This window comes from Alitibacter langaaensis DSM 22999 (assembly GCF_003096995.1).
GTDB classification, from domain to species: domain Bacteria; phylum Pseudomonadota; class Gammaproteobacteria; order Enterobacterales; family Pasteurellaceae; genus Exercitatus; species Exercitatus langaaensis.
The window spans coordinates 1-57,671 of sequence record NZ_QENU01000009.1; the positions used below are offsets into that span (position 1 = coordinate 1).

General features: G+C 40.0%; 50 protein-coding genes and 1 pseudogene (1 of these 51 running past the window's edge). 23 read left to right on the forward strand and 28 right to left on the reverse strand.

Features of this window, described 5'->3' with window-relative positions:
- The 5 genes and pseudogenes from C8D76_RS06720 to C8D76_RS06735 form a co-directional block, all read left to right on the forward strand.
- Nucleotides 1-76: pseudogene (locus tag C8D76_RS06720) on the forward strand (IS1595 family transposase); the annotation flags it as partial.
- Between the two features lie 91 nt (nt 77-167).
- The gene (locus C8D76_RS06725) at nt 168-662 is read left to right on the forward strand and encodes a C40 family peptidase (protein WP_116632025.1); all 495 of its coding nucleotides are present in this window, start codon (nt 168-170) and stop codon (nt 660-662) included.
- On the forward strand, nt 662-2,077 hold the full coding sequence (gene sbcB / locus C8D76_RS06730; protein ID WP_116632026.1) for an exodeoxyribonuclease I: 1,416 nt from the start codon (nt 662-664) through the stop codon (nt 2,075-2,077). The genes C8D76_RS06725 and sbcB overlap by 1 nt, the downstream gene beginning before the upstream one ends.
- A gap of 530 nt (nt 2,078-2,607) precedes the next feature.
- Nucleotides 2,608-2,742 carry a hypothetical protein gene (locus C8D76_RS10070; protein WP_279305828.1) on the forward strand — a complete coding sequence of 45 codons (135 nt, stop codon included), beginning with the start codon at nt 2,608-2,610 and terminating at the stop codon, nt 2,740-2,742.
- A 416-nt stretch (nt 2,743-3,158) separates the two neighbouring features.
- Nucleotides 3,159-6,170: a glycoside hydrolase family 2 TIM barrel-domain containing protein gene (locus C8D76_RS06735; RefSeq protein ID WP_207775008.1), complete on the forward strand. Its 3,012-nt coding sequence runs from the start codon at nt 3,159-3,161 to the stop codon at nt 6,168-6,170.
- A gap of 52 nt (nt 6,171-6,222) precedes the next feature.
- Here C8D76_RS06735 and C8D76_RS06740 read toward each other — a convergent pair whose 3' ends face one another.
- The 4 genes from C8D76_RS06740 to mukF form a co-directional block, all read right to left on the reverse strand.
- On the reverse strand, nt 6,223-6,564 hold the full coding sequence (locus C8D76_RS06740) for a YegP family protein (protein ID WP_116632028.1): 342 nt from the start codon (nt 6,562-6,564) through the stop codon (nt 6,223-6,225).
- Between the two features lie 169 nt (nt 6,565-6,733).
- On the reverse strand, nt 6,734-11,263 hold the full coding sequence (gene mukB, locus C8D76_RS06745) for a chromosome partition protein MukB (protein ID WP_116632029.1): 4,530 nt from the start codon (nt 11,261-11,263) through the stop codon (nt 6,734-6,736).
- Nucleotides 11,263-12,000 (reverse strand): chromosome partition protein MukE, encoded by a 738-nt coding sequence (mukE, locus tag C8D76_RS06750; RefSeq protein ID WP_116632030.1) that lies wholly within the window; start codon nt 11,998-12,000, stop codon nt 11,263-11,265. Before mukE ends, mukB begins: the two co-directional genes overlap by 1 nt.
- A 184-nt stretch (nt 12,001-12,184) precedes the next feature.
- Nucleotides 12,185-13,519 carry a chromosome partition protein MukF gene (gene mukF, locus C8D76_RS06755; protein ID WP_116632031.1) on the reverse strand — a complete coding sequence of 445 codons (1,335 nt, stop codon included), beginning with the start codon at nt 13,517-13,519 and terminating at the stop codon, nt 12,185-12,187.
- A gap of 358 nt (nt 13,520-13,877) precedes the next feature.
- Here mukF and ttcA point away from each other — a divergent pair, with 358 nt between their 5' ends.
- The 3 genes from ttcA (at nt 13,878) to nrdG (ending at nt 17,800) form a co-directional block, all read left to right on the forward strand.
- Nucleotides 13,878-14,816: a tRNA 2-thiocytidine(32) synthetase TtcA gene (gene ttcA, locus C8D76_RS06760; RefSeq protein WP_116632032.1), complete on the forward strand. Its 939-nt coding sequence runs from the start codon at nt 13,878-13,880 to the stop codon at nt 14,814-14,816.
- 267 nt (nt 14,817-15,083) lie between these two features.
- Nucleotides 15,084-17,210, forward strand: a complete 2,127-nt coding sequence (nrdD, locus tag C8D76_RS06765; RefSeq protein WP_116632033.1) for an anaerobic ribonucleoside-triphosphate reductase — start codon at nt 15,084-15,086, stop codon at nt 17,208-17,210.
- An 89-nt stretch (nt 17,211-17,299) separates the two neighbouring features.
- Nucleotides 17,300-17,800, forward strand: a complete 501-nt coding sequence (nrdG, locus tag C8D76_RS06770) for an anaerobic ribonucleoside-triphosphate reductase-activating protein (protein ID WP_116632034.1) — start codon at nt 17,300-17,302, stop codon at nt 17,798-17,800.
- A 30-nt stretch (nt 17,801-17,830) separates the two neighbouring features.
- Here the strand turns inward: nrdG and C8D76_RS06775 are convergent, their stop codons facing one another.
- The gene (locus C8D76_RS06775) at nt 17,831-18,628 is read right to left on the reverse strand and encodes a TatD family hydrolase (RefSeq protein ID WP_116632035.1); all 798 of its coding nucleotides are present in this window, start codon (nt 18,626-18,628) and stop codon (nt 17,831-17,833) included.
- Nucleotides 18,629-18,796: 168 nt separating this feature from the next.
- Between C8D76_RS06775 and pth the strand changes: the two genes are divergently transcribed.
- The 6 genes from pth to C8D76_RS06805 all read left to right on the forward strand — a co-directional run bounded on the left by pth (nt 18,797) and on the right by C8D76_RS06805 (nt 25,038).
- A complete protein-coding gene (gene pth / locus C8D76_RS06780) occupies nt 18,797-19,381 on the forward strand; it encodes an aminoacyl-tRNA hydrolase (RefSeq protein ID WP_116632036.1) in 585 nt (194 codons plus the stop codon).
- A 90-nt stretch (nt 19,382-19,471) separates the two neighbouring features.
- A complete protein-coding gene (gene ychF / locus C8D76_RS06785; RefSeq protein WP_116632037.1) occupies nt 19,472-20,563 on the forward strand; it encodes a redox-regulated ATPase YchF in 1,092 nt (363 codons plus the stop codon).
- Between the two features lie 92 nt (nt 20,564-20,655).
- Nucleotides 20,656-21,102, forward strand: coding sequence for a methyltransferase family protein (locus tag C8D76_RS06790; protein ID WP_116632038.1), 447 nt, complete (start codon nt 20,656-20,658; stop codon nt 21,100-21,102).
- An 8-nt stretch (nt 21,103-21,110) separates the two neighbouring features.
- The gene (locus C8D76_RS06795; RefSeq protein ID WP_116632039.1) at nt 21,111-22,004 is read left to right on the forward strand and encodes a homocysteine S-methyltransferase family protein; all 894 of its coding nucleotides are present in this window, start codon (nt 21,111-21,113) and stop codon (nt 22,002-22,004) included.
- A gap of 161 nt (nt 22,005-22,165) precedes the next feature.
- Nucleotides 22,166-23,584, forward strand: coding sequence for a basic amino acid/polyamine antiporter (locus C8D76_RS06800; RefSeq protein WP_116632040.1), 1,419 nt, complete (start codon nt 22,166-22,168; stop codon nt 23,582-23,584).
- 155 nt (nt 23,585-23,739) lie between these two features.
- The gene (locus C8D76_RS06805) at nt 23,740-25,038 is read left to right on the forward strand and encodes a histidine-type phosphatase (protein WP_116632041.1); all 1,299 of its coding nucleotides are present in this window, start codon (nt 23,740-23,742) and stop codon (nt 25,036-25,038) included.
- A 92-nt stretch (nt 25,039-25,130) separates the two neighbouring features.
- Here the strand turns inward: C8D76_RS06805 and pgi are convergent, their stop codons facing one another.
- The 3 genes from pgi to C8D76_RS06820 form a co-directional block, all read right to left on the reverse strand.
- Nucleotides 25,131-26,780 (reverse strand): glucose-6-phosphate isomerase, encoded by a 1,650-nt coding sequence (gene pgi / locus C8D76_RS06810; RefSeq protein WP_116632042.1) that lies wholly within the window; start codon nt 26,778-26,780, stop codon nt 25,131-25,133.
- 78 nt (nt 26,781-26,858) lie between these two features.
- Nucleotides 26,859-27,935 carry an alanine racemase gene (gene alr / locus C8D76_RS06815; protein WP_116632043.1) on the reverse strand — a complete coding sequence of 359 codons (1,077 nt, stop codon included), beginning with the start codon at nt 27,933-27,935 and terminating at the stop codon, nt 26,859-26,861.
- Nucleotides 27,936-28,043: 108 nt separating this feature from the next.
- Nucleotides 28,044-29,456: a replicative DNA helicase gene (locus tag C8D76_RS06820; RefSeq protein WP_116632044.1), complete on the reverse strand. Its 1,413-nt coding sequence runs from the start codon at nt 29,454-29,456 to the stop codon at nt 28,044-28,046.
- A 134-nt stretch (nt 29,457-29,590) separates the two neighbouring features.
- Between C8D76_RS06820 and C8D76_RS06825 the strand changes: the two genes are divergently transcribed.
- Complete coding sequence (locus tag C8D76_RS06825) at nt 29,591-30,592, forward strand: substrate-binding domain-containing protein (protein ID WP_116632045.1); 1,002 nt, start codon at nt 29,591-29,593, stop codon at nt 30,590-30,592.
- Nucleotides 30,593-30,644: 52 nt separating this feature from the next.
- Here the strand turns inward: C8D76_RS06825 and C8D76_RS06830 are convergent, their stop codons facing one another.
- Nucleotides 30,645-31,160, reverse strand: coding sequence for a gluconokinase (locus C8D76_RS06830; RefSeq protein ID WP_116632046.1), 516 nt, complete (start codon nt 31,158-31,160; stop codon nt 30,645-30,647).
- A 214-nt stretch (nt 31,161-31,374) separates the two neighbouring features.
- On the opposite strand from C8D76_RS06830, the gene idnD reads away from it, so the two are divergent.
- Genes idnD through C8D76_RS06845 form a run of 3 tightly spaced genes read left to right on the forward strand, consistent with a single transcriptional unit; the run spans nt 31,375 to nt 34,554 of the window.
- Nucleotides 31,375-32,418, forward strand: a complete 1,044-nt coding sequence (idnD, locus tag C8D76_RS06835) for an L-idonate 5-dehydrogenase (protein ID WP_116632047.1) — start codon at nt 31,375-31,377, stop codon at nt 32,416-32,418.
- 10 nt (nt 32,419-32,428) lie between these two features.
- On the forward strand, nt 32,429-33,193 hold the full coding sequence (gene idnO / locus C8D76_RS06840) for a gluconate 5-dehydrogenase (RefSeq protein ID WP_116632048.1): 765 nt from the start codon (nt 32,429-32,431) through the stop codon (nt 33,191-33,193).
- Nucleotides 33,194-33,204: 11 nt separating this feature from the next.
- Entirely contained in the window at nt 33,205-34,554 is a 1,350-nt protein-coding gene (locus C8D76_RS06845) for a GntP family permease (protein ID WP_116632049.1), read from the forward strand.
- 94 nt (nt 34,555-34,648) lie between these two features.
- Here C8D76_RS06845 and folC read toward each other — a convergent pair whose 3' ends face one another.
- The 11 genes from folC to rplY all read right to left on the reverse strand — a co-directional run bounded on the left by folC (nt 34,649) and on the right by rplY (nt 44,758).
- Entirely contained in the window at nt 34,649-35,968 is a 1,320-nt protein-coding gene (folC, locus tag C8D76_RS06850) for a bifunctional tetrahydrofolate synthase/dihydrofolate synthase (protein ID WP_116632050.1), read from the reverse strand.
- An 11-nt stretch (nt 35,969-35,979) separates the two neighbouring features.
- Nucleotides 35,980-36,870: an acetyl-CoA carboxylase, carboxyltransferase subunit beta gene (gene accD, locus C8D76_RS06855; RefSeq protein ID WP_116632051.1), complete on the reverse strand. Its 891-nt coding sequence runs from the start codon at nt 36,868-36,870 to the stop codon at nt 35,980-35,982.
- Between the two features lie 79 nt (nt 36,871-36,949).
- Nucleotides 36,950-38,149: a ribosomal protein uL16 3-hydroxylase gene (locus tag C8D76_RS06860; RefSeq protein WP_116632052.1), complete on the reverse strand. Its 1,200-nt coding sequence runs from the start codon at nt 38,147-38,149 to the stop codon at nt 36,950-36,952.
- Entirely contained in the window at nt 38,146-38,514 is a 369-nt protein-coding gene (locus C8D76_RS06865; RefSeq protein WP_116632053.1) for an RnfH family protein, read from the reverse strand. Before C8D76_RS06865 ends, C8D76_RS06860 begins: the two co-directional genes overlap by 4 nt.
- Nucleotides 38,515-38,613: 99 nt before the next feature.
- The gene (locus tag C8D76_RS06870; RefSeq protein ID WP_116632054.1) at nt 38,614-39,483 is read right to left on the reverse strand and encodes a DMT family transporter; all 870 of its coding nucleotides are present in this window, start codon (nt 39,481-39,483) and stop codon (nt 38,614-38,616) included.
- A 48-nt stretch (nt 39,484-39,531) separates the two neighbouring features.
- Nucleotides 39,532-40,503, reverse strand: coding sequence for an HTH-type transcriptional regulator CysB (gene cysB, locus C8D76_RS06875; RefSeq protein ID WP_116632055.1), 972 nt, complete (start codon nt 40,501-40,503; stop codon nt 39,532-39,534).
- Nucleotides 40,504-40,647: 144 nt separating this feature from the next.
- Nucleotides 40,648-41,754 (reverse strand): 23S rRNA pseudouridine(2605) synthase RluB, encoded by a 1,107-nt coding sequence (rluB, locus tag C8D76_RS06880; protein WP_116632056.1) that lies wholly within the window; start codon nt 41,752-41,754, stop codon nt 40,648-40,650.
- A 104-nt stretch (nt 41,755-41,858) separates the two neighbouring features.
- A complete protein-coding gene (locus C8D76_RS06885; protein ID WP_116632057.1) occupies nt 41,859-42,482 on the reverse strand; it encodes an L-threonylcarbamoyladenylate synthase in 624 nt (207 codons plus the stop codon).
- A 208-nt stretch (nt 42,483-42,690) separates the two neighbouring features.
- Nucleotides 42,691-43,485 carry a tRNA pseudouridine(38-40) synthase TruA gene (gene truA, locus C8D76_RS06890; RefSeq protein WP_116632058.1) on the reverse strand — a complete coding sequence of 265 codons (795 nt, stop codon included), beginning with the start codon at nt 43,483-43,485 and terminating at the stop codon, nt 42,691-42,693.
- A 356-nt stretch (nt 43,486-43,841) separates the two neighbouring features.
- The gene (locus C8D76_RS06895; RefSeq protein WP_116632059.1) at nt 43,842-44,051 is read right to left on the reverse strand and encodes a cold-shock protein; all 210 of its coding nucleotides are present in this window, start codon (nt 44,049-44,051) and stop codon (nt 43,842-43,844) included.
- A gap of 419 nt (nt 44,052-44,470) precedes the next feature.
- Nucleotides 44,471-44,758: a 50S ribosomal protein L25 gene (gene rplY / locus C8D76_RS06900; RefSeq protein WP_116632060.1), complete on the reverse strand. Its 288-nt coding sequence runs from the start codon at nt 44,756-44,758 to the stop codon at nt 44,471-44,473.
- A 191-nt stretch (nt 44,759-44,949) separates the two neighbouring features.
- Between rplY and C8D76_RS06905 the strand changes: the two genes are divergently transcribed.
- The gene (locus tag C8D76_RS06905; RefSeq protein WP_116632061.1) at nt 44,950-45,564 is read left to right on the forward strand and encodes a DedA family protein; all 615 of its coding nucleotides are present in this window, start codon (nt 44,950-44,952) and stop codon (nt 45,562-45,564) included.
- A 54-nt stretch (nt 45,565-45,618) separates the two neighbouring features.
- Here the strand turns inward: C8D76_RS06905 and C8D76_RS06910 are convergent, their stop codons facing one another.
- The 8 genes from C8D76_RS06910 to ltnD form a co-directional block, all read right to left on the reverse strand.
- Entirely contained in the window at nt 45,619-46,059 is a 441-nt protein-coding gene (locus C8D76_RS06910; protein ID WP_207775009.1) for a YcgN family cysteine cluster protein, read from the reverse strand.
- 89 nt (nt 46,060-46,148) lie between these two features.
- Nucleotides 46,149-46,295 (reverse strand): putative periplasmic lipoprotein, encoded by a 147-nt coding sequence (locus tag C8D76_RS09910; RefSeq protein ID WP_165814352.1) that lies wholly within the window; start codon nt 46,293-46,295, stop codon nt 46,149-46,151.
- Between the two features lies 1 nt (nt 46,296).
- On the reverse strand, nt 46,297-47,964 hold the full coding sequence (gene glnS, locus C8D76_RS06915; RefSeq protein WP_116632062.1) for a glutamine--tRNA ligase: 1,668 nt from the start codon (nt 47,962-47,964) through the stop codon (nt 46,297-46,299).
- A gap of 220 nt (nt 47,965-48,184) precedes the next feature.
- Nucleotides 48,185-49,537 carry a GntT/GntP/DsdX family permease gene (locus tag C8D76_RS06920; protein WP_116632063.1) on the reverse strand — a complete coding sequence of 451 codons (1,353 nt, stop codon included), beginning with the start codon at nt 49,535-49,537 and terminating at the stop codon, nt 48,185-48,187.
- Between the two features lie 91 nt (nt 49,538-49,628).
- A complete protein-coding gene (otnI, locus tag C8D76_RS06925; RefSeq protein ID WP_116632064.1) occupies nt 49,629-50,411 on the reverse strand; it encodes a 2-oxo-tetronate isomerase in 783 nt (260 codons plus the stop codon).
- 1 nt (nt 50,412) lies between these two features.
- On the reverse strand, nt 50,413-51,045 hold the full coding sequence (gene otnC, locus C8D76_RS06930; RefSeq protein WP_116632065.1) for a 3-oxo-tetronate 4-phosphate decarboxylase: 633 nt from the start codon (nt 51,043-51,045) through the stop codon (nt 50,413-50,415).
- Nucleotides 51,042-52,283 carry a 3-oxo-tetronate kinase gene (gene otnK, locus C8D76_RS06935; protein WP_116632066.1) on the reverse strand — a complete coding sequence of 414 codons (1,242 nt, stop codon included), beginning with the start codon at nt 52,281-52,283 and terminating at the stop codon, nt 51,042-51,044. Before otnK ends, otnC begins: the two co-directional genes overlap by 4 nt.
- 2 nt (nt 52,284-52,285) lie before the next feature.
- Nucleotides 52,286-53,191, reverse strand: coding sequence for an L-threonate dehydrogenase (gene ltnD / locus C8D76_RS06940; RefSeq protein ID WP_116632067.1), 906 nt, complete (start codon nt 53,189-53,191; stop codon nt 52,286-52,288).
- Between the two features lie 191 nt (nt 53,192-53,382).
- Between ltnD and C8D76_RS06945 the strand changes: the two genes are divergently transcribed.
- The 4 genes from C8D76_RS06945 to tdeA form a co-directional block, all read left to right on the forward strand.
- A complete protein-coding gene (locus C8D76_RS06945) occupies nt 53,383-54,141 on the forward strand; it encodes a DeoR/GlpR family DNA-binding transcription regulator (protein WP_116632068.1) in 759 nt (252 codons plus the stop codon).
- Nucleotides 54,142-54,282: 141 nt separating this feature from the next.
- Nucleotides 54,283-55,467, forward strand: coding sequence for an efflux RND transporter periplasmic adaptor subunit (locus tag C8D76_RS06950; protein ID WP_116632088.1), 1,185 nt, complete (start codon nt 54,283-54,285; stop codon nt 55,465-55,467).
- A gap of 27 nt (nt 55,468-55,494) precedes the next feature.
- Nucleotides 55,495-57,426 (forward strand): MacB family efflux pump subunit, encoded by a 1,932-nt coding sequence (locus tag C8D76_RS06955; RefSeq protein WP_116632069.1) that lies wholly within the window; start codon nt 55,495-55,497, stop codon nt 57,424-57,426.
- Nucleotides 57,427-57,613: 187 nt separating this feature from the next.
- Nucleotides 57,614-57,671: the beginning of a toxin/drug exporter TdeA gene (gene tdeA / locus C8D76_RS06960; protein WP_116632070.1), read on the forward strand. It continues 1,316 nt past the right edge of the window; only the first 58 of its 1,374 coding nucleotides appear in the window; the start codon lies at nt 57,614-57,616; the stop codon falls past the right edge of the window.

Sequence of the window (57,671 nt, forward strand, 5' to 3'; positions counted from 1 at the left end):
GGAATGTGAATTTCGGTTTAACTTTGGAACACCCAAAATGCAGCTAAAAACATTGCGAAAATGGTGTGAAATTTAGGGCTAATCTACGTCAGCCCCTAAAATAATTAGTTAATCAAAGCTACTCATTAGAGTAGCTTTTCTTTCGCTCACTAATAAGAGAGAATTTTATGCGTTTATTTTCATTAAAAACGTTTCTTTTTTCGACCGCACTTTTGTCATTGGCCGCCTGTTCCACACTCGGCGAAAATGAATATGACGGCATCGGTTATAAAGGGCAGCTCAACGATCCTATCATGGTGATTACATTATTAAGCGAACAGCAGCGAGAATGGGGTGGTACACCTTATGTTCTCGGGGGAAACACCCGTAATGGCGTAGATTGCTCTGGGTTCACTCGTGTTACATTTATAGATCGCTTTAATATCCAATTGCCGAGAACCACAACCGAACAATCAAAATATGGCAAAAAAGTGCCGAAAAACCAAATCCAGACAGGAGATTTAGTGTTTTTCAAAACTGGACGCGGGCCTAATGGCTATCATGTCGGAATTTATGTGAAAGATGATAAATTTTTACACGCATCAACCAAAGGCGGCGTCATTTATTCTTCGCTAAACAATCCTTATTGGCTTAAAACATTTTGGCAGGTAAGACGTATCTAATGACAGATTTTACTTTTTTTATTTATGACTACGAGAGCTTCGGGGTTAATCCTGCAAGCGACCGTCCAGCGCAATTTGCAGGCATTCGTACGGATAAAGATTTCAACATTATTGGCGAACCTGTGATGCTATATTGCAAACAAACGAATGATTATTTGCCCAGTCCAGAAGCGGTATTGGTCACTGGTATTACGCCACAAGAATGTAATGAAAAAGGCGTGCCAGAGCCTGAATTTGCTGCTCGAATCTTAGCTGAATTTAGCCAACCCAACACCTGCGTGATGGGCTTTAATAACATTCGTTATGACGATGAAATGACGCGCTATACCTTTTATCGCAATTTTATCGATCCTTACGAATATAGTTGGAAAAACGGCAATTCTCACTGGGATTTATTGGATTTAGTCCGTGCCTGTTATGCACTGCGCCCAGAAGGGATAGAATGGGCGTATGACGATGATGGCATGCCAAGTTTTAGGCTAGAAAAGCTCACAGAAGTAAACGGAATCGCACACGAAAACGCGCACGATGCGATGTCTGATGTGTATGCGACCATCGCTATGGCAAAATTAATTAAAGAAAAACAGCCAAAACTTTTCCAATTTTTCTTTGAAAATCGCGGAAAAAGGGAAGTCGAAAAACTTATTGATACAGCGGAAATGACGCCATTAGTGCATGTCTCTGGTATGTTGGGCAATTATCGTGGCAACTGCACTTGGGTTTCGCCAATTGCTTGGCACCCAACCAATCAGAATGCGGTGATTGTTTGCGATTTGGCGCAAAATATCAATGACTTATTGATGAAAAGTGCGGTCGAATTACGCGAAAATTTATACACGAAGAAATCAGAATTGGAAGAACAGGGCGTTTTACCCGTTCCACTAAAACTGGTGCATATCAACAAATGCCCAATTCTTGCCCCTGCGAAAGTGTTATTGCCTGAAAATGCGGCAAGGCTAGGTATCGATCGTGAATTTTGCTTAGCGAACTTAAAAAAATTGCGAGAAACGCCCGAAGTGCGGTCAAAAATCGAAGAGATTTTTAAAGAAAATCGCCAATTTGAACGAAGCGATAATGTGGAAACGGAACTCTATAACGGCTTTTTTAGCCAGAATGATAAAAACAATCTCGCTATTTTGCGCCAATTATCGCCGGATAAATTAGCAGACCACGGGCTAACCTTTGAAGATAAACGCATTCCAGCATTATTGCTTCATTATAGAGCTCGCCATTTCTTCAAAACGCTAAATAGAACAGAGCAGTTGCAATGGGAGCGTTATCGCCGTAACAAGCTAGAAAAAAACGTATTAGATTTTGAGCAACGAATGCAAAACCTAATTCAAGAATATGCAGGCAATGAAGAAAAATTACAGTTACTGCATCAGGTATATGAATATGCCACCAAGTTGTTATAGAAAATTATAATTCTGTGACAGCATAACAAAAAACATTGGTAATAAATATTGCCAATGTTTTTTTATTTTCAAGGATCCTCCAAAAGAATGAACATGCAGATACCAAACTAAAACAATACATGGTACATACACAATTTAAAATAGATGATAACGCTACGCAAAAAATAGAACGCTTTATCAATAAACCCTCACAAAATTCTCTCAAATTTCACCATTAAAATCATTCTTCCATCAAAAATCTATCCACAATAAATGACTTGTTTAGCTAGTATTTTTACAAAATCCAATTAATAACTTCAGTTTTTAAATCTAAATAAGTCAGTAATCCCAATATTTGTACCTGCCAAGCAAGATCTAATGGTTGTTGATAAGTCTGTGATTTATTTGATCCGTAGTATTCCCTAATCTTATAACTAAATTCGCATAATGTATATTATGTTAAATAAACTATTTATTATGTCACAAATTACGACTTTTAACGGTGCTCTTTTAAGTTAAATTGTTAATTTGAAGAAATGGGATTTTTATGAATGGAGAATTTAGAAATAAAAATTGATAACGCTACGCGAAAAATAATCAGAGTTTGGCATGATTCTATGCCAGATTTTGCCAAAATGAATTTATTTTTATGTGGCATTTTTTTAGGGGAAAATTTTAGATTTTAAGCATATGACTTTTCTGATTTTATAGATTGACTATTAGATGACAATCAATGAAGAAAAATAATTGCTCATTTATTAGATTTGAAAATTCTAATCATCATATTTTTATCGTAACTATTTTTCGGACGATGAAAATTACAATTATTTCTAACTACTTTTTTCACATAATTTACAATCGATTTTGTGACGTTGTCATGAATAATAATTTAGAATTTTAGAAATTGGCGTTTTTGGTATGTGTATGGCAATAATTGAATTGAAAACTTTTAGTTATTATCCAGAATGCATCTACTTTATTTTAGCCTGCATTGCTGTTACATTTGTCCTAGTTTTGTATTCTCATTCATCGGCAAATCATGCCGCCAATGAATGCGATTAATTTTGAATATAACGCTCATTGCTAAGGAGCTTATCACATGATGTTATTGCCCTATTTTGAAAATCCAGATATCTTACACGTTAATACCACGCCTCATCATGCTTATTTTATTCCCTTTGCCAAAGACGAAACTGCTAATCAATTTGCCCGAGAAACTTCGTCTTTTTTCACCGCACTTTCGGGCTGTGATTGGGCGTTTAACTATTATATTAGCGTGAAAAATTTGCCTGACGATTTTCTAACCCAACCGTTACCGCACAAAATCCCCGTGCCATCAAATTGGCAAAATCATGGCTTCGATCATCATCACTATACGAATATTCACTACCCTTTTCCATTTGATCCCCCTTATGTGCCGATGGAAAATCCTTGTGGGCATTATCGTCATCATTTTTCACTTAGTAAACAGCCTAATAAGCGTTACCTGCTGAATTTTGAAGGTGTGGATAGCTGTCTATTTGTCTATGTAAATCAACAGTTTGTGGGTTATGGACAAATTAGCCACTGCACAAACGAATTTGATATTACCGATCAACTTAATTCAGGGGAGAACCAATTAGATGTAGTCGTATTGAAATGGTGCGATGGGAGTTATTTGGAAGACCAAGATAAATTTCGTATGTCAGGCATTTTTCGCGATGTATATTTGCTCACTCGTGATGAAAATTATCTGCAAGATTTCTTTATTCGCACCCAACTAACTGATGATTTCAATCAAGCGCAGATTCGCATTGAAACGCAATTTGTAGGGCAAAAACAAACCATCGATTTTCAGCTATTTAACCCTCAAGGAACGCTGATTTGCCAGCAAAGTGCGGTCGATTTTGCGATTATTTTGGATAATCCTGTTTTATGGAATGCGGAAAATTCACAGCTCTATCGTTTGGTGATGACTGTCGGTAACGAGCAAATTGAGCAAAAAATTGGTTTGCGCCATATCGAAGTCAAAAATGGCATATTACGATTAAATGGCGAAGCGATAAAATTCAAGGGCGTAAATCGCCATGATAGTGATCCAAAAACGGGTTATGCGGTTAGCCGTGAGCAGGCTTCGCTCGATTTACAGTTAATGAAACAGCATAATATTAATGCGATTCGCACCGCTCACTACCCTAATTCCCCTTGGTTTAGTGAAATGTGCGACCACTATGGTTTCTATCTGATTGCAGAAAGCGATATTGAATGCCACGGTGCGAGTATGCTTTATGTGGAAACGCCAGAACAAAGCATTCTGTTAAATGATCCGCGCATTAATCACGATGAAAAAATGCGCCAGCAAGCTATCGATAATTTCTGCTATTTTGCACGCAATCCTGCCTATAAATCTGCGATTTTAGACCGCACTTATGCCAATGTAGAACGTGATAAAAACCGCACATCAGTTCTTATTTGGTCATTAGGTAATGAAAGTGGCTATGGCGAAAACTTTGAAGCTGCCGCCGCTTGGATTAAACAGCGTGATTGCTCTCGTTTAGTACACTATGAAAGTTCCATTTATCAACATAGCGAGCATCAAAATGATTTAACCCATTTAGATTTTTATAGTGAAATGTACCCTGCAACCGAATCGCTCGACCGCTATTTCTCTCAGCCACAATCAAAACCTTACCTATTATGCGAATACAGCCATGCGATGGGCAATTCCAACGGAGATGCCGAAGATTATTGGCAAACCTTTGAAAAATATGCAGGTTCTTGTGGCGGTTTTGTGTGGGAATGGTGCGATCACGCCCCTTATTTGCCAGATGGCTCGGGAAATGTAGGCTATGGCGGTGATTTTGGCGATACGCCCAATGACGGCAATTTCTGTATGGATGGTTTAGTGTCGCAAGATCGTCTTCCCCATAGCAATTTATTAGAATTAAAAAATGTGAATCGCCCTGTTCGTGCATTTCGGCAAGATGACAAAATTCTCATCAAAAACTATTGGGATTTCACTAATTTAGCAGAGCAAATTTTCATTCGTTATACTTGGAAAGAAAATGGCAATGTTACCCAACAAGGTGAGTTGACCATTGATTGTGCGCCAAAACAAACCGCACTATTGCCGTTATCTTTGCCTGAATATCAAGGAAAATTTACCACCCTTGATTTAGCATATATCGCAAAAAATAGCACTGAATTATTAAGTTCGCAGCATAGTTATGGCTTTGATCAAATAGTGATTTATGACAGAGATTTGGTGCGCCCAAAAATCTCTCAAAATATCACCGCACTTTTATGGCAAGTTACAGAAACAACGCAAAAATTACACATTGAAAATGGCATTTTTAGTTATCAATTTGATAAAAATAAAGGCATTTTTAGCTATATTTCTAAAAATGGCTGCGCAATAATTGAACAACCTTTAGATTTTAATATTTGGCGTGCGCCGACCGATAATGATCGTTTAATCCGTGAACAATGGCAAAATGCGGGCTATGACAAGGCTTACAGCAGAGCTTATCAAATCAGCTGGTCGCAATCTGAAAGTGCGGTCATTATTGAAGCAGATTTAGCACTTGTTGCCACTTCAAAAAGCCGAATTTTAACTTTAAAAGTGATTTATCAGATTGAAAATGCTGGGGAATTGTGCATTCAACTAAATGCTACTCGCCCAGCACATTTGCCCTATTTGCCACGCTTTGGTTTGCGGTTTTTCTTGCCTAAGCAGTTAAATAAGGCACATTATTTTGGTTATGGCGATGCCGAAAGTTATATAGACAAATATCACCTTGCTCGACTTGGGCATTATGCTGTTGATATTTCTCATTATGAAATGCCCTATTTGAAGCCCCAAGAAAATAACAGTCATTACGGCACGCATTTTGTCAGTTTAGAGAGTTTTACAATCATGGCGGATCAGCCGTTTAGCTTTAATCTGTTGCCTTATAGCCAAGAAGAAATGACAGAAAAAGTTCACTGTTATGAATTGCACGAATGTGCATCAACGGTACTTTGTGTCGATTACAAAATGAGTGGCATTGGCTCAAATTCTTGTGGCCCAGTCCTAAAACCGCAATATCGATTTAACGAAACAGAATTTAATTGTTGTTTCTATATCAGATTTTAGGTGATAAAAAAGCGAGAAAAAATCTCGCTTTTTTGTTAAAGAAGATATGGTTTTATGCCACGGTTTTGTCTTTGATTTCAGTTGTGGCAGCATTGTTCATCACTGATTTCACGCCGTTTTTTGCCCCTTCTTGTGAAGCATAATATTGGCTGCGACCAATTTCTTGGTGATTTTTTGCTTTAAGTATGAAATATGGCTGATCGCTTTTAGTTGTTCTGTATTCAAAATTGCTTTCATCACCACCATTTTTTTGTACAGATTCAATCCCATTAAGCGCAGACGCTTTGGTTTTGTATAATTCACTGGTCAAAATAATTTGCGAATTTGCCGCATATAAATTAAACATAAATTGACCATCGTTTGCGAGTTTTAACTCATACCAACCTAATGCCATAAGAGTATTCCTTCTAAAATAATGTGGGATATTCCACATGTTCATCATAGGCTTTTTTTATTGTTTTTCAATATTTTTTACAATTCTTTATAAAACAAAAGTGCGGTGAAAATTTTTCATTTTTTCACCGCACTTATTTATCTTAGAAGCTTAGTTTTAGGCTTATTGACTACTCTGTTGCGCCAAATCCGCGTAAACCTACAACATGTACATGTTCTTGGTTGCCTGAGATTTTACGCACCAATTTATAGGTTGTTCCTTTTTCTGGGCTAATATTTTCAGGGGCGGCAATAAGCAATTGCATATCCAAACGTTCGCACAATTCAAATAGTGTGCTAATGGATTTGCCGTCCAAACGTGCCGCTTCATCTAAGAATAATAAACGGCAAGGTAAAATATCTTTACCGCGCAGACGGCGGCTCTCTTCTTCCCAACTTTGCACCACCATTAATAGGATTGACATCCCAGTACCAATCGCTTCCCCTGTGGATAACGCGCCACTTTCTGCACGCAACCAACCGTCGGCGCCACGATACACTTCCACTTCCAAATCGAGATAATTGCGGTAATCCAACAATTCTTCACCGATAGTTTGCGCTGTGCGCTGCCCCATATCAATATGTGGATTTAAGCGTTGATACAATTTCGCAATGGCTTCAGAGAAAGTCATTCGGTTGTCAGTGAAAAGATCTTGATATTCTTCTTGTGTGCCAGATAGCGCATCTAACAACATTGCGTGTGTATCACGAATATTCACCACTAAACGCACAGATTTCACTTGACCAAAGGCGATATTTTGCAAGCCTTGGTTCAACATACGAATACGATTTTGTTCACGCTGAATGGTTTTGCGCATAATATTCGCTACCGATTCAGAACTAATCGCCAATTTTTGTTCACGGCTAGTTAATTCATCGGTTAAGCGGTTAAGCTCAATTTCCATTTGTTCAATCGCATCAATCGGATCATCTGTTTTGATGATGTCTTGACGAATACGCTCACGCAAATGTTGATACACGGCAATAAAGAAACGCACTTTGTTTTCTGGTTTACGGCTGTCTTCAGAAAGGCGTAACGCATCGCGCAAATATTCATTGCCCGCCACCGCTTGGCGCAATGCCCCCAAGGCTTTATCCGACATAGAACGCAAATCATCCGCGGATAAATAAGCCAATTCTCGGCGATTCAGGCGTTTTTCCACATCAGAATTACGCGATAAACGCAACACCACACACCAACTTACTTTCGCCGCAACCACCAATTCACGTTGTTGTTTGTAATCACGTTCTGCTTTACGAATACGGCGGCTTAAGTTTTCCGCATCACTTTCAATTAAGGTTAATTGTTTTTCTACATAAGAACGGCGTTGACGGCTAGTTGATAATTGTTGATGCAATTCATCTTTGCGTAAACGTGCGCGCTCTTCTGCGCCTGCATCGGCACGAACGCCAAGCTCATTCACTTCGGTTACTAACTCTTGCAATAATTGATTTTTACTGCTTTGTGAACTTTGTAATTGAATGAACACTTGATTGTACTGCGCAAATTGCGCTTGTTTTTGGCGCACTTGTTCACGCTGTGCATCACGTTGCGCTTGCAGCTGTTCTAAGCGCGAACGTAATTGTTCATTTAAGCCATTCGTTTCTGTTTGCACATTATCTTCATAGCTAAAATGGGTTTTACGTTGCACCACATCCGCCAAGGCAAACACTTTTTGTTGCACTTGTTTTTGCATATTAATCGCTTGAGCCAAGTCTTCTTTCAAACGATCATAGTTTTCGGGATCACTCTGCAGCGTATTAGCGATTGGCTCTAATTGCGACAAAGACGCACCATATTGGCGAATAAAGAGTTCATCTTGCTCTGCAATATCTAATTGCTCACGACATTCTTCAATGCGGTCAAGCAAGCTGTCATCAGCGATAACTGCGAGTTGAGGAATCAATTTATTCAACAATTGCATCCGCTCTTTGGCGCTATCCAATTTCAAGCGTATTTGTTGTTCGCCTGTTGAAAGTGCGGTCAATTCACGCTCAATTTCATTGCGTTCAACGTTGATTTCGTGCATCAACTCTTCAGGATTTGGTAAGAATGCCAATGCCAAATGCAAACTAATAAACTGGCTGAATTGGCTATGAATACGTTGGCATTTTTGCACATCAAATGCCACTTGTGCATATTCTTCTGCCACTTCATCACGCTGAATTTCAAGTTCCGCCAGGTGTTTTTCGCGGGCAGCACGGCCAAATAATGGAATTTCAGGGAATTTAGAATAACGCACTTCGCGTTCAGAGACCTGAACCACCACACCGTGCTCTAATTCTTGGGCGGAAAGCACGCTATCATCAAATGCCGCAGGGTCGCCTTCGATAAGATATAAATCATCTGGGCAATCATCAATGGTTGCCAGCTGCGCTTTCACCGATTGAATATCACGCACCACAATGGCATGGCGCGCTGGTCCATAAAGTGCGGAGAAATATGGCGCATCTTCAATGGCAACATCATCATATAATTCCGATAACAGCACGCCACCAAAACGTTCAGCAAGCACATTCAAACGTGCATCTTCAGAACCGTCTGGTTGGCTTAAACGTGAGATTTGTTCATCTAATTTTTGACGTTTTTGCTCTAATTTATCACGTTGAATTGACAACTCGCGCTCTTTGGTAACTTGCGCTTGCATGAAATTCATCACATCTTGGCTGTCTTCAAAATGCTCGCCAGATTGTTCTTCCAAACGTTCTAAAGCCGCTTGAGCCGTGAGCCACGCAGGGGCTTTTGCGGCATTTTCATTATAAGCGGCATTCAGTTGCTCGCGTTTTTGACGCAACGTTGAGCGGTTTTCCACTTGCTCTGAAAGCTCTGCCGACAAGTCTTCTACCAGCGCATCCTGCTCATGATAAAATTCTTCCAATTCATCAGCGGTTTCAAGCTGCGTATTCGCGCGTTGATTAAAATCTTTTAATAATTTGACCGCACTTTGTTGTTGAGCATAACGTTGTTCCAGCTCATACAATTTAGCACGTAGTTGCGGTGTTTGTGCGGCTTGCACTTTTTGGGTTGGATATTCACGCAATAGCTCTTTTGCACTTTCCCAAGCCGCAGAACGTGGCACATCGCCTGCAATTTTGCAGACCAATTGATACGCTTTATCGAATTGTGATTTTGCCGTTTCTGAGATTGACATTTTTTGTTCAAGCTCAAGTACACGTTCGGTTAAGGTTTCAGCTTGTGCGGCAAATTCTTCATGGTATTCGTCCACATTTTTCACTGCAAGATCTGCCAAACCACATAATGTTTTTGCTTTTTCTAAGGCGTGGATAGCCTGTTGATATTGCAATGCGCGGGTTTGTTGAGCATCTAGCGCCTGTTGATAATCCGCTAATTGGCTGCGAATTTGATCCACTTCGCTATCAAGTTGCTCAAATTGTGCTTGGCTTTCTTCAAGCTGTTCATTGGCTGTTTCCACAACCATTTTTTGCTCTTCAAGCTTTTCAGTTAACTCATTGACATCATCTTGATAACGTTCAATTTTTTCTTGATGGCGCAACGCATTCAGCACCAAATTTAAATGGTCTGTTGCACTTTGGTGATCCACTTCAAGCACTTTTTCGCTTTCTACTAATTCTGCCGCTTCACGACTTAAATCAATCAAACGATGCTGCGCTAAATTTTGTTCTGATTTTGCGCTGTACCATTCTTTTCGGAAATTCAATGCGGTTTCGATATTTCCCTGACGCTCGTTAGCATTACGCATATAATCAGACGCCACATAATTGGTGGTTTCAGTGATTAAATGCTTGAATAAATCGCGGTCAGATTGGGTGACTTTAATCGCTTCTAGCGTCATACGGTTTTCACGCAACGCCGATTCCATATCTTGGAAAGCCTTACGCACGCCTAAATTTTCAGGCAATAAATAATCACGTAATGATTTGGTAATGGCGCTTGAAATCCCGCCATAAAGCGAGGCTTCAATTAATTTATAGAATTTGCTGCGATCCGATGAAGAACGAAGACGTTTTGGAATCACACCAAGATCAAACATCATGCCATGATAATCAGAAATGGAATGATATTGTTTAAACTGTCCGCCAATTTCCTCAATTTTGTCTTTTAATTCTGTTAAATTGAGCACTTTGGCTTGGCGATCATTAACCACTTCGGTGAAAAGTGCGGTCGGATTTAACGATAATTCGATCCCTTGTAAACTAAAGGTTTTAATATCGACTTTTTTATCGCGCCCTGCCACTTGCTGCAAACGCGCTCCCACGATAACACGCTGATGGCGAGAGTTAATGCAATCAAGCACCGCATAACATACACCTGGGCGTAATTTACCGTGCAAGCCTTTATCGCGTGAACCGCCGCTTGCTCCTGCTTCCGTTGTGTTGCGGAAATGTAGTAAGGTTAAATCAGGGATTAAGGCGGTCACAAAGCCTGCCATGGTCGTTGATTTACCCGCACCGTTACCGCCCGAAAGCGTGGTCACTAATTCATCTAAATCAAAGGTGCGCGCGAAAAAACCATTCCAGTTAATCAAGGTTAATGAACGGAATTTACCACGTTCTACGCCAGCTGGCGGCGCAAAGGGGGAAAGTGCGGTCAAATTTTCGAGAGTTTCTTCTTGTTGTTCAACCTCATTGATGACTTCATCGGCTTCAAGCACATCTTGCTCTAATTCAAATTCCGCCATTATTCCACTCCTTCTTGATTATCTTCATCTTCAAAATCTTCTTCATTATTGACCGCACTTTCATTATTTAATGCACCTTTTTCTGCGAAAAGTGATTCAGGTGTTGCCGCTTCACCATCACGAATTAAGCGTAATTGCGCTTCACGCGGGTCTTCCCCACCTCGCACTTCGGCACCAAAGCGGAAGACGGATTCAGAAATTGTAAATTTACCGCTATTTTGCTCGCCGACCGTATGCAACATGCCTAAACGGCGTAAACGCCCAATTGCCGCGCGCACTTTTTCTGCCAATTTTTGTTTATCTAAATCTGAACCGCTGGCACGCAAGTTAATGGCTTTTAATAATTTGGCTTCATCGGCAAGATTTAACAATTCGTCATACACGTCTTGTACAGTAAAAATCCCTTGTTGCGCCAAGCGTTCTGGGCTGAGATAGAGATAACATAATACTTTGCCCACCAGCATTTCTAATTCACTTAACACCGAACGCGCAATTAATGTGGTCGCTTTTGGGCGCAAATAGAAAAAGCCCTCTGGCGCACGAATTAATTCCACATTGTAGCGGCGATAAAAACTGTCCAATTCATTTTGGAAATCCGCTAAAAATGCATAATTATCAATATGTTCTTGGGCTATATGTCTGCCCGAACGCAATAAACTATCCACCGCAGGGAATAAAGGATTGGCGATTGCTGCCGCCAATTTTGTTGAAATTAAGTCTTGAAGATTTTCGTTCATAGTTATCTTTCCGTAGGGTGGGTTTGCTCACCCACCAAATTATTCACAGTGGGCTATGCCTTGACAAGGCTCGGCAATCGCCCCCCTACGTTATTTAATTTTTCTTAAAGTTTTCTGCCGTTGTTTGGCTGATTTATAATTTTAAACAATGCTATTTTCTTGCTAGAAAACGCCTACGCTAACATCATTTATATTCATCAATCACATTGGCTTGCACTTCTGCGCCATGATGATTGATTGTCTGCCATTGCGAATAAACGCCAGAAAGATCCGTACTTGCCATACCTAAACGCACCGCCTGATCAACGATAATCCGCGCCACATCAAAATGGCGAGAAAGCGGATAATTATCCAGTTGTTGTTTTAACACTAAGCTCAAATCAATCGGTTGGTTATGCTCTCGGTGATTAATCAGCAAGGCTTGCATCGCTTCCACGATTTGATCATGTAAATCAGAAAGTTGTTCGTATTGCAATTCTTCTGGCAATTCGCCTAAGGCATCTTCATCACGCAACACAAGCTCTTCATCACGCAAATCAATTAAGCGTTCAGCCTGTGCTGTCCACAAATACCAAGGAGCATCGAAATAATGATGAATAGAATTGCGTAAACGTTGGCTGAATACCCGATTTTTATCCATATCAATGGCGGTACGAATAAATTTATGTACATGGCGGTCATAGCCTATCCAAAGATCGATAGCTTGTTGCCCCCAACTGATAATGCGGTCTAATTTCGCCTGTAAATCCACAATAAGCTGATCGATAAAATATAGCTCATCGTGGCCGATAACGCTGTCTTGAATGCGTAATAATTGGGCTTGTAATTTATCGCCCGCGGCATTTAATGTATCTTGCAATTCACGCAAATTGCCCGAAGTTTCATCTAACAAACGTTCACAGCTCGCAATTGCCGCTTGCCAATCTTTGCTCAGCAGACTGGCGATTTCTTCTTTAATGCTTTGCTGATTTTCATCCATTATGCGTTGCGACAAATCAATGCTGTCAAAAATTTCTGCCACAGAGTATTTTAACGGGGCAAACACATTACGGCGCCAATAATATTCATCTTCATTTTTGCGATTTCCCTCTTCCGCCGCTTCAGAAGCACGCTGAATTTCATCAGCCACAATGGCGAGCTGCACAGAAAGACGCAAAGCCGAAAATTCACGTTGACGAATATAATAATCGGACACGCCCACCCCTAGCGGAGTTAAGCGATAAATAGATAAACCTTCGGTGAATTCACTGCTAAAACGGTTAAGAAAACGCTGTTTGACTAATTCATTAATGGCGTTATTGGCACGCGTGGTGACCGCATCGGATAAATCGAATTCTTTGGATACTTGACGATAAATATCGACTAAATCGCTTTCTTGCATTTCCCCATCGAAACGCTCATTGTTGTAAAGCGCGATGGCGAGCAAAAAGGCTAAACGCTCGGTATTTAGGCTCAGCGAAAATTCTCGCTCTTTCGCCCAAGAGACCAGTTCTGGAATAGTTTGTGATGTTTCGGACATTGATCTTTTCTCAATACACAAAAATTTCGCTGATTATACAGTAATTTATGCCAATCTTACAGCGCGAATTTTTGACAAAATTTTTTATTTTTTGACCGCACTTAAGGCGAGTCGTTAAAAGCACGATAAACTATTGGACATTCTGTTTAATGCTAATGAATAAACCAATTCGCACGCTCCCTAATAAAACGCTTTAGCTACAATTTCACAAGCGCGCAGAACATTCTTCCCTGTCATTTTTATTGATTTTTCTAAATAACTCCGTAACATACACAGGCATTTTTTATGGCGTCATGCTTTGGCGAACTGCGCGGTTTAAGCGGATGCCTAATTTATTACAAATATACGAAGAATCAAGATGACTGAACAAACTGAAAAAGAGAAAAAACAGATTTATAACCTGAATAAACTACAAAAACGTTTACGCCGCAATGTGGGCAATGCGATTGCTGATTTCAATATGATTGAAGATGGCGATAAAGTGATGGTGTGTTTATCTGGGGGAAAAGATAGCTATACTTTATTGGATATTTTACTGAATTTAAAACTAAACGCGCCTATTCATTTTGATATTGTGGCGGTTAATTTAGATCAAAAGCAGCCGGGCTTTCCTGAGCATGTACTCCCCGAATATTTGCAATCTATCGGCGTGGAATACAAAATTGTGGAAGAAAATACCTACGGTATTGTGAAAGAAAAAATCCCAGAAGGCAAAACCACTTGTTCACTCTGCTCTCGCTTGCGCAGAGGGATTTTATACCGCACGGCCACAGAGCTTGGTGCTACCAAAATCGCGCTAGGTCATCACCGTGACGATATGTTAGCCACGCTATTTTTAAATATGTTTTACGGCGGCAAAATGAAATCAATGCCACCAAAATTGATGAGTGATGATGGCAAACATATTGTGATTCGCCCTTTAGCCTATTGCAAGGAAAAAGAGATTGAGAAATATGCAATGGCCAAAGCATTCCCGATTATTCCTTGCAATCTATGTGGCTCGCAACCGAATTTGCAACGCCAAGTGGTGAAAGAAATGCTAAACACTTGGGATCGCCAATACCCAGGACGTTTAGAAACGATGTTTTCAGCGATGCAAGATATTGTGCCATCTCACTTATGCGATCCAAAACTATTTGATTTCAAAGGCATTACTCACGGACAACAGTTAGAGGGCATTGATGGCGATATCGCCTTTGATAAAGAAGAGCTCCCTCAAATTCCTCAATTTGATGAAGACGATGAACAGCCTAATTTTGCAAGTGAAAGTTTAATTCAATTTAAAGAAGTCAATTAGCATTGAGATAAATCATCTATTTCATTCATAAAAGTGCGGCCAAAAATTGAAAAATTTTCACCGCACTTTTGTTTTTATCACAATTATTCCTATTCACTTTTTCAATCCCCATTATTTCTAGCCTTAGCACTATATCTCGTGTTTGTGACAAGGTTTATAACCTAAATTTAGTATTTAACAACGCGAAATCTTGTGGTTGATCTTAAATTATTATCTATATATAGTATGCAATGGAATTTGCAAACACTACATATAGGAATTTTGATTATGACATCCTTCTACGTAATTAAGCGTGATGGTTCGCGCGCTAGCTTTGAAATTCAACGTATTATTAACGCCATTAAAAAAGCGGCGAAAGCGGTTTCGATAGAAGACGAACGATATTATCATCATGTTGGTCAGCAAGTCTGTGATGAAATTTTCACCGATTATCAAAATGAAATTGATATTAGTCATATCCAACGAATTGTAGAAAATAAATTAATGGCAAGCGCTTATCCGCAGGTGGCGCGTGCTTATATTGAATATCGCCACGATCGTGATTCGGCTCGTGAAAAACGCAGCAAACTCACAAAAGAAATTGAAGGTTTGATTGAGCAAACCAATATGGCGGTGTTAAACGAAAACGCTAATAAAGATTCTAAAGTAATTCCGACACAGCGTGATTTATTAGCGGGTATTGTGGCAAAACATTATGCCAAACAATATTTATTGCCAAAAGATGTGGTGGATGCCCATGAACGTGGGGAAATTCACTATCACGATTTAGATTATGCGCCATTTTTCCCGATGTTTAACTGTATGCTCGTTGATCTTAAAGGCATGTTGACGCAAGGTTTCAAAATGGGCAATGCGGAAATCGAACCGCCTAAATCTATTGGCACCGCCACTGCCGTTACCGCACAAATTATCGCCCAAGTTGCCAGCCACATTTATGGCGGCACCACAATCAACCGCATTGATGAAGTATTAGCCCCTTATGTTCAGCTCAGTTATGAAAAACTGTTAAAAACGGCACAAGACTGGAATATAGCCGACCCTAAAGCCTATGCTGATACGCTGATTGAAAAAGAATGTTACGATGCATTCCAATCCTTAGAATATGAAGTGAACACTCTCCACACAGCGAATGGGCAAACACCATTTGTTACATTCGGTTTCGGTTTAGGAACCAGTTGGCAAGAACGCTTAATTCAAAAATCAATTTTGAAAAATCGTATCCGTGGCTTGGGCAAAAATCACAAAACTCCAGTGTTTCCGAAATTGGTCTTCACCATTAAAAAAGGCATCAATCAATCCCCTGCTGATCCTAATTATGATGTGAAAAAACTTGCCTTAGAATGCGCTTCAAAACGTATGTATCCTGATATTTTGAATTATGATCAGGTGATAAAAGTGACAGGGTCATTTAAAGCTCCAATGGGATGTCGTAGCTTCCTTGGCAAATATGAAGAAAATGGACAAGAAATTCATGATGGGCGCAATAATTTAGGTGTGGTGAGTTTAAATCTTCCGCGCATTGCATTAGAAGCACAGCACGATGAAAAACGTTTCTTTGAATTATTAGACCAACGTTTAGCCTTGGCGGAAAAAGCCTTAATGACGCGTATTGCTCGCCTTGAAAATACCAAAGCTCGTGTAGCCCCAATTCTTTATATGGAAGGCGCTTGCGGCGTACGCCTAAAAGCTGATGACTATGTTGCAGATATTTTCAAAAATGGACGTGCATCTGTTTCTCTCGGTTATATTGGTATTCATGAAACCATCAATGCCTTGTATAACCAAGGTCATATTTTTGATGATGAAATGCTGCGTGAAAAAGGCATTACCATTGTAAACCGTTTAAGCCAAGCCACTAAAGCTTGGGCAGAAGAAACAGGCTATGCCTTTAGCCTTTACTCCACCCCAAGTGAAAATCTGTGCGATCGTTTCTGCCGCTTAGATACAAAACAATTCGGCGTGATTGATGGGGTAACAGACAAGGGATACTACACCAATAGCTATCACTTAGACGTGGAGAAAAAAGTCAATCCATACGATAAGTTAGACTTTGAAATGGCATATCCACCATTAGCCAGCGGCGGTTTTATTTGCTACGGCGAATACCCGAATATTCAACATAATCTCAAAGCATTGGAAGATGTGTGGGATTATTCTTATGATCGGGTACCTTATTACGGCACGAACACGCCTATTGATGAATGTTATGAATGCGGTTTCACGGGCGAATTTGAATGTACCAGCAAAGGTTTCACTTGTCCAAAATGCGGCAATCACGATAGCGAAAAAGTGTCGGTCACTCGCCGTGTTTGTGGTTATCTAGGCAGCCCTGATGCAAGACCATTTAACCCCGGCAAACAAGAAGAAGTCAAACGCAGAGTAAAACATCTGTAATGGAATATGGCTTTCTTGCCTATATAGAAAATAGGAAATATGCAAGAAAGTCATTCCAAACATGCTCAATTTTATCATCAAAGAACAATATGCATTATCTCCAATACTACCCCGTTGATATCGTTAATGGCGAAGGCACTCGTTGTACACTCTTTGTTAGCGGTTGTGAGCACGCTTGCCGTGGTTGTTACAATCAAAAAAGTTGGCCATTTAGTGCAGGGCTTGAATTTGATGAAGCCATGGAACAACAAATTCTGAAGGATTTAAAAGATACGCGGATTAAACGCCAAGGCTTAACCCTTTCGGGGGGCGATCCAATGCATCCGCGCAATCTTGAAACCTTATTGCCTTTTGTGCAGCGCATTAAAGCGGAATGCCCTGATAAAGATATTTGGGTGTGGACAGGCTATAAAATTGAGGAATTAACTGGCATACAACGTCAAATGCTGTCCTATGTTGATGTAATCATTGACGGTAAATTTGAGCAATCAAAAGCCGATCCTGCCTTGGTTTGGCGCGGCTCATCAAATCAAAATGTATATCGCGTTCACAAAGAAAATCAGCGGATTGATTTTGTGCAAATTTTATAAACCGTATTAAATCATCCGCCGACAATTATCCTATCCAAACAAATGCAGCGAGTTTTGCCAAATCACTTCTTTAATTTTTTCAGGTGTTTCAGCACGCAGTTGGCATAACGCCTGAAATACATTTTCAATGCGCTCGGGGCGGTTAGGCTGCCCTTGAAAACCAAACACGGGCATATCGGGGCTATCTGTTTCCAATAGCAATCCGTCTAAAGGCAGTTTCGCAATCGCCTGCCGTGTTTTATTCGCTCGTTCATAAGTAATCGTCCCCCCTACGCCAATTTTATAACCTAAATCTAAAAATCGTTTTGCCTGTTCATAACTGCCTGCAAAACCATGCACGACACCTTTTCGGGCGACATCAATACGTTTTAGAAAAGTAAAAAGTTGGTCGTGGCTTTTTCGGCTATGCAAATTCACGGGAAAATCATATTGCTTGGCTAAATGCAATTGTGCTTCAAAAAATTGGTATTGTTTCTTCCATAGCAACGCTGCGGTTAATTCTGGCACGGCGCGCTCTAAACCTATTTCCGCTACGGCTGTTAAATTTTTGTGACGTTGTGACAAAAACTGTTCCAAACAATCCAAATCCGCTAAAGTATGTTGTTTAATATGAAGTGGATGCAATCCTAAACTATAGCGTAAATGTGCTGGATAAAGTGCGGTCAAATTTTGAATAGTTTCGAAATCTTTTCTCATCACGGCGACAATCAGAATTTTATCTACCCCGGCCGAAAGCGCATTTTGCATAAGCGTTTCTAATGGTTCTTGAGTAAATTGATGAAGATAGTCTAAATGGGTATGCGTGTCGAAAAATGATACAAATGACATAGTTTGAACCACTCTTTGTAACAAAATATTGGGCGCTATTATACACATAGATAACGCTGACTTGTGAATAAAACTTGCCGAATTTTCACCGCACTTTTAGGCGCATTTCATTGAGAAATCGGCAAATTTCAAGTACAATACGGGCCTATTTTAAGCATGAGAAAAAATATGTCTGAAATTAAATTAATCGTGGGCTTAGGCAACCCAGGCGCTAAATATGAAGGCACACGTCATAATGCTGGCGAGTGGCTGATTAATGAACTTGCTAGAATGCACAATGTCAGCTTGAAAGAAGATTCAAAATATTTTGGTAAAACTGCCAAAATTTCCACCGCACTTGGTGATGTTTGGTTGCTTGTTCCAACCACATTTATGAATTTAAGTGGTAAAGCCGTTGGTGCTTTGGCGAATTTTTTCCGTATCAAACCAGAACAAATTGTGGTGGCGCACGATGAATTGGATTTACCCTGCGGAGTTGCCAAAATCAAGCAAGGCGGCGGACATGGCGGGCATAATGGCTTAAAAGATATCGTTGCTGCATTGGGGAATAACAACAACTTTTACCGTATTCGTATCGGTATCGACCACCCAGGCGCGAAAGAATTAGTGGCAGGTTATGTATTAAGCAAAGCAGCACCGCAAGATCAAGAAAAAATTAACGCTGCTATTGATGAAGCAAGCCGTTGCCTTGAGATTTGGTTCAAAGACGGCGTAACCAAAGCAACTAATCGCTTAAATAGCTTTAAGGCATAAATAAAAGATTTTCTCTCAACGACAAAATCTATTTCACACAATATAACGAAGAATTTAACCAATACGAATTCAACTAATAGGAAAACAAAAATGGGATTTAAATGTGGTATCGTGGGTTTACCAAACGTGGGTAAATCAACATTATTCAACGCATTAACAAAAGCAGGTATTGAAGCGGCAAACTACCCTTTCTGTACCATTGAACCGAACACAGGTGTCGTGCCGATGCCCGATCCGCGCTTGGATGCATTAGCTGAAATCGTCAAACCTGAACGAGTGCTGCCCACCACAATGGAATTTGTGGATATCGCAGGCTTAGTGGCTGGCGCAAGTAAAGGCGAAGGCTTAGGAAACAAATTCTTAGCCAACATTCGTGAAACAGACGCCATTGGCCATGTTGTGCGCTGCTTTGAAAATGATGACATCGTGCACGTTGCGGGCAAAATTAGCCCCGCTGATGATATTGATATTATCAACACAGAACTTGCGCTTGCAGATTTAGACAGCTGCGAACGCGCTATTCAACGTTTACAAAAACGTGCCAAAGGTGGCGATAAAGAAGCAAAATTTGAATTGTCTATTATGGAAAAAATCTTACCTGTGCTTGAAAACGCGGGAATGATTCGCTCTGTTGAGTTAGACAAAGACGAATTGCACGCCATCAAAGGGTATAATTTTTTAACCTTAAAACCAACAATGTACATTGCTAATGTGAATGAAGACGGTTTTGAAAATAATCCTTATCTAGATCAAGTGCGTGCGATTGCGGAAAAAGAAGGTGCAGTTGTTGTGCCTGTTTGTGCGGCAATTGAATCGGAAATCGCAGAACTTGACGATGAAGAAAAACTCGAATTTTTACAAGATTTAGGCATTGAAGAGCCTGGCTTGAACCGTGTAATTCGTGCAGGCTACAAATTATTGAACCTACAAACTTACTTCACCGCTGGCGTAAAAGAAGTGCGCGCGTGGACAGTTTCTGTAGGCGCCACCGCACCGAAAGCCGCCGCCGTGATTCATACCGACTTTGAAAAAGGCTTTATCCGCGCTGAAGTCATCGGCTACCAAGACTTCATCGACAACAAGGGCGAAGCTGGCGCCAAAGAAGCGGGAAAATGGCGTTTGGAAGGCAAAGATTACATAGTACAAGACGGTGATGTCATGCATTTCCGTTTCAATGTGTAATAACTTATAGCATTTCAATCTATAAAAATAAGCAAAAATTCAACCGCACTTTTAACAAATTTGTTAAAGTGCGGTTATTTTTAGGGAAATTTATGAGATTAAAAATTCCGCCACCCTTATTATTTTTCGCTTGTGTTATTCTCATTGGATTATTACCCCCAAATGAGATTGCTCTTCCCTTAATGGTGCGTAATTTTATGGTTGGCAGCCTTGTTTTAATCGCAACCCTAATCACAGGTTTAAGCCTTTATGCTTTTTATCAGACCCGCACAACGCTACATCCGAGAAAGCTAGAGAAAACTTCATCGCTGATTACCACAGGGATTTTTCGCTTTAGCCGAAACCCGATGTATCTCAGCCTTGTCATCTGGCTGCTGGCTTGGACGTTATTTTTAGCGAATCTATGGGGGCTGATCGTTATTGTGGGCTTTATGCGCTATCTCACGCAATTTCAAATCAAACCTGAAGAACAGCTTCTTGAACAAAAATTTGGACACCTATTTTTACAATACAAACAATCTGTTAGACGATGGATTTAAGGAAAACTATGACAATTACAATTCTTGACGGCGGTATGAGCCGTGAGCTTATGCGTTTAAACGCCCCTTTTAAACAGCCCGAATGGTCTGCACTTTCCCTTTATGAAAAACCTTCTGCGGTGCAGCAAGTGCATGAAGAATTTATTGCCAGTGGCGCACAAGTTATCACCACCAACAGCTATGCTGTCGTCCCTTTTCATATCGGCGAGCAACGCTTTCATGCAGACGGCAAAATGTTGGCAGATCTCGCAGGGTGTTTAGCCAAAAGTGCGGTCAAAAATAGCGGGAAATCGATCAAAATTGCAGGATCACTCCCCCCAATGTTTGGCTCTTATCGTGCTGATTTAATCGAAAAAGATCGCTTTGCTGAAATTGCTCAGCCTATTATTGACGGGCTTTCGCCTTATGTGGATTTTTGGCTTTGTGAAACGCAAAGTGCGATTATCGAGCCGGTTTCCATTCAAAAATTGCTACCCAAAGATCATCGCCCACTCTGGGTTTCGTTCACCTTAACGGATGAACACCCAACCCCAGAACCACAATTACGTTCGGGCGAAAGCGTGAAAAGTGCAGTGGAAAAAATGATAGAAATTGGTGTCTCCGCCATTTTATTTAACTGCTGCCAACCTGAAGTGATTGAGCAAGCTTTAATTGTAACCAAACAAACGTTGCAAGCGCAAAATGCAAACCATATTCAAACCGGTGCCTATGCCAATGCCTTTGCGCCACAGCCCGAAGATGCCACCGCCAATGATGGTTTAGACGAAGTGCGTAAAGATTTAGATCCGAATGCCTATCTTGCTTGGGCAAGAAAATGGGTGGCGCAAGGCGCGAGCATTGTTGGCGGTTGTTGCGGTATTGGCAAAGACTATATCGAAGTTTTAGCGAAAAACTTAAATTAACAGAATTGCGGTGAAAATTTTTATTATTTTGACCGCACTTTGCGCACTGCAACTTGCAGACAAAAGATGAAATTCGTTCATTTTCGCAATGAAAATAATGAATTCGCTAAGGTGAGCGGAATCTGTCAAAATTTTCTTATGTTTTATTTTAGGAAATAACTATGTCAACTACGTCAAGTAGAAAAATCGGTTTGTTATCTTTAACCGCATTAGTCCTGAGTTCAATGATTGGCTCAGGCATTTTTAGTCTGCCGCAAAATATGGCTGCCGTGGCAGGCGTTGAAGGGATTTCCATCGGCTGGCTCATCACGGGTATCGGAATTATTTTCTTAGGGCTATCCTTTTTCTTTATTTCTCGCTTACGCCCAGATTTAGACGGCGGCATTTATACCTATGCCCGTGAAGGTTTTGGCGAGCTGATGGGATTTATGTCCGCTTGGGGCTATTGGTTATGCGCCACCATTGGCATCGTAGGCTATCTCACTGTTGCCTTTGAAGGCTTAGGCGTATTTACTGATACGGAAAGTGCGGTCATTTTCGGGCAAGGAAATACACTGGCTTCGTTTATTGGCGCGTCTATCATTGTGTGGCTTGTGCACGCCTTAATCGCAGGCGGAATCAAAGAAGCTGCCTCAGTCAATCTGGTGGCAACCTTTGTTAAAGTCGCGCCACTCGTGTTATTCATTATTCTCGGCGTTTATTTCTTTGATCTTGATTTATTTAAATCGGATATCAAAGCGGCATCCCTTGGTAACAGTGTCACCGCTCAAGTAAAAGATACGATGCTAATCACCCTTTGGGTATTCACAGGGGTGGAGGGCGCCTCTATTCTTTCAGCGCATGCAAAACGTAAAAGTGATGTGGGATTAGCCACGGTGTTAGGGATTTTAATCGCCCTTGCCCTTTATGTGGCGATCACTATACTTTCCCTTGGTATCTTGCCTCGCGAAACCATTGCCAATTTAGCCAATCCATCAATGGGCCCATTGCTTGATGCGATGATGGGGCCAACGGGCAAAGTCATCATCACCGCTTGCTTAATTGTGTCGGTGCTCGCCTCTTATATCAGCTGGACAATGTATTCTGCTGAAGTGCCTTATTTAGGCTCAAAAAATGGCGCATTCCCGAAAATTTTAAATAAACTTAATCAAAATGGCACACCGATCAATTCCTTGTGGTTCACAGGGCTTATCGTACAACTCTGTTTAGTTCTCGTTTTTGTTTTCGAGCAAAGCTATAACACATTGTTGCTCATTTCAACCTCAATGATTTTAATCCCTTATTTCCTAATTGGCGCTTATCTCACCAAACTAGCCTTCCAAACTCAGGCAAAATGGTTTGTGAAACTCACGGGAATTATGGCATCGCTTTACGGATTATGGATCATTTATGCTGCAGGTTTACAATATTTATTGTTATCAGTGGTGCTTTATGTGCCGGGCATTTTGCTGTTTTTATATTCCAATCGTCAATGGAATGGCAAAATTAAACTTGTTGCCTGGGAAAAAATACTGATCGCAATAATCTTAGCAATTTTCTGCTATGCGCTATATGTATTGCCAGAATTGCTAGCCGCTTAATCTGCTTAAGTGCGGTTAAAATTGAGAAAATTTTGACCGCACTTTTACTAATACGCTTGCCAATCTGTCAGTCATCCTTAAACTGTGACACAGGTCACAGTCTTTTCATCATTTTCTTTATATAATTTCTGCAGTTTTATACCACAGGAGTTATTATGAAAAAACTAACCTTTCTTTCTAGCATAATTATGCTAGCCCTAAGCCAAACAGCTTACGCCAATACCACAACAGATATTGCTGCTAAACAAGCACAATTACATGATAATTATCAACTTCAACAAGTGGTGGTGCTAAGTCGTCATAATATTCGAGCACCACTTTCTGGCAAAGACAGTAAGCTCGGTAAAGTCACTTCACATCAATGGATTGATTGGAGTGCGAACCCTAGTGAATTAACTTCTCGTGGCGGTATTTTAGAAACAGCCATGGGCCAATATTTCCGTAAATGGTTAGAATCCGAAGGGGTATTCACGGAAGGTAAATGCCCAACAGTAGATGAAATCAATGTCTATGCCAACAGCATGCAACGCACAATTGCAACGGCAGAATATTTTGCGGCAGCATTCTCGCCGACTTGTGCAGTCGAAGTGAATCATCGTTTTGCCCCAAGTAAAATGGATCCAATTTTCTTCCCTCGTTTAACCAAAACAAGCCCTGAATTTGAAGCGCAAGCGATGAAAGAAATCAATCAACTGGACAATCAAAACAGCTTAAAGGCACTAACTGAAACCTTAAAACCCTCTTTCCAAATTATTGAAAATGTATTGGATATGAAAGATTCGCCTGCTTGTAAAAATGAAAATATTTGCCAGCTTGATGACTTTGATACCAAAATGATTTTCAAACAAAATCAAGAACCCAATTTAAGTGGCTCATTAAAATTAGCGACATCCATTGCTGATGCGTTGGTTCTGCAATATTTTGAAGCCAATGATGAACAAGCTGCATTTGGTAAAAAATTATCTAGCGCTGATTGGGAAGCAATTTCCAAAGTCAAAGATGTGTATGGTGATATTTTATTTACCGCGCCAAGTGTCGCCGCCAATGTAGCGCATCCATTAATAACTTATATGAAAGATGAATTAAACGCCAAAGATCGTAAATTCACCTATTTAGTGGGGCATGATTCAAATATTGGTTCAGTCACCAAAGCTTTAGGTGTAGAAGATTATAGTTTGCCAAATACTATCGAGAAAAAAACGCCAATCGGTTCAAAATTAGTCTTTGAAAAATGGGTGAATAAACAAACTCAACAAGCCTATGTTGCAATCAATTTAGTCTATCAAACAACTAATCAGTTACGTCATATTCAACCGTTAGACTTAAAAAATAAACCGATGATCTATACATTAAAATTAGAAGGATTAACCCCAAATGACATGGGATTATATGACTTCAATGATGTGAATGCCCGATTCCAACAGGCCATTTCACAATATGAACAAATCAAATAAGTGATGAAGCATCAGTAGCATTAAGAGACATTCATACAAAAAGTGCGGTTAAAACTGAATAAGTTTAACCGCACTTTTTTAGTCTTTAAGCTCTAACGCCATGCTTTGAATTGATTAATTAAACCGTTGGTTGAGCTGTCATGGCTTGATACTTGTTCATCACCGTTCAACTCTGGGAGAATTCGGTTCGCTAATTGTTTACCTAATTCTACGCCCCATTGGTCGAAGCTGAATATGTTGAAAATCACACCTTGTACGAAAATTTTGTGTTCGTACATTGCGATCAACGCACCTAAGCTAAATGGCGTAATTTTTTGTAACAAAATAGAATTTGTTGGTTTATTGCCTTGGAAGACTTTGAATGGAACAATTTCTTTCACTTCGTCCAATGATTTTCCTGCTTTGACAAATTCTGCTTCAACTTCTTCTTTCGTTTTACCAAAGGCAAGGGCTTCTGTTTGAGCAAAGAAGTTAGATAACAATTTGCTATGGTGATCTGCTAATGGATTGTGGGTTTGCGCAGGGGCAATAAAGTCACAAGGAATTAAGGTTGTGCCTTGGTGAATTAATTGATAAAACGCGTGCTGACCATTTGTGCCCGGCTCGCCCCAAATAATTGGGCCCGTTTGGTAATTGCTGATCACTTTGCCATCTCGACCTACATATTTACCATTCGATTCCATATTTCCTTGTTGAAAATAAGCTGCAAAACGGTGTAAATATTGATCGTAAGGCAAAATCGCTTCGGTTTGTGCGCCAAGGAAGTTGCTATTCCATAAACCAATTAATGCCAATGTCGCGGGGATATTTTGTTCAATTGGCGTATTGTGGAAATGTTTATCCATTTCGTGCGCACCGCTTAATAATTGTTCAAAATTCTCAAAGCCCACAGAAAGCGCAATAGAAAGACCGATTGCAGACCACAATGAATAACGGCCGCCAACCCAATCCCAGAAGCCAAACATATTGTCAGTATCAATACCAAATTTGGCTACTTCTGTCGCATTTGTTGACAAAGCTGCAAAATGTTTTGCGATATGTTTTTCATCTTTTGCGCTAGCTAAGAACCAATCACGCGCGGAATGCGCATTGGTCATGGTTTCTTGTGTGGTAAATGTTTTTGATGCCACTAACACAAGGGTCGTTTCGGGATTTACTTTTTTCAAAGTTTCTGCGATATGCGTACCGTCCACATTAGAAACAAAATGCATCGTTAAGTGATTTTTATAAGGGCGCAACGCTTCAGTCACCATATAAGGCCCCAAATCCGAACCACCGATACCAATATTAATAACATCAGTAATGGCTTTGCCAGTGTAGCCTTTCCAATCACCAGAAATCACACGATCACAGAATGATTTCATTTTTGCTAATACGCTATTCACTTCAGGCATTACATCTTTGCCATCAACAAGCACAGGAGTATTAGCACGGTTGCGCAATGCAGTATGCAACACCGCGCGGTTTTCGGTGCGATTGATTTTCTCGCCTGTAAACATCGCTTCAGTGGCTGAAGCCAATCCGCACTCTTCGGCTAGTTGGCGTAATAATTTGAGGGTTTCTTGAGTGATTTTATTTTTGGAAAAATCCACTAAAATCTCATGATTAAAGGTTAATGAAAACGCATTAAAACGCTGAGGATTTTGTGCAAATAATTCTTGAATAGTGGTGTCAGCCAAACTTGCTTTATGCTGTTCTAAAGCTTTCCAAGCATTGGTTGTGGTTGGATTAATATTTTGCATTATGTTCTCCTGATACAAAAAATAAGTGCGGTCAAAAATACAAAAGTTTTTATATTTTGCCGTTGATTATCAAAAAAGTTAATCGATATATTCCGTTAAAACCCGTGGCGTCAATTTTGTCATCAATTCATAGCTTAAAATGCCTATATGTTTAGCCACGATTTCAATAGGCAATTCTTTGCCCCATAAAATCACTTCATCGCCGACTTTGTCTGTGCAGCCCAAGCCAAGATCCACGGTAATCATATCCATTGAAACACGTCCAACAATTGGCACAATTCGTCCATTGATAAAAACAGGCGTGCCGACTGGAATATTACGCGGATAGCCATCGCCATAGCCAATGGCAATCACGCCAATTTTAGTGTCTTCTTCACTCACCCAAGTGCCGCCATAGCCTACGGGCTCGCCTGCTTGATGATTGCGAACCGCAATCAGTGAGGAGGTTAAGGTCATCACAGGTTGTAAGCCAAATTCAGCGCTTGGCGTATCCGTTGGCGATACGCCATACATAATAATGCCTGGACGAATCCAATCTAAATGGGACGCCTGCCAAAACAAAATTCCGCCTGACGCGGCGATACAACGCTCTCCTGCTTTCCCTTCCGTTACCGTAAGAAAACGATTGAGTTGAATATTTGTGTAATCAGATTCTAGCTCATCAGCGCGGCTAAAGTGGCTAACAAAGCCTAAGTGCGGATCAATATTCGGGCATTTTTGCAATTCTTGATAAAAATAATCCACTTCATCTAAGGCGACACCTAAACGGTGCATTCCCGTGTCAATTTTCAACCACACTTTGATAGGATTAGGCAATTTGGCGGATTTTAGTGCGGTTAATTGCTCTTGGTTGTGAATGACAGTTTGAATATTATTGACGGCTAAAATCGGTAAATCTTTGGCGGAAAAAAAACCTTCCAACAACAAAATGGGTTTGATAATCCCTTTTGAACGTAACGCCAAGGCTTCTTCCAAACGTGCCACGCCAAAACCGTCCACATGCTCTTCTAAAGTGGATGCCACGAATTCAACGCCATGCCCATAGGCATTCGCTTTGACGATAGCAATCATTTTACTATTTGGCGCTTTTTGGTGGATGAGTTGAATATTATGTTTCAGTGCCACTGAACTAATTTTGGCTGTTGCTGGTTTCATATTGAACTTCTTATTTCTGATATAGCGCTGATGATGCGCAATTGACTATCATCAACGCGGTTAAGATTCGTTAGTTTTGGTATTATTAATAAATTGAACGCCAAACTATTAATATTCGTCCGACAGCTGCCATGCTTGTGGCGCATTGTCGAAACGAGAATATTGTCCTTGGAAAATCAATGGTACGCGTCCAATTGGGCCATTACGCTGTTTACCGATAATAATTTCCGCACGATTGCGGTTTTCTTCGGTTGTTTCGTGATACACCTCGTCACGGTAGATAAACATAATCAAGTCGGCATCTTGCTCGATAGAGCCAGATTCACGCAAGTCAGAGTTTACAGGGCGTTTGTCCGTGCGGTTTTCCAAGGTACGGTTTAATTGTGACAACGCCACAACGGGCACTTCTAATTCTTTTGCCAATGCTTTTAGCGAGCGAGAAATTTCGGCAATTTCAAGGGTGCGATTATCAAAACCTGGTGCACGCATTAATTGCAAATAATCCACCATAATCAAACTTAAACCACCATGCTCACGATACACACGGCGCGCACGAGAACGCAATTCTGTTGGCGTAAGGCCCGATGAATCATCAATATACATATTAGGTTTTTCGGCTAGCATTGCCATCGTGCTCGAAATTTTCGCCCAGTCATTGTCATCATTAATTTGCCCCGTGCGAATTGCGGTTTGATCAACACGCGAAAGTGACGCAAGGGTACGCATCATAATTTGTTCCGCTGGCATTTCAAGACTAAAAATCAACACAGGTTTCTCACTATGCATTGCGGCATTTTCGCATAAGTTCATCGCAAAGGTGGTTTTCCCCATAGAAGGACGTGCCGCCACAATGATTAAATCGGAAGGCTGTAAACCCGATGTTTTCTTGTCTAAATCCGCAAAACCTGTTGTGACACCAGTTAAACCTTTCTGCCCACTCATTTTGAGCATCTCAATACGATCAATGGTGCGCGCCAAAATAGCCGCAATATTCTCAGGGCCTTCATTTTCTGAGGTACGTTTTTCTGCAATGCTGAATACTTCACGCTCGGCTTCATCAAGAATTTCTTTAATGTCTTTACCTTTTGGCGAATAAGCTCGTTGCGCAATATTATTGCCCACACCGATAAGCTCTCGCAAAATCGCTTTTTCGCGCACAATATCCGCATAAGCATTCACATTCGCCGAACTTGGCGTATTTTTGGAAAGCTCCGCGAGATAGGCAAATCCGCCCACATCATCAATAACACCGCGTTTTTGTAGCGATTGATCAAGGGTCAATAAATCAATGGGGGAATTTTGACGGGCTAAATTTTCCATTTCTTGGAAAATAATTCGATGGGCGGCAAGATAAAAATCTTGGTCAATCACACGCTCAACCACATTCTCCCAATGCAAATTATTAATCATCACTGCACCAAGTACTGCTTGTTCAGCTTCAATCGAATGCGGTGGAATACTCGCTTGCGCTAGTTGACTATCACGTTCAGAAAACTGCGAAGATGTCGGTTGTTTCGCCATTTAATTAACCAATAAGACTTCATCAAAAATTAGTGCATATCATACCTGAAAATGAGATGAGATTTAAGTTAAAAGTGCGGTGAAATTTTACCGAGTTTTGAGTAGAATGAGAAAAAACTTCAAAATCTGGAATTATGTCAACGAAATCAAAACGTCCTACTCTACAAGATATTGCTAATCATCTTGGGATTACAAAAATGACCATTAGCCGTTATTTGCGTGATCCTTCAACTGTCGCACCAGAAACACAAACTCGTATCGCAAAAGCCATTGAGCAATTCGGCTATATTCCTAATAAAGCACCGAATATGCTTTCCAATGCCAAAAGCCGTGCATTTGGCGTGTTATTACCTTCTTTAACAAATTCCGTTTTTGCTGATGTGCTGAAAGGTATTGAGATTGTTGCTGACAAAGCAAACTATCAAACAATGCTTGCTCACTATGGTTATAACTTAGAGAAAGAAGAACACCGTATCAAAAGTTTACTGTCTTACAACATTGACGGCTTAATTCTGTCAGAAAATCATCATACGAAGCAAACATTAAAAATGCTAGAAATTGCCAATATTCCCGTGATAGAAATTATGGATACTTCAGAATTAGGCATTCAACAAGTGGTGGGATTTGATAATGTGGCTGCCGCACAAGCAATGGTAGAAACAATGATTCTCCGTGGTTATAAAAATGTCGTTTATTTTTCCGCTCGCCAAGACAAACGTAGCCTGTTAAAAATGCAAGGTTATACCAATGCGATGAACAAATATCATTTAGATGCCCATGTTATCAGCACGCCTGAGCCTTCGTCTTTCACGCTAGGCGCCGAATTATTACAGCGAGCATTGAAAGAACACCCTAAAACTAATGGCATTTTTTGTACTAACGATGACTTAGCTATCGGTGCGATATTTGAATGTCAACGTATGGGGATTAGCGTACCTAAACAAATGGCCATTGCAGGATTTCACGGCCACGATGTTGGGCAATCATTGAGTCCGCAGCTCGCATCGGTGATCACGCCCCGCTTGGAAATTGGAAAAATAGCTGCGCAAGAATTATTAAATCGCATTCACCAGATTCCACAACAACGCCGAATTATTGATCTTGGCTATGATATTCATCTCGGGGAAACGTTATAAATGAAAGTGCGGTCAAAATTTATTATTTTTTAACCGCACTTTGTCTGATTTATTAAATGAATGGTTTTAATGCTTGAACACAACGTTCTACAACTTCATTGAACGAACCATCAATATTAATAGGAATAACATCGGGCTCATCAGATTGAGGCTCTTCTAGGGTAGCAAATTGGCTCTTGAGCATATCTTCTTTCATATAATGCCCTTTACGTTGGCGCATTCGTTCTAAAATTAAATCATAACTGCCGTGCAACCAAATAAATTTCACATTTTCATTGCCCTCACGAATCAAGTCGCGATATTTTTTCTTCAATGCAGAGCAAACAATAATACCCACTTCACTTTTTTTCTCTAAGCTAAAGGCGGCATCACGAATACGTTCAAGCCAAGGCGCACGATCTTCATCATTTAATGGATGACCTGCCCCCATTTTTAAAATATTGGCTTTAGGATGTAAATCATCCCCATCAATCAATTTAATGCCTAATTTTTCAGCGACCGCCGTACCGACAGAGGTTTTACCAGTACTACATACGCCCATTAAAATAAAACTTTTTCCTGTTGACATAATAGCTCTCCTAAATTTTCCATTATCATATCTTATTTTTTAAATGATGTTACTGGTAACATTTTATTTTGTGATTGAGATCACAAAATTTCTTCCTAATTTTCTGCAGAAAAATTAAATTGTGAGCTAGCTCACAAAGTTTAAGATTAAAACTTTACCAATAACCTAAAAAAGAATATGTTACGCGTAACAATAAAGCCACAAGGGGAAATTTATGAAACTAGAAACCTTATCTTGTGTTGTTAAAGGTAAATTAGATCTCGATATTATTACTCAACAGATTGAATATGATGAAAATAATCAAGATCAGACGTTAGTACAAATTACACGTGGTGGTATTTGTGGTTCTGACTTACATTATTATCAGCATGGTAAAGTGGGTAATTTTGAAGTAAAACATCCGATGATTTTAGGGCATGAAGTTATTGGTAAAGTGGTAAAAACGAATGATCCTAAACTGTATGTTGGGCAGAAAGTTGCTATTAATCCTGGTAAACCTTGCTTGAAATGTAAATATTGCTTATCAGGCGATATCAACCAATGTGAAACAATGCGTTTCTTTGGTAGTGCAATGTACAACCCACATGTTGATGGTGGTTTTACTCAGTATAAAGTGGTGGATAATGCTCAATGCATTGATTATCCACAAAATGCTTCTGATGATGTAATGGCTTTTGCAGAACCACTAGCGGTAACCATTCATGCGGCTAAACAAGCTGGTGATTTGAGCGGAAAGAAAGTATTTATTTCTGGTGTTGGTCCGATTGGTTGCCTTGTAGTTGCAGCAGTGAAAGCTTTAGGTGCGAGTGAAATCGTTTGTGCTGATATGAGTGAACGCTGCTTAGATTTAGCGCTAGAAATGGGGGCGACAAAAACTTTCCATGCAGCATCAGGCGATTTTACGCCTTATCTTGCACATAAAGGATATTTTGATGTCTCATTTGAAGCCGCAGGGCATCCCTCTTCAATCGAGCGTTGTCTTGCCATTACTCGTGCTCGCGGAATACTTATTCAAGTTGGAATGGGAGGCGCTGTACCCGAGTTCAATGTCATGCCATTAATTGCAAAAGAAATTAGTTGGAAAGGTTCATTTCGTTTTATTGAAGAATTTAACACTTCCGTTGAATGGTTAAGTACAGGGAAAGTTAACCCTCTCCCATTACTGTCAAAAGTCGTTAATTTCAAAGATTTTAAAGCGGCATTAGATCTTGCTGGCAATAAAAATGAAATTGCTAAAGTACAGCTAAGTTTTGAATAAGGAATAGAATATGAGTGAATTATTTTCATTGAAAGGAAAACGGGTATTAATTACAGGTTCAACTCGTGGAATTGGGCGATTATTAGCACAAGGTATGGTCGAACACGATGCTGAAGTGATTATTAATAGTACGACACAAGACAAATCTCAGGCAGTTGCTGATGAATTAAATGCTCAAGGATTTAAAGCTTATGCTGTGGCATTTGATGTGACTGATACAGAAGCTGTACACAAATCAATTGATTATATTGAACAAAATATTGGACCGATTGATGTCCTAATCAATAATGCGGGCATTCAGCGTCGTCATCCATTCTGTGAATTTCCAGAAAAGGACTTTGATGACATTATTCGAGTTAATCAAAAAGCTGTTTTCATTGTTTCTCAAGCCGTTGCTCGTTATATGGTTAAGCGTAATCAAGGCAAAATTATTAATATTGGTTCAATGCAAAGCGAATTAGGTCGTGACACCATCACGCCTTATGCTGCGTCAAAAGGTGCAGTAAAAATGCTTACACGAGGTATGTGCGTTGAGCTCGCTCGTTACAATATTCAGGTTAATGGGATTGCCCCTGGCTATTTTGCCACTGAATTAACCAAACCATTGGTAGAAAATAAAGAATTTACCGAATGGTTATGTAAACGTACTCCTGCTAACCGTTGGGGCGATCCTAAAGAGTTAATTGGAGCTGCTGTATTTTTATCATCTAAAGCATCAGACTTCGTCAATGGGCATTTATTGTTCGTTGATGGCGGTATGTTAGCTGCTGTATAGAGGGATTTTCTATGTTAATCGTCATTTTAATTTCATCCATCGCGCTCTTACTTCTGTTAATTATGAAGTTTAGAGTTCATGCATTTGTTGCATTAACTTTAGTCAGTTTATTGACCGCACTTGCAACAGGTGTGCCAGTCAATAAAATTTTACCTACTTTATTATCTGGTTTTGGCGGCACACTCGCCTCTGTGGCATTATTAGTGGGTTTTGGGGCAATGATTGGTCGTTTGCTCGAAATCACAGGCGGTGCAAAAGTGCTCGCTGATACATTAATTAATAAATTTGGCGAAGAAAAAGCACCATTTGCATTAGGTGTAGCATCATTACTTTTCGGCTTCCCGATTTTCTTCGATGCAGGTCTCGTTGTGATGTTGCCAATTATTTTCAGTGTTGCAAAACAATTTGGTGGCTCATTATTCCGTTATGCATTCCCTGCTGCTGGTGCATTTGCCGTTACCCACGCATTTTTACCACCGCATCCAGGCCCTGTTGCTGCGGGCGATTTATTAGGGGCTAATATCGGTTTATTAACTATCGTTGCGGTTGTGATTGCCTTGCCAACTTGGTATTTTGCGGCTTATCTTTACGGTACCTTTTTAGGGCGAAAATTCCACTTAGATCTACCTAAATCCTTCTTAAATTCGGCACCTATTAACGAAACGGCAGTGCTTAATCCACCTAGCTTTAGAAAAGTATTATGCATTTTATTACTACCGCTTTGCTTAATTATGCTTGATACGGTATTAAATACCCTATCGGTTGCGAAAGTGATTGACGGTTCGCAGTTATGGGTTGAGAGCTTACGTTTGATTGGTAAAACACCTGTCGCCTTGCTCATTACGCTTTTAGTCACCATTTATCTTCTTAAAGAACAACGCAGTGTCGAGCAAATTGAAAAAATCTGTGATAGCTCATTGGGGCCAATTTGTGGGATCGTTTTAGTTACTGGTGCGGGTGGTATGTTTGGTGGCGTATTACGTGCAAGTGGTATTGGTGATATGCTAGCCAATATGCTGTCAGATACTGGTATGCCTGTGATTGTTGCCGCATTTATTATTTCTACGGCGTTGCGTGTTGCACAAGGTTCGGCAACCGTGGCAATCACCACAACATCAGCATTAATTGCACCAATGGTTTCGGCGACAACGGGTTTAAGCGAATTTGACTTATGTTTTATCGTCATTTCAATCGCTTCAGGTGCAACCGTATTAGCACATGTTAATGATAGTGGTTTCTGGCTTGTGAGCCGTTTTTTAGAAATTGATACTAAAACAATGTTTAAAACTTGGACAGTACAAGAAACATTAATTGGTTTAGTTGGTTTCAGCTTATCCTTTATCGGTTCTATCATTCTTTAACGAATAAAAACGAACAAAGTGCGGTCAATTTTCACGAAGTTTTCCTAAAACTTTCACAAATTTGACCGCACTTTTGTGTCAATTCAAAACGCTTTTAGCTATTCAGCATTTGCAGAAATTCACCTACGGTATGAAATGAGCCAAACACTAAAACTACGTCATTTTTGACCACACTTTTCACTGCTTGCTGAACGCCAATCTCAACGGAATCGGCAATATCGCTATGAACGCTCCCCTTTCCTACCACGTTATTTAATTTTTGTTGCAATTCAAGCCCTGTTTGCCCCCGTGGGACGTTTAGGCTGACACAATGCCATTCATCAATAACGGGTAATAAAGGCTCAATCACGCCTTGTGCATCCTTGTCTTTAAGCAAGCCAAAAACGGCAATAATTCGCCCCGAAATTTGGGCTTTAAGTGCGGTCAATTTTTCGCTTAAATAACGCGCGGCATGGGGATTGTGCCCAACATCAATAATTACTTGTGGCATCTCTGCGCTGTTTTTCCCCATTTTATGCGCCAAAATTTCAAGTTGAGATGCTTTTAAAGGTTGAAAACGCCCTGTTAATTCCACATTTTTTAGCGACTGGCGAATAACATCTTCTGTAATTTTAAAAGGCAACGCTTGCACAGCGGCTAATGCGGTGGCAGCATTTTGCAATGGGATCTGACAAAACGGTAGATTTTCTAACCGCACTTTTTCACTTTGCCATACCCAATGCTGCGCTTTCTGCTCAAATGACCAATCCACATCACGGCGAGAAACTTGGCAATGTAATGATTTTGCATGATCGAGCATCGAATTTGGCACATCGGGTTCACCAATGATAACGGGGCGATTTTCGCGGAAAATACCCGCTTTTTCAAAACCGATTAACTCTCGGTTATCCCCTAAAAAATCCACATGATCGATATCAACGCTGGTGATTACAGCGAGATCGGCGTCCACAATGTTCGTGGCATCTAAGCGTCCGCCTAGCCCCACTTCTAAAATCACTACATCTAGCTTAGCTTGTTTAAATAAATGCAACGCCGAAAGTGTGCTAAATTCAAAATAAGTGAGCGACTGAGTTTTGTTTTCATCGATATACGCAAAAGAAGCGGTATGCAATTCATCAGCGACATCTTCATTTTGAATGCGAACTCGCTCGTTATAACGGATCAAATGCGGGGAAGAATAAACGCCCACACGATAACCCGCGTTCAGCAATATGGTTTCTAATAAGCGACAAGTCGTGCCTTTGCCATTGGTGCCCCCCACCGTAATCACAAAAGGCGCGGGCGTGAGCAAATCTAATTCTTGCGCAACCGCTTTTACACGCTCAAGCCCTAAATCAATGGCTTTAAAATGGCTATTTTCTAAATAAGAAAGCCACTCGTTTAGTGGCGAAGTGGCTTTTAAATTATGTTTCATAATGGGTTTAATTATTCACTAGCAATTAATTCTGGTTCTACAAATGGCGATGGCTGACGTGTTAATTTGCTTAAAACGCTGGCTAATTTTTCTCGCATTTCAGAACGTTTGACAATCATATCAATGGCGCCATGTTCTAATAAAAATTCAGCACGTTGGAAACCTTCGGGTAATTTTTCACGCACAGTTTGTTCAATCACGCGTGGGCCTGCAAAACCAATTAACGCTTTAGGTTCAGCAATGTTTAAATCCCCTAACATGGCGAAACTTGCCGACACACCGCCTAAGGTTGGATCGGTGAGTACAGAAATAAAAGGCACGCCTTTTTCTTTCATTTTGGCAAGCACGGCACTGGTTTTTGCCATTTGCATTAATGAAAGCAAGGCTTCTTGCATACGCGCGCCACCTGATGCAGAAAAACAAACGAATGGACAATTTTTTTCCATTGCTTCTTCTGCGGCTTTCACAAATTTCGCCCCAACGACTGAACCCATTGAACCGCCCATAAAGCTGAAGTTTGAGGCTGCGGCAACAATTGGCATACCGTAAAGGGTGCCAGATACCGTAATGAGTGCATCTTTTTCGCCTGTTTCTTTTTGTGCGGCTTTAATACGATCTGAATATTTTTTGAGATCTTTAAATTTTAATACGTCTTTTGGCTCAAGTTCTGCTGAAATCTCAACAATACTGTCTTTATCCAATAATGCTTCTAAACGTTCACGGGCATCAATTCGCATATGATGTCCGCATTTTGGACACACTTCTAAATGGCGTTTTAATTCATCACGATATAAAACTTGCGCACAGGAAGTACATTTAGTCCACACGCCCTCTGGCACATTCGCTCTGCGGGAATCTGAGGTGGTCTTTTCTCTGCTAAAAATCTTATCAATCCAGCTCATTTTTAACCTTCTTTGTTAAAACGAAAAATTCTGCGTATTTAACCATAAAAATGGGAAATATACTAGCCATAAGTATAGGTTACTTGCACAACACCCAGCCATCGTCCAACCAGTTGCAAATACTATCTATCAATAAAGTGATTAAATCATCATCAGCTGAAAGCTGCATTGCCATCTCTTGCAGGCTCGCCCAATCTAATGCTTCACCATCGGCAAGGCGTTTTAATACGGCTTTTTCTAACTCATTCAGTTCATCTAATAATTCCCCATTCGCATAAATTTCTAATGGGTTTTCTAAATAAGAGAGCTTGCAATTATTGTCTTGCACAAGCAATGCCCCATCATCGAACCATGCTTGTAATTCATCAGGGTCAGCCAGTTCATCCGAAACTAATATGTCGTAACGTCTTGAAGTTACTGTTGTTGCCACCGCTTGTTGGAATAAACGATGAAACTCCGCAGAATTGGCTAACGTTTGTAGGAATTGTTGTTTCATTAACTGAATTTCTGGCTCGCCCAATTTTCCAGTTGGTTGAGTGGTTTGCGTTAAGCGCAATGGCACTAAAAATTCCGTGAGATTTAATTCAGGATTTTGGTGGCAAAAGCCTCGATTAATGTTATCCAGCAAATCGCTGAGATTTGGATAGCGCAAACCGAAGGAAAAGGTTAAACAATCGTCTTGAGCAACGCCATAATGCGCCATTCGTGATGGAATATAGAGCAAATCGCCCGGTGCCATCACTTCATCTAACACTAAATCGCCCATATCATCAAAAATACGAATAGGCTGATTTGGCTTAAATTCTGTACTCGGATCACACCATTTCCCTAACTGCCAACGGCGATGTCCATAACCTTGCACGAGAAACACATCGTATTCGTCATAATGTTTTCCCACAGAACCGCCTTTAGGGGCGTAGGACACCATAATATCATCGCGCTGCCATTGCGGGATAAAGCCAAAGGCATTCCACATTTCGCCCAATTCCTCAGACCATTGCTCCATATTTTGCACCAAAACAGACCATTTTTCTGGCACATCGGCAAGATCTTCTTCGGTAATCTCGCCTAATTTCACCCGCCAATCGTCATCGGAATATTGCTTTAATAAACGTGCTGTTGCATCTTCATTGGTGGCGAGTTGGAAAATATCTTCAGGTTCAAACATTCCTACAATTTGTGGCATCGCATTACGCACGACAAGTGGCTTTTTCTGCCAATAATCACGCAGGAAAATTTCGGGGGTAATTTCGGTTGGTAGGCAAGATTGAATGGTCATCGTGTTTCTCCTTTGTTCAATTTTTCTGCTGCTTTTTGAGCGGCTAATTCTCGTTGTTGTTTTTGCTGTTGTTCTTGCTGTTGTTCTTGCTGCTGCGCTGCTCGCTTGCGGCGAATTTCTTTCGGATCGGCTAATAATGGGCGATAAATTTCAATGCGATCACCGTTTTTAAGCCCGTCCGTTAATTTAACAGGGCGACCAAACACGCCAACCTTATTTTCCCGCAGATCAATCTCAGCAAACTGCTGCAAAATCCCCGATTGCAAAATGGCTGTTTGCACTGTTGTGCTAGCATCCACCGTGAACGATTTTAAATAGTGGCTATGCGGCAATGCATAAGCGATTTCAATATGAATTTGTTCCATTTTAATCCTAGAATTGGTTTATTTGGCGCAAAGTGCGGTCAAAATTTTAACAATTTTATTGGTTATTTCCCCAAAGTGCGGTCAAAAATTTGAATGTTTTTATGCGATTAATTTTTCAATATACATCAAGCTAATTGCCGCTATACCTAAGGCAATTCCTGCAATATTTATTCTGCTCATTCGTTCTTTAAAGAACGCTGCACCAACAATTGCGCCGACACAAATTACGCCAAGATCCATCGTTGCAAAAACAATCGTTGGGTTTTCTTTGAAATATTGATGGGCGTAGATATAAAACAAAATATTACCAAAGTTCAGACAGCCTAAAATCAATCCGCCCACAAAACTTGGCACGGTCCATTGGGTGCGTTTAAGTAATAAAAACAAAAACATTACCACCGCTGCCACTGAAAAGGAAATAAATAAGGATGTAGGAAATGCGCCGCCCATAAGCGCGACTTTTTTGTATAAAATCCCCGTTACGCCCCAAATTAGCCAAACGCCAGCTAAAGCAAGGCTCGCTTTTAACGCATTTCCCACCGCACTGGCGGGCTTAAATAACAAACAAAATAAGGCAACAAAAGCAATCACCACGCCTGCGATCCGAAAATCGCTTAAGGTTTCATTAAACAGGACAACGGCGGCAATGATTTGCAAAAATAATGCCAAACGCTGCGCGGCATCGGTGCGCACAATACCACCATATTCAATGGCTTTTGACATGACTAAAAAACCTAAAGGCAAAATAATCCCTAAGGTTAAGAAAATAGGTTTAGCGGGGCTTTGGATAAAAAATTCGGTGAAACTTAAGCCTTGAAAATCAGGTTTTAATAACGCGTAGCTTAAACACAACGCCACCACATAACCAAAGGCGATCATTTGTGGAATCACGACTTGATATTTTTTGGTGAGTTTAAATAAAACCGAAACGGAAACGCTACAAATAATAGCCAAAATTAAAAAATGCATAAAACCTCAATGATGTGAAATAGGCGCAGAAGTTGCGCCTATCGATGATTATTTTTCTTCTAACGCAATGCCTTCAAATAATTTCCGTACAGAAGCATTATCCCGTAGGCTTTCGGCTTGTTCCACTTTAGATTTGGTTAAGTGCGGTGAAAAATAATTAATAAAATCATACATATAGTTTCGTAGAAAGGTGCTGTGCTTAAATGCAATTTGAGTAACGCTAGATTTAAACAAATGACTGGCATCAATGGCGACTAAATCGCTATCGGATTCCGTATGCGCCATAGAGGCAATAATGCCCACGCCCAAGCCAAGACGAACATAGGTTTTGATGACATCGGCATCTGTCGCCGTGAACACAATATTCGGCAAAATTCCTGCGCTATTAAAGGCATAATCCAAATCCGACACGCCCGTAAAACCAAAGGTGTAAGTGACAAGGGGATATTTGCCTAGCTCTTCGATCGTCACATTTTTTAATTTTGCCAAGGGATGATCAGGTTTCACGACAATCGAACGATTCCATTTATAGCAAGGCAATAAAATGACATCGTCAAATAAATATTGCGCTTCCGTTGTAATCGCAAAATCCACTTCTCCAGAAAGCAAGGCATCATATAATTGATTTGGCGAGCCTTGGTGAACGTGCAAACTCACATCGGGATATTGTTTAGAAAACTTCTCAATCACGGCTGGCAGCATATAGCGAGCTTGTGTATTTGTGGTGGCAATGCGCAATATGCCGTGATTGGGCTGAGTGTATTCTTCTGCAATGGCACGGATCGACTGCGTTTTCACCAATAATTCACGCGCGATTCCAATAATTTTTTTCCCAGCAGGGGTAATCGCTTTAATATGCTTGCCGTTACGCTCAAAAATTTCTAACCCGAGTTCATCTTCCAACAAACGAACTTGCTTACTAATTCCCGGTTGGGAGGTATAAAGCGCATTGGCGGCTTCGGTCACATTTAAATTTTGATTTGCTATTTCAACGATATAACGTAATTGTTGGATTTTCATAAAACACCTTAAAATTTAACCGCACTTTGGTAATTAAAAAGCAATTAAGACGGCTCATAAGACGATGAATAAAACAATGAATGAACTGTCGAACGCAAAAATCACATTATCTAAATGTTCGACAAGTTCACTAATTTTTTCCTATTATTTTTTATAGCGTTTTGTCGCATCAGAATAGCGTTTTACCGCGCGGCGAATTTGCCCTGTTTTAACGCGACGTTTAGGTTGGGTAACATCTAATTTCGTTTCAGTTTCCGCCGGCAAACCCACTAGCTCACGCAGATAATTTACATTGGCTAAATCCATTTCTTCCCAACCACCACGCGGCAAGGTTTTCATTAATTGGATATTGCCATAACGAATACGAATAAGGCGGCTCACTTGAATGCCTTGGCTTTCCCATAAACGGCGCACTTCACGATTGCGCCCTTCCATTAAAGTGACATCAAACCATTGGTTTAACCCTGTGCCGCCGACAGCTTTAATTGTTTTAAAATTCGCCACGCCATCTTCTAATTGCACACCTTTACGCAAGCGCTGCAACATAGCATCATCAACTTGACCAAACACGCGCACGGAATATTCGCGTTCAACTTCTTGGCTCGGATGCATTAAGCGGTTAGCAAGTTCGCCGTCTGTGGTGAATAAAAGCAATCCCGAAGTGTTAATATCCAAACGCCCGACAGCGATCCAGCGCGCGCCTGTTAAACGTGGCAAACGGTCGAACACTGTTGCCCGACCTTCGGGATCGTGCCTTGTGCAAAGTTCGCCTTCGGGCTTGTAATACATTAATACGCGGCAAACGTCTTTCTGTACTGCGTTTAAATTCACTAAATGTCCGTCAACACGAATCTTTAAACCAGAATGAATAGTGACGCGGTCACCAAGTGTCGCAATTTTGCCATCAACAGAAACTCGCCCTGCAGCAATAACGGCTTCAATTTCACGGCGAGATCCTTGCCCTGCTCGAGCCAGCACTTTTTGCAGTTTTTCCCCTTCTACTGTCGGCTTACGTTCTACCGCCACAGTAGGTTTAGGCTTGCGCATTGGCAAAGGTTTGCGTTCAAATTTTGCTTTTTCTTCACTACTTTTCACTGCACTTTTGCTACTAGCCCGCGGTTCACGAGATAAACGGCTACGGCTTTCGCCAGTTTGAGAATGGTTCACACGTTCGCTATTTTTATTGCGCTCATTGCGCGCAAAGTGCGGTTGATTTTCTGAATTTTTTTGACGGGATGTTTGAAATTTCATAAATATTCCTTGTCGCTTTCACAAGCGTCGTTGTTGACGGTGAATGAATAAAACTAAGCTATGCAAGCTCAATGCCCAATCGCATTACGCCTTCACCATCATAATTAAATAAAGGGGTCGATTGCGCCACTGCCTTCACGCAAAATCACGGGGGTGTTTTCAGTTAAATCCACAACCGTTGTTGGCTCTTGCCCGAGATAACCGCCGTGAATAATTAAATCCACCTTGCGCTCTAATCTATCTCGAATTTCTTCAGGATCAGATTGTGTGATATGGTCTTCGTTCGGCAACATCAGTGAACAAGACAAAATTGGCTCACCAAGTGCGGTTAATAAATCCAACGCAATCTGATTATCTGGCACACGCAAGCCAATCGTTTTACGTTTTGATGTCATCAAGCGGCGTGGTAATTCTTTGGTTGCGCTTAAAATAAACGTATAACGCCCTGGTGTATTATTTTTAATCAAACGATAAGCTTGATTACTCACCGTTGCATAATGGGAAAGTTCGGAAAGATCACTGCATACCAAGGTAAAATTGTGATTTTCCGGCAAACTACGAATCTCAACAATTCGATCCATTGCATGTTTATCGCCAATAGAACAACCTAGCGCATAGCCAGAATCGGTGGGATAAACAATCACGCCACCATTTTTTAAGATCTCAACGGATTGATTAATCAAACGAGATTGCGGATTTTCTGGGTGAATATAAAAAAATTGGCTCATATTTTCACTTCCTTGCCAATAAAAAGTGCGGTGAATTATACCGCAATTTTTACATAACCTATAACCTTTTGTTATTGAGAATTTCTGAATTTTAACGTGGCCATTTTCTCAATGGGTTAGGCATAATGGCATACCGAATAAAAAATCTCAGGTTAAACACAGTTTCCTAGCCGTTTCATAATTCTAGCCAAGATTTAATTTTTAAACATTAACCTAAATTCTCAAGCAAAAATAACGGCCCCATTGGCGTTTTAGGGAGTTGAAATTTTTCAGGATAATCCACTCGAACTAAATATAAACCTTCTGGCTTTGCCGTTGGCGCAGCAAGTGAGCGATCTTTTTGCGCTAATAGCCATTCAATCCACTCTACGGGCTGGCGACCACACCCCACTTCCATTAAACTGCCCACTATATTACGCACCATATGATGCACAAAGGCATTGGCTTTAATATCCACCACAATGTAATCACCATGGCGAGTAACCTGCAAATGATGAACATTACGCCAAGGCGTGTGCGACTGGCATTGCGCAGCACGAAAAGAGGAAAAATCATTTTCGCCTAACAAAAACTGCCCCGCTTGCTGCATTTTTTCATGATCTAACGACAAATGTGTATGCGTTATCCCATAGGGCAAAATGGCAGAGCGCAATTTATTGCTATATAACACATAGCGATAACGGCGGGCAGTTGCCGAAAAACGCGCATGAAATTCATCGTCCACCTGCTTTGCCCATTTCACCGCGATGTCATCCGGCAAATTAGCATTGGTGCCAAATGCCCAAGCTTTTTCTGGACGAATCACATCCGTCTCAAAATGCACCACTTGCCCTGTGCCATGCACGCCACTGTCTGTACGCCCCGCACAAAATACTTCAATTTTCTCATTTGCCACAAAAGACAATGCCTTTTCTAAGGCTTCCTGCACGCTCGAAACCTTCTCTTGACGCTGCCAACCAAAATAATTTTTACCGCTATATTCGATCCCTAAGGCAATTTTCATCTTTTTCTCTAAATTAATCTAAAAACGACCGCACTTTATCACAAAAATAAAGCATAAATCAGCAATAAAACCAAAAGTGCGGTCATTTTTGGCGAAGTTTTTTTCAAAATGCGCTGCACTTTATTTCATTTTTGAGCAATTTTATTTGGGCTCTTTGTGGTGTTGTTTAGGATGAGAATGATTTTCCTAAAAATTTATAAGAAAATGAAAAATTATAGTGATTTTAAGTATATTTCGTAGAAATGTGGTTTAAAGTTAAGACTGAAAAAATCTAAAAACTACGATCTGAATGGGGTGATAAAATTAGAAAATAAAAAACCTCCTATTAAAGGAGGTTAATAAGCAAATCGTTATAACTAGATAACTGCTACATCTACAGCTGCAGGACCGCGTTGTGAATCTTGTAGATTATATTCTACGTGGTCGCCTTCATTTAAATTACGGCGGTTATTGCCGATAATTCCAGAGAAATGAACGAAAACATCTTTTCCACCATTTGATGGAGTGATGAAACCGAAACCTTTATCAGAGTTAAACCATTTTACTAAGCCATTTAATTTAGACATGTTGTCTTCCTTTTTTAAATTTTAAATTTGTGTGCTTGAATCAAGCGTTAAGTGCTAATAACGTGAACTTAAATCGAGATGGGTATTAAAAGAAACTTCAAGGAACAAATTTAGAACTTGTAATGGGGAAGAACTGTAATAACTAACTTTTATTAAACTGCTGTCTAGCTGAGACGCATTAGAACACGATAATTACATTAACACAAGCTTTATTTCATTTTTATTGTAAAAAAGATGAAAATACTCAAATATAGTTAATACAATGGCTCTAACTGACAAGATATTTTGTTCCTTTTTAATAAAACGACAATAAAAAACCCTTTTGCTTTTACAAAAGGGCTTATGTTTAATCTAAATATGTTTCAAAATTATTTTGCAATTCGAAACATTTTCACGCTTAAATCGCTGATAATCTTAAATTATGCGCGTTTAAAGTCGATGTGAACTAATTTTGGTTTGAATGGGTGACGTTGCATTGCTTGTACTTTCACAGCAACTTCTTTACCATCAATAACCAAAGTGATCACTTCTGAATAGAAAGAATCGTTTTCTTGTGCGTTGTTTAATTCATCGTGGTTTAATACGATTGAAACTGGCTCTTCTTTACCACCGTAAACGATAGCAGGAATTTGACCATTATGACGCAGGCGGCGGCTCGCACCCTTACCTTGCGCTGTACGAACTTCAGCGTTAAATTTAAATGCCATGTTAATGTTCTCTTTAAATGTAAGATTAGATTGACAGAAATTGCAGGCGACCCAGCAACTTCCCATAAATTGCTCAACAATAGCGTTGAGACCGCGGATTATAATGAATTCTTGTGCGGAAATCAAATTTAAACTAGCAATTTAAGCCTAAAAAGGGCAAAATAAATGGGCTTGTCTTTTTTAGGTGATATATGGATTTATTAGTTAGTTTTTTCACTGATTATGGTTATTGGGCGGTACTTTTTGTACTCATTATTTGTGGGTTCGGTGTGCCAATTCCTGAAGATATTACGCTCGTTTCTGGCGGTATTATTGCGGGGCTTTATCCTGAAAGCGTTAATGTGCATATCATGTTAGCCGTGAGTATGTTGGGTGTATTACTTGGTGACAGCACAATGTACTGGCTAGGGCGTATTTATGGCGTGAGAATTTTGCGTTTTAAACCTATGCGCCGTATCTTAACGTTGCAGCGATTACGCATGGTGCGTGCTAAATTTGATCGATATGGTAATCGCGTTCTTTTTGTCGCTCGCTTTTTGCCAGGACTACGCGCCCCTATTTATATGGTATCGGGCATTACCCGCCGTGTTAGTTATCTCCGTTTTTTACTACTCGATTTCTTCGCGGCGATTATTTCTGTTCCTATTTGGGTTTACCTTGGTGAGCATGGTGCAAATAATCGTGAATGGTTGGCTGAACAAATTAAAACTGGGCAATCGGGGCTTTATATTATTTTAGGTTTACTCGCCCTTTTCATCGGCTGGAAAATCTATAAAGCGAAAAAAAATAAACAAGCTAATGCATAACAAAATAAAGCTAGGTTAATCCTAGCTTTTTTATCGCCGCATATTATTTTCAGCCTAATGTTCATCAATCACAAATTCAAACCAATCAATAACATCTCGTTCATGAATGCCATTTTTTATTTGTATATCGGCTAATTTTACTGAATCCGCCTTACCAGAAATCAGCGGATGCCAATCAAACAAAGGCTTGCCTTCATAGAGCAAACGATAAGCACAGGTTGACGGCAGCCAGTTAAATTGGGGCAAATTTTTCTTTGTCAGTTTGGTACATTCGGTGTCCAGCTTGAAACGATTGTTATAATCACTGCAACGCCCTGATTGTAAATCTAACAAATCACAAGCGATACGTGTGTAATATAATTTTTCGCGCCTACCACGCCCTTCGATAAATTTACGATAACAGCATTTTCCGCAGCCGTCACATAAGGCTTCCCACTCTGCTTCATTCATTTCTAGCAAAGATTTATGTTTCCAAAATTCAGGGCTTAAATTCATGTTCATCTCAAAAATGGTATAGTCAAAAAAAGTGCGGTCAAAAAAATGAAAATTTTGACCGCACTTAGGCATATTAAATCAATGATAATTTAACGATTAACGCCAAAACTTGCGTTTGCTTTGTCATATTTCAAGCCTGAATGTGAGCCTTCAGAACCGTTAAAATAAATATCTTTAGGTTGCGAGCACGCTGCAATAAACAGCACAGCTAGCGCGGCTAAAATTAATTTTTTCATCTTAGAAACCCTCTTTTAAACTCACCGTTAAGTTAAAGACCAAATGCCCTTCACGACTATCTTTGTTGTCCGCACAGTAATACCCTTCGCGTTCAAACTGATAGGCTTTCTCAGGCTGAGCCTGTGCAAGACTGACTTCTACAATCCCTTGTTTCACAATTAATGAATCGGGATTAATCGCCGCAATAATGTCTTCTTCTGCGCCCGGATTTGGCATATTAAATAAACGAGCATATTGGCGGAATTCTGCAGGGCAATATTCTGTTGCGGATACCCATTGAATCACGCCTTTCACTTTACGCCCATCGGCAGGATTTTTACCTAGCGTTTCAGGATCATAACTGCAATATACACAAGTGATATTGCCTTGCTCATCTTTTTCTACGCGCTCAGCCTTGATGACATAAGCATTACGCAAACGCACTTCTTTGCCTAACACTAAGCGTTTATATTGTTTATTCGCTTCTTCACGGAAATCCGCTTGATCAATATAAAGCTCTTTGGTGAATGGCAACTGGCGCGTACCTAATTCTTCACGATTTGGATGATTCGGCGCGGTTAAAATTTCTTTCTCACCGAAATTCTCAATCACAATGCGTAATGGATTGATTACCGCCATTGCACGTGGCGCATTCGTATTTAAATCATCACGAATACAACTTTCCAGTGCGGCAAATTCCACAACATTATCTTGCTTCGTCACCCCAATACGGCGAGCAAATTCGCGCAATGATTCTGGCGTATAACCACGGCGGCGCAAACCTGAAATGGTTGGCATACGTGGATCATTCCAACCATCCACAACGCCCTCTTCCACTAATTTCAACAATTTACGTTTAGAGGTTAAAGTTCCTTCCAAATTTAAACGGGAAAATTCATATTGATGTGGCAATGGGCGCTCAATTGAAATATGCTCCAACACCCAATCATATAAACGGCGATTGTCTTGGAATTCTAATGTACACAATGAATGCGTAATACGCTCAATGGCATCAGAAATACAATGGGTAAAATCGTACATTGGATAAATACACCATTTATCGCCTGTTTGGTGATGAGTGGCAAATTTAACACGATAAATGACAGGGTCACGCATCACAATAAATGGCGATGCCATATCAATTTTCGCACGCAAACAAGCCGCGCCTTCGACAAATTCACCATTTTTCATTTTTTCGAATAAGGCTAAATTTTCTTCAACACTACGATCACGATATGGACTATTTTTACCCGGTTCTGTTAATGTACCACGATATTCACGCATTTGTTCGGGTGAAAGCTCATCCACATAGGCTAAACCTTTTTCAATTAACTCAATGGCATAACCATAAAGCTGATCGAAATAATCCGATGCATAACGTGGCTCCCCTTCCCAACGGAAACCTAACCATTCCACATCTTGTTTAATACTATCCACATATTCCACATCTTCTTTCACAGGGTTTGTGTCATCAAAACGCAAATTACATTTGCCCTGATAATCCTGCGCAATACCAAAATTTAAACAAATTGATTTTGCATGCCCAATGTGTAGATAACCGTTCGGCTCAGGCGGAAAACGGGTGTAAACATTATTATGCTTACCGCTTGCAAGATCTTCATCAATGATTTGGCGAATAAAATTGGTTGGACGAGATGCACTCTCTAATTCAATATTTTCTGTTGTCATAATACTTTATTACCATAAAAAAATTCCTTGTATTTTACAGGTTTTACAAGGAAATTTAAAGTGCGGTTAAAAATATGAATGTTTTGTGAAATAATCGGACTACTTCACTCCTAGTTGAACATTAATAATGCTATTCCAATTAACACATTCTTTAGCATAGATCACGCCCTCTCTATAGAAATAAAAACGGCAAGCCACTTTAAAATGACTTGCCGTTCTTTTATACAAATGCCCACATAAGGCATATAAAACCAAATGCAATAGAACCATAAATTGTCGTTAGTATTGACCATGTTCTCAAGCCTTGAGAAATCGTTATCCCAAAGAATTTGGTCCATACCCAGAACAAGCTATCATTAACATGAGATAAAGTCATTGAACCTGCGCCGATCGCTGCTGCGACTAATGCAGCTTGAACACCGACATACCCTGCTGATGTAATTGCAGGAGCCAAAATTGTTGCGGTAGTAATCACAGCAACTGTTGCTGAACCTTGGGCAGCACGTAATAATGCGGCAAGAATGAAAGCTAACAGTAATACAGGTAATCCGGTACTTGATAATACATCGGCTAAAGCTTTTCCTACGCCGCTGGCGCCCAATACTTTACCAAACATACCACCCGCACCGGTGATTAAAATAATGCCAGCGATAGGGGCTAGTGCGGAGTTAAGAATTTCTTCTAATTGATCTTTACCCCAACCTCGTTTAATCCCTAAAACATAAGAAGATAAACAAACGGCAGCCATTAACGCAAATGGTGATGCGCCGACCATACTAAAAAATTCACGAACGACACTGTCTTCCGGTAAGGTTGTTGCTGTCACTGTTCCTAACATAATTAGCACTAATGGGAAAACAATCATTGCTAATACTGTTCCAAATGACGGCAAACCATTATCTTCTTGAGCACGGAGTTTTTGATATTCAATCAAATCACTTGATGTAGGAATACTAACAAAATTATTTTTTGTAAAGAATGGGATAAATAATTGCCCAATTAATACTGCTGGTAGCGCTGCGACAAAGCCTAATCCTAATACCAAGCCAATATCAGCATTAAGTACTTGAGCACCTGCTACAACACCAGGATGTGGCGGCATAAGCACGTGTACTGTGAGCATAGATAAGCCAATTGGTAATGCATATACCAACATATTACCACCAAGACGACGTGCTACACTGAAGATGATTGGAATTAATACAATAAAACCTACGTCAACAAATACAGGAATACCAAAAATGAACCCTGTCATGGCTAAAGCAAATGGTGCGCGTTTCGCACCAAATTTATCAAGTAGCCAACTGGCAAGTACATCTGCACCATTGGATTTTTCAATAATTTTCCCAAGCATTGCACCAAGCCCGACAATCAATGCAACACCGCCTAAAGTTCCCCCCATACCACTAATTAACGTTGGTATGACTTTTCCCATAGGGATTCCAGCAGAGAGTGCAACCGCAATACTCACAAGCCCCAATGCGATAAATGGGTGGACCTTACCTTTGATCATTAAAGTCAACAGAGCGATAACGCTCACAACACCGATTAAAATAAGAACTTCATTTGACATATAAATGCCCTCTTTAAAAGAACATTCCTATTACGGAATGCTTATAATAAGACAAACAACCCTAATCAACGCTCCAAAGTGCGGTCAAAATTTACTTAGTTTTATACGCATCAAACCAAGTCAAACCGTCAACAGTATTGGTACGAGGTTTGTATTCACACCCCACATAACCCTCATAACCAATTTCATCTAATTTATTAAAAATAAATGGATAGTTAATTTCGCCTTCATCAGGTTCATGACGATCCGGTACTGAAGCAATTTGTACATGATAAAGTACATTTTTCACGCGATCTGTTAAACGACTCAAATTACCCTCAACATTTTGAGCATGGTAATAATCAAGTTGTAAAAAGACATTATCGCGTTCAACTAACTCAATAATCTCTAATGCATCATCTTGTGTTTTCATTAAGTAGTTTTCTTTCACTTGTGGGCTTAATGACTCAAGAACGATGTTGATGCCATGCGGTTTAAATTTTTCAGAGGCATAACGTAAATTATCAATAAATGTTTGTTTATATTTAGCTCGACTTTCTCCTGGCGGAACCACGCCCCCCATAATTAATACTGTCGGACATTGCAATACAAGTGCATACTCTAATGCGAGATCGATATGTTTATGGCTTTCTTCTTCACGTCCTGGAATAGCCGAAACACCCCACTCTCCTGCTTCAATATCACCAGGCAAAGAATTAAATAACACTTGTTTTAGTCCATATTGATCTAATTTAGCTTTCAGTTCTTCTGCTGGATACTCATAGGGCCATAAATATTCCACATATTTAAAGCCTGCTTTAGCTGCTGCTTCAAAACGATCTAAAAAAGGAACTTCGTTAAATAACATAGTTAAGTTTGCTGCGAATTTAGGCATTTTATTTTCCTCTATTTTCTAAATCTTTCACTTCTTCATCAGTCAAGTAACGAATTTTTTGTCCTTGTAGAATGAAGAATAGTTTGGCGGTTTCTTCTAATTCTTCCGTATTATCAGCAGCGTCCAATAAATCAGAACCCGTCACCACAACACCATGGTTAGCAAGTAAAAAAGCTTTACCCATTAATGCTCTTTGCCCCAATTCTCGAGCGATATCTGGAGCACCTGGTCTGTAATATGGAATTACAGGTAATTTACCCACACGCATCACATAATAAGGTGTGAATGCTTTCATCGCATTTTCTGGATCTAGATCCGCTAAGCTAGAAAGTGCGGTTAAATAAGTACTATGTAAATGTACAATAGCATTACAGTGGGGATTTGCCTTATACATCGCTAAATGAAATACAGATTCTTTTGATGGTTTATCTCCCTCCAATACATTGCCTTCCATATCTAACACGGATAAGCACTCCGCTTTTAATCGACCTAATGAAGACCCTGTCGGTGTAACCAATATTCGATTTTCATCAAGACGAACGGATAAATTTCCGGCTCCACCAACGGTATAACCTCGTTCATAAAAAGAACGTCCAAGTTGTACCATCAATTCCTTTTGTTCTAACTCTGTCATACAAACATTCCTTGTGCATATTCAAAGAAATCTTCTTTACCAAAATTACCCGATTTCAATGCAAGATAAATATCTTCTTCTACTGCTTTCAACCAAGGCACTCCTGGAGCAATTTGTTTACCAATGTGGAATCCTGTAAAGCCAAGTTGTTGCACAACAATACTTGAGGTTTCACCACCAGCATTGATAAAGTTAGTTACACCATATTCTTTTAATTTGGCTGCAAGTTTGGCAAAAGTATTTTCAATTGCATGACTTGCTTTATCTACGCCAAATTTATTCTGAATTTCTTTTAATGAGTCTGGAGGAACGGTTGCATAAACCATCGGCGCTAAATCGGCAGAGAGATTTGCTATAACCCATTGATAAAGTTCTTCTACATAATTTGGATTATTCACAGCTTTTTCTGCATCAAGATATAAGTGCGGTGCTTTTTCTTTGTATTTTTCAACTTGCTTGTTGGTCATTACAGAACAAGAGCCTGAAAGTACAACGGTTTTTCCCTTACTTGGTGTAAATGCATTCGTGCCTTTTTTGCCACCACTTAAACGAGCCGCCATATATGCACCTAACCCTGATCCTCCTGTAACAAGTTTGAACTCATCAACCGCTTCGGCTAATACTTCAAGTTGGCTGTTATCCGCTGCATCTACCACGGCATAACGATAACCTTGCGCTTTTAACTCAGCAAAACGTTCTTTTACTCGTTTACCGCCTTGAATCACATCCGCATAAGCAACCAGCCCCGTTTTACCTTTAGCTTGTGCATCCATTAAGCGCATTAAATTTGCATCAGTCATTGGTGTGATAGGGTGATTTTTCATTCCTGATTCACTTAACAACACATCTCCCACAAATAAGTAACCATTAAAAATAGTACGTCCATTTACGGGTAATGCGGGCGTAATCACGGTAAAGTCTTCACCTAGCTCATCTAATAAGGCATCAGTAACTGGTCCAATATTGCCCTTGGCTGTACTATCAAAGGTTGAGCAATATTTAAAATAGAATTGGGTACAGCCATTTTCTTTCAACCATTTATAAGCGTTAATCGATTGTTCAATCGCTTCGTTCACTGGATTTGAACGGGATTTTAGACTAATGACAATAGCATCAACGTTGCTCATCAATGGTTGCTTAGGCACACCATTCATTTGTACTGTAGTTAATCCATTCTCAACTAAGAAACTAGCGATATCACTCGCGCCAGTAAAATCATCTGCAATAACACCTAACATTATTACGCTCCTTTTTTAGGTAATTCGATACCACTAAAAATTTTAATTACAGCACTGTCATCTTCTTTGCCATACCCTGCATTGCTTGCTTCTGTAAACATTGAATAAGCTGTACTGGCTAAATGAAGTGGGAAGTGAAGTGATTTTGCAGTGTCGTTCACTAAGCCTAAATCTTTTACGAAAATATCAACCATTGAAAGCGGTGTGTAATCCCCATCTACTACATGTTTCATACGGTTTTCAAACATCCATGAATTACCTGCTGCATTTGTGACAACGTCATACATTACATCTAATGGAATACCTGCTTTTGAGGCTAATGCCATCGCTTCTGCACCCGCTGCGATATGTACACCTGCTAATAATTGGTGAACAATTTTCACTGTGGCGCCTAGACCAATTTCTTCACCAATGTTGTAAACTTTTGCGGCTGTTGCATCTAAAACTGGTTGTAATTTTTCAAATGCTTGTTTAGAACCTGATGCCATCACCGTCATTTCACCTTTCATTGCTTTAGCTGCGCCACCAGAAACTGGAGCATCAAGCATAATCAACCCTAATTCTGTTAATTTTTGTGAAATAGCTTTCGCATCTGCAGCAGCCATGGTAGAAGAAACCATCACCGCCGTACCTGCTTTTAATTGCTTAGCAATACCATTTTCACCAAATAATGCTGAATTAGCTTGCGCAGCATTCACCACTAATACCACAACCGCATCTAGTTCTTGAGCAAAATCATTGCCATTATTGGCCACAGCTTTTGCACCAGCCGCCTTTAACTTATCTAGTGCAACAGGATTTAAATCAATACCATATGTAGTTAACCCTGCATTTACACAAGAAACTGCAGCGCCCATACCCATAGAACCTAAACCGATAACGGCAACCGAATAAGTATTTTTGTTCATGATTATTTCTCCGACATTTAATCAACATTGAGGTTAGTAGTATTCTGCCTATTATTAAAAATAAAAACTGCGATCCACATCACATTTTTGATAATTTTTGTTAAATTTTGTTTTGAAAAGATATTATTTGATAAATATCGATAAATTACTATAATGCGTCTAAGTAAGAAGTGTGCAGATAAAGGAAACATATGATTCCAGTAGAAAGACAAAAAACATTACTTGATTTAATTCGACAGCATGGCGTAATCAGTATTAATACATTAGTTGAAACATTGAATGTTTCCCATATGACTGTGCGCCGTGATATTCAAAAGCTAGAAAGCGAAGGAAAAGTCATCTCTGTCTCTGGTGGAGTACAACTATTGGAGCGTCTTGTTACAGAACCGACTCATAATGATAAGTCACTGCTATCAACAGAAGAAAAAATTGTTATTGGAAAAAAAGCGAGCACTCTTATTCCAGAGCATTCAACGGTTTATTTGGATGCTGGAACAACAACATTAGAAATTGCTAAAAATATTGTTAATCGTACAGATCTTCTTATTGTGACAAATGATTTTGCTATTGCGAACTATTTAATGGTACATAGCAAATCTGACATTATTCACACTGGTGGGAAAATTAATAAAAGTAACTTTTCATCAACTGGTGAACTGACAGCACAATTTATCCGTCAACTTTCAATTGATATAGCTTTCATTTCTACCTCATCTTGGAATCTAAAGGGGTTAACTACACCTGATGAACAAAAAATCTCTATAAAAAAAGCAGTATTACAAGCAAGTCAAAAAAACATTTTAGTGACTGATTCTACAAAATATGGGAAATTGGCGACTTACTATCTTTACGGTTTAGCTAATCTAGATATGATTATCTGTGATAATGCATTATTAGATAATGCAAAAGAAAGCATTAAAAATATGGATGTTGAGTTAGTCCTAGTCTAAAATGTCGTTGAGATTATCCATCGTTGGAAAGGAACTTAATTTTTGTTCTGAGTTCAAATGAAATTCAGTGGTTATGGCTTAAGAAATGCTTAACCTTTATTTTTGTGCGTGAGTCTGCTTATTGACTTGGAAAGTTAAATGATGAAAAAGAAAATTCTAGTGCTTGTACTGTTGGCTGTTCTTATCGCTGGCGGTGCATATTTTTTTATGTCTGATAATAAAAAAGGCCCCACTTTTTTAACTGAGGATGTACACCGAGGTGATGTGGAAAAAACGGTGATCGCCTCTGGTTCTATTGAAAGCTCAAACAAGGTAAATGTGGGGGCGCAAGTTTCAGGTAAAATTACCAAACTCTATGTAAAATTGGGGCAACAAGTGAAAAAAGGCGATATGATCGCGGACATTGACTCTACAACCCAATTGAACAGCTTAAACACCGCAAAAGCCGCGTTAACGAGTTATCAAGCACAACTAAAAGCGAAAGAAACCGCCTATAAAATAGCGCTCTCTAGCTATAATCGTCAGTCAAAATTATATAGTCAGCAATCCACTTCCTTAGATAATTTAAATTCCGCCAAAAACACATTAGATGCGGCTAAATCTGAAATGGATATGCTACAAGAGTCCATTAAACAAGCCGAAATCCAAGTCGATACGGCGGAAACGAATGTGAGCTATACCAAAATTACTTCACCGATTGACGGCACGGTTATTTCAACGCCAATTTCTGAAGGACAAACGGTAAACTCGAATCAATCTACACCGACAATTGTGACCGTAGCGAATTTACAGGAAATGCAGATCAAACCTGAAATTTCCGAAGGCGATATTACCAAGGTAAAAGCAGGGCAAGAAGTAGAGTTCACTATTCTTTCAGATAGCCAAACCAAATATCAAGCAATCATTGATAGTGTTGATCCTGCTACAACAACGGTGACCGATGCCAATTCAAGCACTTCAAGTTCAAGCAGTTCATCATCGTCGTCTTCCACAAGTGCGGTGTATTATTATGCCAATATGAAAGTGAAGAATCCCAACGGTGTATTGCGCATTGGGATGACAACAGAAAATACAATTAAAATTGCTAGTGCTAAAAACGTATTAATTGTGTCAAACATGGCATTACAACAGCGTAACCAAAAATATTTCGTTCATATTTTAAACGATAAAAATCAACCAGAAGAGCGCGAAGTAGCAATCGGTGTGCAAGATGACTTCCAAACTGAAATCAAATCGGGTTTAAAAGAAGGTGAAAAAGTGATCGTGTCACAAGTTGCTGACGGCGAGAAAATTGGCACCTCACCACGTGGACCTCGTATGTTCTAACAGCCCTAAAAGTGCGGTGAAAATTTAATGAATATTATTGAAATTAAAGACTTGAATCGTTATTTCGGTGAAGATGAAAATCGTGTTCACATTTTGAAAAATGTGAGTATTAGCATTGAAAAAGGCGACTTCGTAGCAATTATAGGGCAATCAGGTTCGGGAAAATCGACCTTGATGAATATTATTGGTTGTTTAGATACGGCAACCAGTGGTTCTTATAAAATTGATGGTAAAGAAACTGTGGAACTTTCCGCAGATCAATTATCGGATTTGCGTAGCCAAAAATTTGGATTTATTTTCCAACGCTACAATCTTCTCTCTGCCCTAACTGCCCAAGAAAACGTGGCATTGCCAGCAATTTATGCAGGGAAAACCCAGTCTGAACGCTTAGCCCGCGCGGAAGAATTATTAGAAAAACTCGGGCTTGATGGCAAAGAGCGAAACAAACCCAATCAACTTTCTGGTGGGCAACAGCAACGTGTTAGTATTGCTCGCGCCTTGATGAACGGCGGGGAAATTATTCTTGCTGACGAACCTACGGGCGCACTGGATTCTGCTAGTGGGCAAAATGTATTACAAATTTTGCGTCAACTTCATGATGAAGGCCATACCATAATTATGGTTACCCATGATCGTGAAATCGCCGCCAGCGCCAACCGCGTGATTGAAATTAAAGATGGAGAAATCATTGGGGATTCACAAAAAGAGCCCGTCAAAAGTGCGGTCAAAATCCCAATTATTTCTAAATCTCGTTTTGGTTTTAGCAAAGATCAGTTGCTGGAAGCATTTCGCATGTCTGTTAGTGCGATTATTGCCCATAAAATGCGTTCATTATTAACGATGTTAGGGATTATTATTGGTATCACATCGGTGGTTTCAGTGGTTGCACTCGGCAATGGTTCGCAACAAAAAATCCTTTCTAATATTAAAGGTTTAGGCACAAATACGATGACCATTTTTAATGGTACAGGTTTTGGCGATCGTCGTGCTCAGCAAATGCAAAATCTCACGGTTAACGATGCTAACGCGCTATTGAAACAAAGCTATATCCAAAGTGTTACCCCTAATAGTTCATCCAGTGGCACACTCATTTATGGCAACCAATCCTTTAGTTCCACAAACCTGAGAGGCATTGGTGAACAATATTTTGATGTGGAAGGAATGAAATTAGTGATGGGGCGTTCTATCACTCAACAAGAAGTGGAAGATAATGCACAGGTGGCATTACTGGATGAAAGTGCAAAAAAATCTATTTTCCCCGATGAAAACCCATTAGGAAAAATTGTGATGTTTGCGAAACGCCCTTTACGAATTATTGGTGTTGTGACAGATAGAAGTATGGGTTCTGCATCTAGTTCGCTCAATATTTACGCCCCTTATACAACGGTAATGAATAAAGTGACAGGGGGAAATAAAATTGGATCGATCACAGTCAAAATTGCAGATAATGTCAATACCACGGTGGCTGAAAAAAGCCTTACCGACTATTTAACCGTGCGCCATGGCAAAAAAGATTTCTTTGTAATGAACAGCGATACCATCAAGCAAACCATTGAAAGTACCACTGGCACAATGAAATTATTAATTTCATCTATCGCTTTTATTTCCTTGATTGTCGGCGGCATTGGGGTCATGAATATTATGCTCGTGTCGGTTACCGAACGGACCAAAGAAATTGGCGTGCGTATGGCGATTGGCGCGCGCCGTAGCAATATTCTGCAACAATTTTTAATTGAAGCGGTACTAATTTGTATGATTGGCGGAATATCTGGCATTCTGCTTTCATTGTTGATAGGCGGGCTGTTTAATTTATTTATGACAGATTTCACGATGTCATTTTCGACTTTCTCTATTGTCGCGGCGGTGTTGTTTTCAACGCTGATCGGCGTGGTATTTGGTTATATGCCAGCTAAAAAAGCCGCCCAGCTTGATCCAATTACAGCTTTAGCACGCGAATAACGCGAATTAGCTGAATAAATACCGCTATTGCTGTTTGTGAAAGATAAACAGCATCTAGTAGAATTATTTTATTTTTCTGCTACAATACGCAGCAAAATGAATGAACGAACGTTCATCAATGATATTAAAGTGCGGTGAAAATTTTAAAATTTTTGACCGCACTTCTCTCGTTTAAAAGGAAACTTTCATGTTAAAACTGAACAAGATCGCAATGAGCATCGTGCTTTCAACCGCATTAGCAAGTT

What these genes read in the sequence shown, in the direction of transcription:
- C8D76_RS06725 (WP_116632025.1), top strand. Translation starts at nt 168, where the DNA reads ATGCGTTTATTTTCATTAAAAACGTTTCTTTTTTCGACCGCACTTTTG.
- sbcB (WP_116632026.1), top strand. Translation starts at nt 662, where the DNA reads ATGACAGATTTTACTTTTTTTATTTATGACTACGAGAGCTTCGGGGTT.
- C8D76_RS10070 (WP_279305828.1), top strand. Translation starts at nt 2,608, where the DNA reads ATGGAGAATTTAGAAATAAAAATTGATAACGCTACGCGAAAAATAATC.
- C8D76_RS06735 (WP_207775008.1), top strand. Translation starts at nt 3,159, where the DNA reads ATGTTATTGCCCTATTTTGAAAATCCAGATATCTTACACGTTAATACC.
- C8D76_RS06740 (WP_116632028.1), bottom strand. Translation starts at nt 6,564, where the DNA reads ATGGCATTAGGTTGGTATGAGTTAAAACTCGCAAACGATGGTCAATTT.
- mukB (WP_116632029.1), bottom strand. Translation starts at nt 11,263, where the DNA reads ATGGCGGAATTTGAATTAGAGCAAGATGTGCTTGAAGCCGATGAAGTC.
- mukE (WP_116632030.1), bottom strand. Translation starts at nt 12,000, where the DNA reads ATGAACGAAAATCTTCAAGACTTAATTTCAACAAAATTGGCGGCAGCA.
- mukF (WP_116632031.1), bottom strand. Translation starts at nt 13,519, where the DNA reads ATGTCCGAAACATCACAAACTATTCCAGAACTGGTCTCTTGGGCGAAA.
- ttcA (WP_116632032.1), top strand. Translation starts at nt 13,878, where the DNA reads ATGACTGAACAAACTGAAAAAGAGAAAAAACAGATTTATAACCTGAAT.
- nrdD (WP_116632033.1), top strand. Translation starts at nt 15,084, where the DNA reads ATGACATCCTTCTACGTAATTAAGCGTGATGGTTCGCGCGCTAGCTTT.
- nrdG (WP_116632034.1), top strand. Translation starts at nt 17,300, where the DNA reads ATGCATTATCTCCAATACTACCCCGTTGATATCGTTAATGGCGAAGGC.
- C8D76_RS06775 (WP_116632035.1), bottom strand. Translation starts at nt 18,628, where the DNA reads ATGTCATTTGTATCATTTTTCGACACGCATACCCATTTAGACTATCTT.
- pth (WP_116632036.1), top strand. Translation starts at nt 18,797, where the DNA reads ATGTCTGAAATTAAATTAATCGTGGGCTTAGGCAACCCAGGCGCTAAA.
- ychF (WP_116632037.1), top strand. Translation starts at nt 19,472, where the DNA reads ATGGGATTTAAATGTGGTATCGTGGGTTTACCAAACGTGGGTAAATCA.
- C8D76_RS06790 (WP_116632038.1), top strand. Translation starts at nt 20,656, where the DNA reads ATGAGATTAAAAATTCCGCCACCCTTATTATTTTTCGCTTGTGTTATT.
- C8D76_RS06795 (WP_116632039.1), top strand. Translation starts at nt 21,111, where the DNA reads ATGACAATTACAATTCTTGACGGCGGTATGAGCCGTGAGCTTATGCGT.
- C8D76_RS06800 (WP_116632040.1), top strand. Translation starts at nt 22,166, where the DNA reads ATGTCAACTACGTCAAGTAGAAAAATCGGTTTGTTATCTTTAACCGCA.
- C8D76_RS06805 (WP_116632041.1), top strand. Translation starts at nt 23,740, where the DNA reads ATGAAAAAACTAACCTTTCTTTCTAGCATAATTATGCTAGCCCTAAGC.
- pgi (WP_116632042.1), bottom strand. Translation starts at nt 26,780, where the DNA reads ATGCAAAATATTAATCCAACCACAACCAATGCTTGGAAAGCTTTAGAA.
- alr (WP_116632043.1), bottom strand. Translation starts at nt 27,935, where the DNA reads ATGAAACCAGCAACAGCCAAAATTAGTTCAGTGGCACTGAAACATAAT.
- C8D76_RS06820 (WP_116632044.1), bottom strand. Translation starts at nt 29,456, where the DNA reads ATGGCGAAACAACCGACATCTTCGCAGTTTTCTGAACGTGATAGTCAA.
- C8D76_RS06825 (WP_116632045.1), top strand. Translation starts at nt 29,591, where the DNA reads ATGTCAACGAAATCAAAACGTCCTACTCTACAAGATATTGCTAATCAT.
- C8D76_RS06830 (WP_116632046.1), bottom strand. Translation starts at nt 31,160, where the DNA reads ATGTCAACAGGAAAAAGTTTTATTTTAATGGGCGTATGTAGTACTGGT.
- idnD (WP_116632047.1), top strand. Translation starts at nt 31,375, where the DNA reads ATGAAACTAGAAACCTTATCTTGTGTTGTTAAAGGTAAATTAGATCTC.
- idnO (WP_116632048.1), top strand. Translation starts at nt 32,429, where the DNA reads ATGAGTGAATTATTTTCATTGAAAGGAAAACGGGTATTAATTACAGGT.
- C8D76_RS06845 (WP_116632049.1), top strand. Translation starts at nt 33,205, where the DNA reads ATGTTAATCGTCATTTTAATTTCATCCATCGCGCTCTTACTTCTGTTA.
- folC (WP_116632050.1), bottom strand. Translation starts at nt 35,968, where the DNA reads ATGAAACATAATTTAAAAGCCACTTCGCCACTAAACGAGTGGCTTTCT.
- accD (WP_116632051.1), bottom strand. Translation starts at nt 36,870, where the DNA reads ATGAGCTGGATTGATAAGATTTTTAGCAGAGAAAAGACCACCTCAGAT.
- C8D76_RS06860 (WP_116632052.1), bottom strand. Translation starts at nt 38,149, where the DNA reads ATGACCATTCAATCTTGCCTACCAACCGAAATTACCCCCGAAATTTTC.
- C8D76_RS06865 (WP_116632053.1), bottom strand. Translation starts at nt 38,514, where the DNA reads ATGGAACAAATTCATATTGAAATCGCTTATGCATTGCCGCATAGCCAC.
- C8D76_RS06870 (WP_116632054.1), bottom strand. Translation starts at nt 39,483, where the DNA reads ATGCATTTTTTAATTTTGGCTATTATTTGTAGCGTTTCCGTTTCGGTT.
- cysB (WP_116632055.1), bottom strand. Translation starts at nt 40,503, where the DNA reads ATGAAAATCCAACAATTACGTTATATCGTTGAAATAGCAAATCAAAAT.
- rluB (WP_116632056.1), bottom strand. Translation starts at nt 41,754, where the DNA reads ATGAAATTTCAAACATCCCGTCAAAAAAATTCAGAAAATCAACCGCAC.
- C8D76_RS06885 (WP_116632057.1), bottom strand. Translation starts at nt 42,482, where the DNA reads ATGAGCCAATTTTTTTATATTCACCCAGAAAATCCGCAATCTCGTTTG.
- truA (WP_116632058.1), bottom strand. Translation starts at nt 43,485, where the DNA reads ATGAAAATTGCCTTAGGGATCGAATATAGCGGTAAAAATTATTTTGGT.
- C8D76_RS06895 (WP_116632059.1), bottom strand. Translation starts at nt 44,051, where the DNA reads ATGTCTAAATTAAATGGCTTAGTAAAATGGTTTAACTCTGATAAAGGT.
- rplY (WP_116632060.1), bottom strand. Translation starts at nt 44,758, where the DNA reads ATGGCATTTAAATTTAACGCTGAAGTTCGTACAGCGCAAGGTAAGGGT.
- C8D76_RS06905 (WP_116632061.1), top strand. Translation starts at nt 44,950, where the DNA reads ATGGATTTATTAGTTAGTTTTTTCACTGATTATGGTTATTGGGCGGTA.
- C8D76_RS06910 (WP_207775009.1), bottom strand. Translation starts at nt 46,059, where the DNA reads ATGAATTTAAGCCCTGAATTTTGGAAACATAAATCTTTGCTAGAAATG.
- C8D76_RS09910 (WP_165814352.1), bottom strand. Translation starts at nt 46,295, where the DNA reads ATGAAAAAATTAATTTTAGCCGCGCTAGCTGTGCTGTTTATTGCAGCG.
- glnS (WP_116632062.1), bottom strand. Translation starts at nt 47,964, where the DNA reads ATGACAACAGAAAATATTGAATTAGAGAGTGCATCTCGTCCAACCAAT.
- C8D76_RS06920 (WP_116632063.1), bottom strand. Translation starts at nt 49,537, where the DNA reads ATGTCAAATGAAGTTCTTATTTTAATCGGTGTTGTGAGCGTTATCGCT.
- otnI (WP_116632064.1), bottom strand. Translation starts at nt 50,411, where the DNA reads ATGCCTAAATTCGCAGCAAACTTAACTATGTTATTTAACGAAGTTCCT.
- otnC (WP_116632065.1), bottom strand. Translation starts at nt 51,045, where the DNA reads ATGACAGAGTTAGAACAAAAGGAATTGATGGTACAACTTGGACGTTCT.
- otnK (WP_116632066.1), bottom strand. Translation starts at nt 52,283, where the DNA reads ATGTTAGGTGTTATTGCAGATGATTTTACTGGCGCGAGTGATATCGCT.
- ltnD (WP_116632067.1), bottom strand. Translation starts at nt 53,191, where the DNA reads ATGAACAAAAATACTTATTCGGTTGCCGTTATCGGTTTAGGTTCTATG.
- C8D76_RS06945 (WP_116632068.1), top strand. Translation starts at nt 53,383, where the DNA reads ATGATTCCAGTAGAAAGACAAAAAACATTACTTGATTTAATTCGACAG.
- C8D76_RS06950 (WP_116632088.1), top strand. Translation starts at nt 54,283, where the DNA reads ATGAAAAAGAAAATTCTAGTGCTTGTACTGTTGGCTGTTCTTATCGCT.
- C8D76_RS06955 (WP_116632069.1), top strand. Translation starts at nt 55,495, where the DNA reads ATGAATATTATTGAAATTAAAGACTTGAATCGTTATTTCGGTGAAGAT.